We start from the raw sequence: 54,733 nt of genomic DNA, 5'->3' as shown, positions 1-54,733 counted from the left end.
CCAGTTGCTCATGCGTCCGTCCCTGCGCTTCCCACGACTACTTCCGTTCCGATTCCCTTGCTGGTGAACAACTCGACGAGCACCGAGTGCGGCACTCGTCCGTCGATGATCGCGGCGGCGTCGACGCCGCCCTCGACGGCATCCAGGCACGCCCGCATCTTGGGGATCATGCCGGATTCGAGCGTCGGGAGCATCTCGACGAGCGCTTCCGAAGTGATGTGCGACACGAGCGAGTCGCGGTTGGGCCAGTCGGCGTACAGGCCGGGCACGTCCGTGAGGATCACGAGCTTGCGCGCCTTCAGCGCCACCGCGAGCGCCGCCGCTGCGGCATCCGCGTTCACATTGAGCGACTGGCCGGGGTGGTCGAGGTCGGGCGCAATGCTCGACACGACCGGCACGCGTCCGGCCGCGAGGTGGTCGAGCACGGGTGTGGGGTCGACCTGCACGACGTCGCCCACGCGACCGAGGTCGATCTCCTCGCCGTCGATGACGACACCTCGGCGGCGACCGCCGAACAGACCGGCGTCCTCACCGCTCAGGCCCGTCGCGATCGGGCCGTGGGAGTTGATCTTGGAGACGAGCTGCGGGTTCACCTGCCCCGTGAGGACCATGCGGACGACGCTGATCGCCTCGGTGTTCGTGACCCGGTATCCGCCCTTGAACTCGCTCGGGATCTCGAGCCGGTTCAGCATGTTCGAGATCTGCGGCCCTCCGCCGTGCACGACCACGGGCAGCACGCCCACGTATCGGAGGTAGGCGATGTCCTGCGCGAACGCCTCCTGCAGCTCGTCGGAGACCATCGCGTTGCCGCCGTACTTGACGACGACGATCTGGTCGCGGAACTTCTTGAGCCACGGCAGCGACTCGATCAGCGTCGAGGCCTTGACGGCGGCGACGTCCGGCGTGGTGTCCTGGATGTCGGTCATGAGGCGTACGCGCTGTTCTCGTGCACGTAGTCGTGGGTGAGGTCGTTCGTGAGGATCGTCGCGGTGGCGTCGCCGACCTTGAGGTCGATCACGAGGTGAGTGGCACGCGGCGTGAGGTCGACCTCCTCGCGCGGGCGGTCGGGGCCGCCCTCGCTGCACACGCGCACGTCGTTCATCCACACGTCGACGTCGTAGGGGTCGAACCGGGCGCCGGTCGTCCCGATCGCGGCGAGCACACGCCCCCAGTTGGGGTCGTTGCCGAAGATCGCGGCCTTGAAGAGGTTGTTCCGGGCGACCGAGCGGCCCACCTCGACCGCGTCGGACTCGGATGCCGCGTGCGTGACCTCGATCGTGATGTCGTGGCTCGCCCCTTCGGCGTCGCCCTGCAGCTTGACGGCGAGGTCCTGGCACAGTTCGCGCAGGGCCGCGCCGAAGTCGTCGAGTGTCGGTGCGATGCCGGACGCGCCGTTCGCGAGCAGAGTCACCTGGTCGTTGGTCGACATGCAGCCGTCGGAGTCGAGGCGGTCGAACGTGGTGCGGGTCGCGGCGCGGAGCGCGGCATCCGCGTCGAGCGGCTCGAGCACGGCATCCGTCGTGATCACGACGAGCATCGTGGCGAGCCCCGGGGCGAGCATGCCCGCGCCCTTCGCCATGCCGCCGATCGTCCAGCCGTCACGGGAGACGACCGCGGTCTTCGACACGCTGTCCGTGGTCATGATGGCCTCGGCGGCGACCTGGCCGCCCTCGGGCGACAGCTCGGCGATCGCCTGCTCGGTGCCCGCCAGGACCTTGCTGCGGAAGACCTCGTCGCCGACGCCGATGAGCCCGGTGGAGCACACGAGCACATCGCCCGCGCTGACGCCCAGCAGCTCGGCGGCCTTCTCGGCCGTCTGATGCGTGGTCTGGAAGCCGAAGCTCCCGGTGAAGCAGTTCGCCCCACCGGAGTTCAGGACGACGGCCTCGACGACACGGTCGGCGACCGCCTGCTGCGACCAGATGATGGGATTGGCCTTGGCGCGGTTGCTGGTGAAGACGGCCGCACCGACCTTGCGGGGACCGCGGTTGACGACGACGGCGACGTCGGGCTTGCCGGTCGACTTGAGACCGGCGGCGACTCCGGCCGCCTCGAATCCTGCGGGGGCGGTGACGCTCACGGCGCGACTCCGTTCACTGAGAGGGCGCGGTCCTCGGGGAGGCCCAGCGCGAGGTTCATGGATTGGACGGCAGCGCCGGCGGTGCCCTTGACGAGGTTGTCGACCGCGGTCACGACGATCACGCGGTTCGCCGCGCGATCGATCGCGAGACCCATCAGCGCGGTGTTCGCACCCAACACGTCGGCGGTGCGCGGGAACTCGCCCGCGGGCAGCAGCTGCACGAAGGTCTCATCGCCGTAGGCGGACTCCCATGCGGCGCGGATCTCGGCGTCGCTCACGCCCTCGGAGATCGGGGCGGTGGAGGTGGCGAGGATGCCCCGCGCCATCGGCACGATCACGGGCGTGAAGGAGATGCGGATGCTCTCGTCGGTCGACGGACGGCCGGATGCCGCGGCGAGCGCCTGCCGGATCTCGGGGATGTGCCGGTGCGTGCCGCCGACCGCGTAGGGGTTGGCCGTGCCGAGGATCTCGCTGCCGAGCAGGTTCGTCTTGAGGCTCTTGCCCGCGCCGGAGGGGCCGACGGCGAGGACCGAGACGATGTCGCCCGCGTCGATCACGCCCGCCGCGACACCGGGAGCGAGACTGAGGCTGACGGTCGAGGCGTTGCAGCCGGGTGCGGCGATGCGGGTCGCGCCACGGAGCGCTTCGCGCTGCTTGGCGCCACCCACAAGGAGCTCGGGAACGCCGTATGTCCAGGGCTCGTGGAAGGTCCCGCCGTAGAACGCGTCCCACGCGTCGGATGCGGTGAGACGGTGGTCGGCGCCCGCATCGATCACGAGTGCGGTCTCGCCCAGAGCATCCGTGTACTGGCCCGACTGGCCGTGCGGCAGCGCGAGGACCACGATGTCGTGTCCGGCGAGGATCTCGGGCGTCGTGTCCTGCAGGGTGAGGTGCGAGAGCGAGCGCAGATGCGGCTGGTGCTGGACGAGCGGCTGGCCGGCGTTCGAGTGCGCCGTGACGGTGCGGATCTCGATGTCGGGATGCGCGGCCAGCAGGCGTAGGATCTCGCCGCCCGCATAGCCGGATGCGCCGGAGACGGCGACGGAATACGTCATGCTTCTACCTTAACGGTCGGACCCCTCGCGGAAACGGGGGTGCAGTGTCGGGGGCCGGGGCGGCGACACCGGCACTCGACCGCCGGATGGCAGGCAGGAGCGCGGGGTCGCCTAGAGTCGGCGGCCGCCGCGGCGTCGGCGCACGACGATGACGCTCGGGGCGAGCGTCAGGGTGGCGGAGTCGGCCGAAGGCATGCCGCGACGATAGCGCGCGCCGCGCGGCGCACGCAAATCAGCGACGTCATGGTGCCGCGAAGAAGGCGAGCTCGTGGGCGCTCGAGATCTCGAAGGCACGGAGCATGCGCGCCCGGCCTCGGGCATCCGCGGCGGACGCCGCGCGCATGGTGTACTCGATGGCCCGCTCGGTCGCCTCCTCGAACGCGGGGTCGGCGTAGGTGGCCAGCCAGTCGGCATAGGGGTGCTCGGGGTCGAGCGCGGCGGCATCGAGCTCGCCCGCGTGCAGTCGCCGACCGAGATCCGCGTACAGCCAGAAGCAGGGCAGCACGGCCGCGACGAGTTCGCCGTAATCGCCACCGAACGCGACCGAGCGCAGGTGGTCGAGATAGGCGGTGGTCGACGGCGCCGGGTCGGCGGCGAAGATCGCGTCGCCCGCCCGCCGCTGCGGGGTCAGCCACGAGGCGTGCAGTTCGAGCTCGCCGACGATCGCCCCGCGGGCGGAGTCCGCCCAGAACGCCTGCTCGGCCGATGTCGGGGCGCGCCGCGAGGCCTCCGCGAGCACACGCGCGTACTCCCGCAGGTACAGAGCGTCCTGCTGCAGATAGAACAGGAACGGCGCGCGGTCGAGGGTCCCTGCGGCGAGCGCACGGATGAACGGCAGGTCGTCGATGCCCGCGCGGTGCGGCGCGATGGCCTCCCACCAGTCGTTGCGGACTTCCTCGGGGGACGGACGCGACACACCTCCGCTCTCCCACAGCGCCGAGAAGTGATTCACAGGACCGCGCCCACGGCCGACGTGCAGCGCACCGCTCGCGCGCAGGGATCCGCGCAGCCAGTCGCGTGTCGACGACACCGCGTCGACCGGCCCGTCACCGCGGGCCAGGCGTGTCGCGAGGGCGGCGGAGAGCGAGCATCCCGTGCCATGCGTGTTCTCGGTGGCGATCCGCGTTCCCCCGAACTCACGAAGACCGCCTCGGCTCGCGTCGACGAGCGCGTCGGGCACGTCATCGCCGGGAAGATGGCCGCCCTTCACGAGCACGGCGGCGCCGATCCGCCGCGACAGGTCCTGCGCTGCGGTGAGCGCGTCGTCCCAGCCGTCGACCGGGCGGCCCGCGAGCACCGCGAGTTCGGGGAGGTTCGGCGTCACCACGTCTGCGCGCACGAGCAGCCGCGCCAGCGCCGATTCCGCGTCGGCGTCGAGAAGTCGGTCTCCGCTCGTCGCCACCATGACCGGGTCGAGCACCACGATCGGCGGGTGCACCGCGTCGACCCAGTCGGCGACGACCCGGATGACGTCGGCATCCGCGAGCATCCCGATCTTCACGGCGTCCACGACGATGTCCTCGGAGATCGCGTCGAGCTGCGCGCGCAGGAAGTCGGCGGGTGGCACGTGCACATCGCGCACCCCCTGCGTGTTCTGCGCCGTGAGCGCGGTCACGGCCGCCATGCCGTACCCGCCGTTCGCGGCGATCGACTTGAGGTCGGCCTGGATGCCGGCTCCCCCGGACGGGTCGCTGCCGGCGATGCTCAGGACGCGAGGGATGCCGGCGCTCCGCCACTCCGAGAGGAACGCCGCCGCCGCGGATGCGGGGTCGGGGGCGGCGCACAGCGCCGAGACCACCGCGACGCCCGCGGCGCCCACGCGGCGGAGCGTGGCGACATCGTCGATCCCGACTCCCCCGATCGCGACGCACGGCAGCGGGCTGGCCCCGGCGATGGCGCGGAACCCCTCGACGCCGAGTGCCGGCGGATGGTCGGGCTTGGTGCTCGTGGGGCGGATCACCCCCACCCCGAGATAGTCGACCGTCCCGGTCGGGAGCGCGGCCACCGCAGAGAGATGCTCGAGTGTGTTCGCGGTCAGGCCGATCAGGGCGTCCGGGCCCAGCTCGGCTCGGGCGCGGAGGACCGAGGCGTCGCTCTGTCCGAGGTGCACTCCGTCGACGCGGGCGCCGAGCGATCGCGCGGCGAGGGCCGCGTCCAACCGGTCGTTGACGAGCAGCAGCGCGCGCCCGTCGATCGCCTCGGAGAGCTCGACGAGCTGCACCGTGATCTCGGCGTCGGTGGCCTGCTTGTCACGGAGCTGCACGATGCGCACGCCTCCGTCGACCGCTCGACGCACGGTCTCGACGACGCCTCGATCGCCGCAGAGCACCGGATCGGTCACGAGGTACAGGGACAGGTCGGCGATCACAGCGCGACCTCCTCGACGCGTGCGGCACCCGCGACGTCGTCGGGGTCGAGTCCTGCGAGCGCGTCGAGCAGAGCGACCGCGAAGCTGCCCGGACCTGATGCGGTACGGGCCGCCCGCTCCGCAGCGATCGTGTAGACGAGCGTCGCCGCGCCGACGGCGGTCAGCGCCTCGGCGCCGGTCGCCCGGGCCGCGCCGAGGAAGGCCGCCATCACGGCCCCCAGAGCGCAGCCTCCGCCGGTGACGCGGGTGAGGAGCTCATGACCGTTCTCGATCCGCAGCATCCGCTCCCCGTTCGTGAGGAGGTCGATCGGTCCCGAGACTGCGATCACGGCACCGGAGCGCCGAGCCAGCCCGATCGCCGACTCGGCCGCAGCATCCGTCGTGTCTGTGGCGTCGACGCCGCGTCCGCCGCCGCTCTCTCCCGCGAGCGCGAGGATCTCGGAAGCGTTGCCGCGCACCGCGGTCGGCCCAGCGGAGAGCAGCTCGTGCGCGAGTGCGGTGCGGATCGGCAGCGCGCCGATCGCCACGGGGTCGAGCACCCACGGTGTGCCGGCGAGCCCCGCGGCGGCTGCGGCCTCGACGCTCGCGGCCCGCTGCTCGGGCGTCGGCGTGCCGAGATTCACCAGCAGTCCGGAGGCGACGCCGGCGAACATGCCGGATTCTCCGACGATGTCGACCATCGCCGGCGCAGCGCCGAGTGCGAGCAGCACGTTGGCCGTGAATCCGGTCACCACGGTGTTCGTGATGCAGTGGGTCAAGGGCGGTGCTTCACGCAGAGCCGACAGCAGCTCCGCGGCGGCGACCGCCGAGGTCGAGGTGGAATGCGGACGCAGAAGATCGCTCATTGCGACATCCCTTCGCTAGTACGAACTAGATCAGGTTCGACGGGTCTGTTCTCAGCCGCGGTTGCGGCACCCCGTGTCACTGATCGCAGTCTAGCGATGTGTCCCGGTCTCCCCCGAGGTCGCGGCGCGCGTATCAGTCGAGCAGCTTGAGCAGCTCGAGCTCGTCGTCGCGCGTCAGGCCCGCACGTCGCGGGCGGTCGACGCCGCGCTCGTTCTCGTCGGCGATGACGCGAGCGATCGTCTCGTCCAGGTCCCTGAGCTCGCCCCCGGCGGCTCTGTACCGGTCGTTCGACCGGGACATGAATCCCGTCATCTCGGCGGGGAGCCACAGCGGCAGCGACCGGTCGCCCATCCAGTACTCCACGTCGTGGGCGAGCAGCCAGTCGTCACCGGCGGTCCGGGTGTCGCCGCGGTGCGCTGCGGCCGTCCGCACCCGCTCGATCACGTCGCCGAGCGGATGCCGGTCGCCGATCGCGTTCACCGCGCCCGTCGCCGAGGTCGACACGATGAAGTCGGCGAGGTCATCGACGTCGATCACCTGCGTCAGGCGATCGTGTGTCTCCGGCAGCAGGATCGTCCCGTCGCCGTCGCGGAGGAAGGCGGCAGCCCAGTAGCCGAACCGGTCGCTGGGGTCGCCGTCTCCGACGATCAGCCCAGGACGCACGACCAGTGCGCGATCGCCGAGGGTGTTCACGGCCATCTCGGCGGCGACCTTCTCCGCGCCGTAGTCGTACCCGTCGCCGGGCCGCGCCGCCGCGAGCAGAGGCGCCGTCTCGTCGGCATCCGGGGTGGCGTCGTCGGCGTAGACGGACATCGACGACACATACGTCCACCGCCCGGCGCGGTCGCCGAGCGCCTCGACGGCCGCGCGCACGTGATCGGCCCGGGACGAGACATCGACCACGTGGTCCCAGTCGCGCGCGGCGACGAGGTCGAACACGTCAGCGGCGTCGCGGTCGCCGATCATCAGCGACGCCCCCTCGGGAGCAGGACGCCCGCCGCGGGCGAGGCACGTCACGGTCGCGCCTGAGAGCAGCCAGCGCTGCGCGATGCGGCCCGAGAGCCAGCCCGTTCCGCCGAGGATCAGCACATCCGTCATGAGCCCATGTCACCAGCATCCGCCGACGAGCGGAAGGGGCCTCCGCTCACAGCGGATCCGGTTCCCTCTGCCTTCCGGTCGCAGTTCGTGCCGCATCGGCGCCCCTCGGACGGCACGAACTGCGACCGGAGAAGCAGGATCAGTCGCGGATGACGGCGCCGAAGCGCTCCGCGGCAACCGCGACGCCCGCGAGCTTGGCCTCCGTGGCCTCCGCGGCGGTGAGGGTGCGATCCTCGGCGCGGAAGCGCAGCGCGAACGTCAGGCTCTTGGAGCCCTCAGCCACGCCTTCGCCGCGGTAGTCGTCGACCAGGCGCACCGACTCGAGCAGCGTGCCCGCCCCCTCGGTCAGGGCAGCGCTCACGTCGCCCGCGGGGACATCGGCGCCCACGACGAGCGAGACGTCCTGCGTCGCCGCCGGGAAGGTCGACAGCGACGCGGCGATCGGCTTCTCTCCCGCGAGGGCCAGGATGCCGTCGAGGTCGAGCTCGACCACGGTGGCCCGACCCGGCAGATCCGCGTCGGCCGCGACATCCGGGTGGAGCTCGCCCACATAGCCGACCTCGACGTCGCCGACCGTGAGCACACCGGTGCGTCCGGGGTGCAGCGCGGCGCGCTGAGACTGGGCGACGTCGATCGTGACGCCGGCGGCCTCACCGATCACGCGCACAGCGTCAAGAGCCTCACCCAGACCCGCCGCCTCCGCAGCACGACCAGGCTGGCGCGCCACCACGTTGCCCGTGAGAAGCACCGCCACGTGGCGGTGCTGCGGCGGGATCGAGGCGTTCAGCGCGGCGAGCGTCTCGTCGGAGGGACGGATGCCCAGGGGCGGGACCTCGGCTGTGCCGTACTCGACGCCGGGCTCGGGCAGGAAGACGACACCGGTCTCGAACAGAGCGAGGTCGGTCAGGCCGCGCGAGATGTTCCGGTGCGCGATCTGGAGCAGACCGGGCACGAGCGAACGACGCAGGAAGGGGGCTGCGCCGTCGAGCGCGTTCGCCAGTCGGATGCTGGGCACGTGCTCCCCCGAGGGCGAGCCGTGCAGGTCGTTCTGCGCGTCGGTCGTGAACGGGAACGACGGCGTCTCGACGAATCCTGCCGCGGCGAGGGCGTTCGCGACACGGCGACGCCCCTGCTGCAGGACCGTGAGACCACGACCCGAGGGCGGGGTCGGCAGCACAGAGGGGATGCGGTCGAGCCCGTGGATGCGGGCGACCTCCTCCGCGAGGGACCACTTGTCGGTGAGGTCGGGCCGCCAGGTCGGGGGGATGACGGTCCAACCGGCCTCGGAGTCCGTGACCTCAGCGCCGATCGTCGTGAGCGCACCGGTGATCTCGGCATCCGTGTAGTCGACGCCGATGAGGCCCTGCACGAAACCGGCGGGGAGCTCGATCTCGGCCACGAAGACCTCGGCGAACAGCGCGCCGCCCTCGTCGGTGAGCGTTCCGCCCGCGAGCTCGACCATGAGGTCGGCCGCGCGGCGGGCCGCGACGAACGGCACGAGCGGGTCGACGCCGCGCTCGAAGCGCTTGGACGCCTCGCTCGGCAGCTTGTGCCGGCGGGCTGTGCGGGCGATCGTGATCGGGTCGAAGGTCGCGGCCTCGATCAGCACGTTCGCTGTCGTCTCACTCATCTCGGTCGTGCCGCCGCCCATGACGCCGGCGAGGCCGATCGGACCGGACTCGTCCGTGATCAGGAGATCCTCGACGTGGAGCGTGCGCTCCTGCCCGTCGAGCGTCGTCATCTTCTCGCCGGGAGTCGCACGGCGCACCGTGATGCCGCCCGCGAGCTTGTCGAGGTCGTAGCCGTGCAGCGGCTGGCCGATCTCGAGCATGACGTAGTTCGTGATGTCGATCAGCACGCCCAGCGAGCGCACGCCCGCGAGCGACAGACGCGCGATCATCCACGGCGGGGTCGGGCGCGAGGGATCCACGCCGCGCACGACGCGGGTGACGAACTCGCTCGCGCCGACCTTGCCGCGCACGGGAGCGGTGTCGTCGACGATCGCGGTGTGGCCGGCGCCCGGCTGCAGCTCGGCGAAGTCGCGCTCGGCGGGGTCGCGGAACTCCGCCCCCGTCGCGTGCGAGTACTCGCGGGCGATGCCGCGCACCGAGAACGCGTAGCCGCGGTCGGGGGTGACGTTCACATCGACGGCGACGTCGTCGAGGCCGAGCAGGGCGATCGCATCGGTGCCGACCGGCGCGTCGAGGCCGAGGTCGGAGAGCACGACGATGCCGTTGTGCTCGTCGCCGAGACCGAGTTCACGCGCCGAGGCGATCATGCCGTCGGACACGTGCCCGTAGGTCTTGCGCGCCGCGATCGGGAACGGCCCGGGCAGCACGGCCCCGGGCAGCGTCACCACGACCTTGTCACCGGCCGTGAAGTTGTGCGCGCCGCAGACGATGCCGCGCACGCCGCCGTGCTCCTCGCCCACGTCGACCTGGCACCAGTTGATGGTCTTGCCGTTCGACTGGGGCTCCGGCTCGAGCGAGACGACCTGACCGACGACGATCGGACCCTGGAGCTCGAAGCGGTGGACGTCCTCCTCCTCGAACCCGACGGACACCATCGCCGCGAGGACGTCCTCGGGCGTCGCATCCGCTGCCACATCGACGTATTCACGCAACCACGAGAGCGGGACGCGCATCACACCACCATCCCGTACTGCTCGCTGAAGCGGACATCGCCCTCGGCCATGTCGCGCATGTCCTGCACGTCGCTGCGGAACATCAGTGCCCGCTCGACGCCCATCCCGAACGCGAAGCCGCTGTACACGTCGGGGTCGATCCCGGCCGCGCGCAGCACGTTCGGGTTCACCATGCCGCATCCGCCCCACTCGATCCAGCGCGCGCCGCCCTTGAAGGTCGGGTGCCACAGGTCGAGCTCGGCGGAGGGCTCGGTGAAGGGGAAGAAGTTCGTGCGGAAGCGCGTCTTGGCCTCCGGTCCGAAGAGCTGACGCGCGACGTGGTCGAGCGTGCCCTTGAGGTGGGCCATCGAGATGCCCTTGTCGATCACGAGGCCCTCGAACTGCGTGAACACCGGCAGGTGCGTCGCATCGAACTCGTCGGTGCGGTACACGCGGCCGGGGCACAGCACGTAGATGGGCACCTCGCGGTCGAGCATCGAGCGCACCTGCACGGGGCTCGTGTGCGTGCGCATCACGAGGTGGCGCGAGGCGGGGTCGACGTAGAACGTGTCCTGCTCCTGGCGGGCCGGGTGGTCGACGTCGAAGTTCAGGGCGTCGAAGTTGAACCACTCGTGCTCGAGCTCCGGCCCTTCCGCGATCTCCCACCCCATGCCGACGAAGATGTCGGAGATCTGCTCGCTGAGCAGGGTGAGCGGATGCCGCGCGCCGACACGCGTGCGCGAGGGCACGGCCGTGATGTCCACGCGCTCGGATTCCAGCCGGGCGGCCACCTCGGCGGCGGCGAGCTCGGACTCCTTTGCCGCCAGCGCCTGGGTCACACGTCCGCGTCCCTGACCGACGAGCTTGCCGAACGCCGCCTTGTTCTCTGGGGCGACCTGACGCATCGAGGCGTTCAGGACCGCGAGCGGCGACCCCTCCGCGACGTGCGCCGCACGGGCGGCTTTCAACTCGGCGGTGTCAGCGGCTGCGGAGATGGCGTCGAGCGCCGCCGCGACCGCGGCGTCGACCGCATCCGGGGTGATTTCGAGAGACTCAGACACGAGAGTCGAGTCTACCGGCGCGCGGTGACGCGCTCAGAACAGCAGCGCGTCACCGCGTCGTCACCGGAACGTCGAATCGGACGGCGCGGAATCCCGCTGCGTCGCGATGACCTGCGTGAGCGTGGCTTCGTCGTCGGCGGCGACATTCCCTGCGGCAGCGGCCTGCGCAGGTGAACGCTTCACGCGCTTCTGCAGACGGAAAGCGACGTACGAGAGGAGGAGGCAGACGGCCACGTACATCGACCCGCCGATGATAGCGGAGGGGATCAGCGGCGAGCCGTATGGCGCCTGGTTGCCGATCTGGTTGATGACGTAGAGGAGCTCCTGGTAGGTGATGATGAACCCGAGGGCGGTGTCCTTGAGCGCGACGACGAGCTGAGCGATGATGACCGGCATCATCGCGCGGACGGCCTGCGGCAGCAGGATGAGGCGCATGACCCCGGTCTTGCGGAGACCGATGGCGTAGCCGGCCTCCTTCTGGCCGCGAGGCAGCGACTCGACCCCGGCGCGGAACACCTCGGCGAGCACCGATCCGTTGTACACGATCAGCGCGATCACGACCGCCCAGTATGGCGGCATCCGCACACCGATCACCGGAAGGCCGTAGTAGAGCAGCATCATCAGAATGAGGACGGGGATCGCACGGAAGACCTCGATGATCCACCGGACGGGCTCCCTGACCCAGGCATGCTCCGATAGCCGGCCGACACCCAGGAGGAAGCCGAGAGCGAGAGACCCGACGCCGGCGACGGCGAACGCAGCCAGAGTGCTCAGCAGGCCCTCGCCGAATCGCACCCACACGGCAGAGAAGGTGAAGATGTTCCACTTCGCCGCGGAGAACTGCCCGGTGGCGAAGAGTCTCCAGACGACCCAGCCGAGCACCGCGAGCACGACGAGCACGGTGACCACGCCGATGATCCGGTTGCGGACGACGGCGCGGGGGCCCGGGACGTCGAAAAGAACGGAGCTCATCGCACGATCCTCCACTTGTTCTCGAGTCTGTTCTGCACCCAGCTGAGCACCAGCACGAGCACGATGAAGATGACCATGACCCAGAGCAGCACGGCCAGGGCGCTCTCACCGCGCTCGCTGAGAGCCGCTCGGATCGTGCCGAGGTTGACCACGGAGAAGCCGGCGGCGACCGTGGTGTTCTTCATGAGAGCGATCAGGACGCTCATCATCGGCGGGACGACAGACCTCGTCGCCTGGGGCAGCACGACGTATCGCATGACCTGACCGAAGTTCAGGCCGATCGCCCGCGCGGCCTCGGCCTGGCCGACCGGCACGGTGTTGATACCGGCGCGCAGCGCCTCCGCAACGTACGTGGCGGTGTAGATGCCGAGCGCGAGTACCGCGAGCAGCAGCGAGTTCACGCGCTCGCCGAGCAGGATCGGCAGACAGAACGCGAAGAAGAACATGACGAGTGTCAGCGGGGTGTTGCGGATCCAGTTGACGTACACGCCGCCGACGGCACGAGCGATCGGCACCGGGGAGACCCTCGCCGCCCCGACGATGAGTCCGAGGACCAGGGCGATCAGTCCCCCACCCAGGAACAGGACGATGGTTCCCCACAGCGCCTCTCCCCAGAGGTCGAGGTGGTCGGTGATGACTCCCACTGCTGCTCCTGACGATTCGGGTTCTCGGGTGAATCTGCTGATGAGGGGCGGCCGACTGTGCCGGCCGCCCCGTCGTTATCAGCCGACCGGGTCGACCTCGGGCTGGGTGGCCTTGACACCGGAGGCGCCGAGGTTGTTGTCGAAGATCTGCTGCCAGATGTCTCCGCCGTCGGTCAGCTGCGTGTTGAAGTACTCGACCAGCGCGTCATCGCCCTTGGCGACTCCGATGCCGTAGCGCTCCTCGCTGAAGGGCTCGCCGACCACCTTGAGGTTGTCGGGGTCCTGTGCTGCGTAACCGATGAGGATCGCCTCATCGGTCGTGACGGCGTCGACCTGGCCGTTCTTGAGGTCCTCGACGCACTTCGAGTACGTGTCGTACTCCTTGGTCGGGACATCGGGGTAGTTCGTCTTGATGTTCTGGATCGGCGTGGAGCCGGTCGCCGAGCAGACGGTGGTCGACGAGCTGAGGTCGTCGACGCTCTCGATGTCGCTGTCGGCCGCGACCAGGAGACCCTGACCCGTGACGAAGTACGGACCGGCGAAGGAGATCTGCTCCTTGCGCTTGTCAGTGATCGAGTAGGTGCCGACGTAGTAATCGATGTCGCCGTTGACGATGGCCTGCTCGCGGTTGGCGGAGGCGATCGCCTGGAACTCGATCTTCTCCGGGTCGACTCCGAGCGATGCGGCCATCCAGCGCGCGATATCGACGTCGAATCCGGTGCGCTCGCCCGTTACGGGGTCGAGGTAGCCGAGGCCGGGCTGGTCTTCCTTGACGCCGACCTTGACCGTGCCGGACGAGGAGATCCGGTCGAAGGTCGGGCTGCCGTCGATGCTGACGTCCGTGAGGACGGTCCAGGGAGTGCTGCTGGACGAGTCGCCCTCGTCGCCGCCCTCCGGCGCTCCGGTGCTGGACGGCGTGCCGCTGTTGCAGGCCGTCAGGGCGAGCAGTGCTGCGGCTGCGATACCAATTCCTGCCAGTGTCCGTGTGCGTCGCATGTGCGTCTCCTTCGTGTGCTGTGTGTGCAGGGTCTGTGAGGTGTGCGGGGCTGACGTGTGCGGCGTCAGCGCATGGGGCTCAGTGCGTGAGGAGCTTCGAGAGGAAGTCCTTCGCGCGGTCGCTCTTCGGGTTGGTGAAGAACTCCTCGGGCTTCGCCTCTTCCACGATCTGCCCGTCGGCCATGAAGACGACGCGATCGGCCGCCTTGCGGGCGAAGCCCATCTCGTGCGTCACGACGATCATCGTCATGCCCTCCTGGGCGAGTTCGACCATGACGTCGAGGACCTCGTTGATCATCTCCGGGTCGAGCGCGCTCGTCGGCTCGTCGAAGAGCATGACCTTGGGGTGCATCGCGAGGGCACGGGCGATCGCGACACGCTGCTGCTGACCGCCCGACAGCTGCGCGGGGAGCTTCGAGGCCTGCTTCGCGACGCCGACACGCTCGAGCAGCGCCATGGCCTCCTTCTCGGCATCAGCCTTCTTGAGGCCGCGGACCTTGATGGGCCCGAGCGTCACGTTCTCGAGGATCGTGAGATGCGCGAAGAGGTTGAACGACTGGAAGACCATCCCGACGTCCGCGCGCAGCGTGGCGAGCCCCTTGCCTTCGGCGGGGAGCGCCTTGCCGTCGATGCTGATCGTGCCGCTCGTGATGGTCTCGAGGCGGTTGATCGTGCGGCAGAGCGTCGACTTGCCCGAACCGGAGGGGCCGATCACCACGACGACCTCGCCGGCGTTGACCGTGAGATCGATGTCGGTGAGCGCCTGGAAGTCGCCGTAGTGCTTCTGCACGTTGTCGACGACGACGAGCGGCTTATCAGAGGTCATCATTTCTCCAAACTAGTCACGTCGATGACGCGTCTCCAGGCGGGTTCGTCGAGATTTACACGTTCGTAATCCCGTGATCGAGCCGTGTCCGCCCGAGCACCGGAGTGCCCCCCGGTCCGCCCCCGCAGACCGAGGGGGCGTCCCTGCCGCCTCGTTCCTCCCCCACGGAGAACGGAACGGCAAGCCTCCGATCGGATGCGATCGCGAGGTGATCCGAAGGGATGCCGAGACCCGGGCCTGCAGGGTAGGCACGGGCGTACTGGCATCTGAATTCTCCGTCGAATCATGCGCGATCGACCCCAGATTGTCAGAGCGTGATGCCTCGGTGAGAACTTCTTGAGGATTTCTTGAGATCGCCGACCGGCATTTCAGTCGCGCTGACTGCGGAAGTACGCGACCGCTCCCGGATGCAGGGGCACCGGCCCCGTGAAGATGGCCTGTGTGCGGTCGAGGAACGCCGCCACCGGAACGTCATGGGCGATCGAGGTGCGAGCTCCGAACAGTGCGTCGAGCACGTCACGCACCACGCCATCCGGGGTGTCCGCCGCGGTGACGAGGTAGTTCGGCACCGCGAGGGTCGGCTCCGATTCGGCGATCCCGTAGAGCCCCACCGGCAGGTCCGCCTGCCGGTAGGCGTGCGAGTAGCGCTCGTTGACGTCGGCGACCCACGCCTGCTCGATCGGCAGGAGCCGCACCGGGGTCGTGCGCGCGAGCTCGGCGATGCCGGGGGTCGGGATGCCCCCGACCCAGAAGAAGCCGTCGATCGTCGAGTCCTCGAGCGCGCGGATGGAGTCCCCGAGCCCGAGCTGCGGGTCGTCGATCGACGCGACGTCGACGTCCGCCGCGTCCAGCACGCGCGAGGCGATCACGTTGACCCCGGAGTTCTCCGCGCCCAGCGACACCGTACGTCCTGTGAGGTCGGCGAGCTCGTCGATGTCGGAGTCCTCCCGCACCACCACGTGCAGGTACTCGTCGTAGAGCCGTGCGACGGCCTGCACGGGCAGCGGCTCCGCGAACGCACCGACCCCGGCGACGGCATCCGCTGCCGCGTCGCCCTGCGCGAATCCGAGCAGGGACTCCCCCGATGCCACGCGCAGCAGGTTGTCGACCGATCCCGCGGTCTGCTCCGCCGACACGTCGAGGTCGAACCGCGCCGAGAGCTCCTCCGCGAGTCGGGTGCCGTACGCGAAGTACACGCCGTCCGGCCCGCCGCCGGCGATCGAGCTCGGCTCCGCACCCCAGCCGTCCGATCGTCCGCCGCAGCCGGTCGCCAGAGCGGCCGTCACGAGCACGAGCGCCGCCGCGACGAGCCGACGCGTCGTCCGGAGCCGCCGCCCATTCCGCATCCCGCGCCTCACGCGATCGTCCCCGCTGGCAGCAGGAGCGTGACGAGCAGACCCCCGCCGTCCGGGGCATCCACGACGAGCTCTCCGTCCACCGTCGCGAGCAGGTCGGTCGCGATCGCCAGTCCCAGCCCGGAGCCGGGCGTCTCGCCGTTCCCGTCGCTGCGCCAGAAACGATCGGTCGCGTACGCCGCCTGCTCGACCGTGAGGCCGGGACCGTCGTCCCGCACCGAGAGCCGGCAGATCTCGCCGTCACGGAGCGCGGCGACCTCGACCGTCGAACCCGCCGGCGAGTACTTCACGGCGTTGTCGATGACCGCGTCCAGCGCGCTCTCGACGATCGTGCGGTCGGTCACGCTCAGCACGGCATCCGACGTGGCCGCAGAGATGCGGATGCCGCGCTGCGCGGCCACGTCCCGCCACGCATCCACCCGACGCCCCGCGAGCGTCGCGAGGTCGACCGCCGAGATCGTGGTGTCGAGCCGGCCGCCGCGGGCGAGACCGAGAAGGGTCTCGAGGATGCGGGTCATGCGGCGTCCCTCCTCGCGCGTCTCCTCCACGTCGTCGGCCCACTCGTCGTCGAGACCCGTCGCGAGATGCTCGACGCGCAGCAGCAGTGCGTTGAGCGGGTTGCGGAGCTCGTGAGAGGCGTTCAGAGCGAACTCCTGCTGCCGGGTCATGACCCTCTCGATCTCGTCGGCCATGCCGTTGAAAACCCGGGTCATGCGGCGCAGCTCGGGCGGTCCGGTGTCCTCGGCGACACGCGCATCCATCTCGCCGCGCTCGATCGCCACCATGGCCTCGTCGAGCCGGCGCACCGGCGCGAGCACCCAGCGAGCGAGCTGGCGGACGAGGAGGATGCCGAGCGCGACCGACAGCACGGCGACGAGCGACAGCACGACGATCTGCTGGATGATCTCGGCCCGCGGCGCCGAGGTGTCCTCCGACACCATGACCGCGCCGATCACGTCTCCGTCATCGAACACCGGCTCCACGAGCGAGGAGTCGGCGACGCTCCACGGGAACACCGGCTCGGGGGCCTCCGCGCGGCGGCCGGACAGCGCGAGACCCACCCGCGCCGCCTCGTCGTCCGTGAGCACGTCTCCGTCGGCATCGCCGGCCGCCCACTCGCCGCCCGAGAGGTCGAACACGACGACGTCGATCCCGTACACCTCGTGGAACCGCTGCACCTCGGCGTCGATCACCGCGGCGCTCCCCGATCGCAGTGCCTGCCTCGCGCTGGTCACGAAATAGGCGAGGTCGCCGAGCTGCTCGGTGTAGAACGCCTGCTGGATGCTGCGCGTCGCGCTCCACGTCGTCGCGCCGCCGAGCGTCAGGAGTATCGCGATCAGAGGCACGAGGAAGACGACCACGAGGCGTCTGCGCATGCGTCGCTCACCCCGCCAACCGGTAGCCGACGCCGCGCACGGTCTCGATGAGCCGCCGCTGCCCGGCCTTCTTGCGGATCGCGCCCACGTGCACCTCGAGCGAGTGACCGAAACCCCGCCAATCGGTGTTCCACACCTCGCGGATGAGACGCTCCTTCGGCACCGCCACGCCGGGGTAGCGCGCCAGCACCGCGACGATGTCGAACTCCTTGCGGGTGAGCTCGAGAAGGGCCCGGTCGACCACGACCTGGCGTGCCACGAGGTCGATCTGCACGGCGCCGTCGTCTATCTGCACGATCGCCTCGGTCACGGGCTGCACCGGGCGTGACCGCCGCGTGACGGCCTCGATCCGGGCGAGCAGCTCGTGCACGTCGTAGGGCTTGACCACGAAGTCGTCGGCGCCGGCTCGCAGCCCCTTGATGCGCTCGGTGACCTGGTTGCGCGCCGTGACGATCACGATCGGGACCTCCGAGCGGCCGCGGATGCGTCGGCACAGGTCGATGCCGTCGACGTCGGGCAGACCGAGATCCAGCAGCACGACCTCGGTGTCGGCGCCCACCATCTCGAGCGCGGATGCGCCGTCCGAGGCTCGCGCGGTCGCGTACCCGGACCGCGCGAGGAACGCGTCGAGGGCGGCGGCGACGCGCTCGTCGTCCTCCACGATCAGAATCCGCATCGACCCCGGTCCCCTTCTCCGCTCGGGCAGGGGGACAGATTATCAGTCGGGGGTCGTCGCGCCCGACCGCGAACGGCTCAGGTGAGCGCCGCGGCGCGCTGTGCGAAGGCGCTCTCGTACAGGCACACGCTCGCGGCCGTCGCGAGGTTGAGGGACTCCGCCCGTCCGAAGATCGGCAGCCGGAGCACCCTGTCGGCGCGGTCGAGCGCCTCGTCCTCCAGACCCCGCGCCTCGTTGCCGAACAGCCACGCCGTCGGCTCCGCCAGCATCCCCTCGGCGCGCGCGTCGAGCAGGTCGTCGCCCTTCACATCGGCGGCGAGGATGCGGAGGCCTGAGGCGTGCGCCCGCTCCACGACGTCTGCGAGGTCGGCGTTCACCGACACCGGGAGGTGGAACAGGGATCCGGTCGTCGCCCGGACGACCTTGGGGTTGTACGGGTCGACCGTGTTGCCGGTGAGCACGACGGCATCGGCTCCCGCGGCATCGGCCGCCCGAATGATCGTGCCGAGGTTGCCCGGGTCGCGGATCTCCTCGCAGATCGCCACGAGACGGGGAGCGGCTGCGAAGATGTCGCGGACGGAGGTGGGCGTCTGGCGCACGACCGCGACCAGCCCCTGCGGTGTGACCGTGTCGGCCATCGCGTTGAGGACGTACTCGGTGACGTGCTCGACGTCGACGCCGGCATCCGTCGCCTTCGACCGGATGTCGGGATGCTTGTCCCAGCCGCTCGGAGTCGCGAACAGCTCGACGATGGCCTCGGGACTGTAGGTGAGCGCCTCGCGCACCGCCTGAGGGCCTTCGAGCAGGTACAGGCCCGTCTCGGTGCGCGCGCTGCGCTTCGTCAGCTTCGCGACGGCACGGACTCGGGGGGACCGGGGGTTCTCCAGCACGATCCCAGTCTAGGGACCCTGGCGCCCTCTCCCGCGGATAACAGCAGGAGAACGACAGAGGACGCCCTCCCGAAGGAGAGCGTCCTCTGTGGTGACGTGCTGCTTACGCGGCCGACTTCGGCGCGTTGACGTCGGAAGGCAGAGCCTTCTTGGCCGTCTCGACGAGCGTCGTGAACGTCGCCGCGTCGTTGACCGCGAGGTCGGCGAGCATGCGACGGTCGACCGTGACACCCGCGAGGCCGAGGCCCTGGATGAAGCGGTTGTACGTGATGCCGTTCTGGCGTGCAGCAGCGTTGATGCGCTGGATCCAGAGGCGACGGAAGTCACCCTTGCGCTTGCGACGGTCCCGGTACGAGTAGACCAGGGAGTGGATGACCTGCTCCTTGGCCTTGCGGTAGAGGCGCGAACGCTGACCGCGGTAGCCGGATGCGCGCTCGAGGATGACGCGGCGCTTCTTGTGGGCGTTTACCGCCCGCTTGACTCTTGCCATTTTCCTGTGTTCCTATTCGTGCGTTCGGGCGCGTCAGCGGCCGAGAAGCTTCTTGGCGACCTTGAAGTCGGCCTTCGCGAGCACCTGGTCCTGGTTCAGACGACGGGTGCGACGGCTCGACTTGTGCTCGAGGTTGTGGCGCATCCCGGCCTGCTGCTTCTTCAGCTTGCCGCTGCCGGTGATCTTGAAGCGCTTCTTAGCACCCGAGTGGGTCTTCTGCTTCGGCATCTTCTCTTCCTTCGTAATGCGCCTTCTCAGGCGACGGTGTCAACCCGCTGTGCGGGAAGTAGGGGGCGGTCGTCACTCCGCCGCGGCTGCGGCCGGGGCGTCGGACTCGTGCTTGGCATCGCGCGCGGCCCGCTTCTTCGCGTCGCGGACGGCGTTCTGCTCCTGCTTGGCCTCGGACTTGCTCTTGAGCGGGGCCACGATCATGACCATGTTGCGGCCGTCGATGGTCGGGTTCGACTCGACGGTTCCGAGTTCGGCGACGTCCTCCGCGAACTTGCGGAGCAGACGCACGCCCTGCTCGGGACGCGACTGCTCACGGCCGCGGAACAGGATCATGGCCTTGACCTTGTCGCCGGCCTTGAGGAAGCCCTCGGCGCGCTTGAGCTTGGTCGTGTAGTCGTGCGCCTCGATCTTCAGACGGAAGCGCACCTCCTTCAGGACGGTGTTCGCCTGGTTGCGGCGAGCTTCCTTCTCCTTCTGGTTGGCCTCGTACTTGAACTTGCCGTAGTCCATGATCTTGACCACGGGCGGCTTCGAGTTGGGGGCCACTTCGACGAGATCGAGGTCGGCTTCCTGCGCAAGGCGCAGCGCCGCCTCGATGCGGACGACGCCGATCTGCTCACCCGCGGGGCCGACGAGGCGGACCTCGGGGACGCGGATGCGCTCATTGGTGCGGGGATCGCTGATGCGGAACTCCTTAGACGATGGGATTCGGCCATCAGGATGCTGTCTGCATCCCGAGCGAATTCGGAATCGTCCCCCACCCGCCGGCAGTCAGATGCCGGCTTCGCACCCTGTCTGCCGGTTCGGTCTGACGACGCGATCCGGTGGAGTGCAAGACCCGGTAGCCTGGAACGGCAAGCGCGGGTGGGAAGTGAATCCTCTTTCGTGCCGGAGCATGACGCTCCGGAGCCCGACACAGTCTAACAGAAGGCAAGGCGAAGTGACGAACCAGGCATCCGACGAGACCGCACGCGAGCGCGAGGAGCGCTGGGCTCGGCAGGAGGAGGCCGCGTCATCGGCCACCCGCGACATCGCGGACGTCCCCGCTGTCGAGGTCATCACCACCGCGGCGGTGCACCTCATGAGCGCGGCCGCGGTCAAGCTCGGTCTCGCCGACGACCCGAACGCGGCCGCACAGATCGACCTCGACGAGGCTCGCAAGCTCATCAACGCACTCGCCGGCCTCATCACCGCGGGTGCACCCGAGATCAGCGACATGCACGCGCGGTCGCTGCGCGACGGCCTCCGCTCGCTGCAGCTCGCATTCCGCGAGACCTCCACGATCCCCGACCCGATCGGCAAGGGCCCCGGCGAGAAGTGGACCGGCCCGGTCACCTGACCCCGCCCCGGCTCTCGCGAGCGCCCCTACCCGGTCGTCGAGCGAGCGCCCCTACCCGGTCGTTCGCGAGCCCCCCTCCCCGGTCGTTGAGCGAGCGCAGCGAGACGAAACGCTCTACCGCTCCAGAACCACCGGCGGCGCCGTCGACGGTCCGCCGCACGGATCGGTGGAGTGCGTCCAGTCGATCGTCTCCTCGGTCTCGGAGAGCAGGATGCCGCCGTCGTCGTACACGCGCACGGTGATCTCCTCCGGCGCGTCGAAGCCGAACCCGAACGCCCAGGCGTCCCCGCGCTCCGGCACCGAGAGGTCGGTGCTCGGCGTCGGCTCCACCCCGGGATCCGGAGAGCACCCGGCGCCCGTGCACACCTGCAGGAACACGTCGGAGCCGTAGGCGGAGGCGTCGATCGTCACCGCATTGCTCCATCCGATCGCCGTGCAGGCACCGGGCGGGAACGAGCACCCGGCGAGCAGCGCGACGACTACAACCAGCAGCCCGACCGCGCTCACCCGCTTCATGCCGAGAGCTTAGCGAGCACCTCAGGTGAGGTCGACTGTCGGCGCGTTCGCGTTCTTCTTGACGGAGGCGATGCCTCCGAGCGCGCCGGCTTTGGTCGTGTACGCCTGCGAGGTGGCGATGATCTCGCCGTTCGCCGCCTTCAGCCGGAAGCGGAAGTGTCCCGAAGAGTCCTTGTAGATCTCGTACTTGCCCATTTCATCCTCCTATGGACGCGACTCTGCGTCCCTTGACGGCGATCGTGCAGCGATCTGACCGGAGTGGCAATATATTTGCGCGGACTGCGAGAGTCCGGCCGTCAGACGGAGCGGCGAAGCTTGACGGTCAGCGAGTCCGCGAGCACGGCGATGCGGTCGTCGGCGGCCCAGCGCTGCGCAAGCCGGGAGAGCACGGCATCCAACACCTCGCGCTCGAGTCCATCGACGAGTTCGAGGATCACGATCAGCTCGGGACCGCGCAGACGGGCGTCGGGATCGCCCGGAGCGACCGCGACATCGATCACGGCCAGCTCGTGCGCGACGCTCTCCTGCAGCGCGCGGACCACCTCGGGCGACAGGAAGCTCGGCTCCCACGCGTGCCCCTGGGCGACCGCCCAGACGGCCGGACGCCGGATCACGAACTCGGTCTCGGAGGTCGGGTCGAGCACGATCAGGTCGGTGTCCTCCGCGGAGGCCGACAGCGCGACACGCACGGCCTCGACCGGGATCGGCCGCGCCGCGGCATCCCATGCCTGCATCGTCTGCACGGAGGAGAACACCGGCTGCACACGACGCCCGTCGGGAGCGGCGACCGTCACGATCGACAGCTCCTGCGTCTTGTCGACCGCGAGGCCGCTGGGCGCCACGCCCTCCTCGCCCTTCTCGGCGATCAGAGGGACCAGGACCCTGGCTGCGCGAAAAGCGTCGACGACCTCGGCCTGCGAGCCCTCTCCCGATCGGAAGCGCAGCAGCGCAGCGAGCAGGGCCGGGTCGGCGGAGCCATCGTCGGCGGCGTGCGGATTCGTCTCGAAGCTGCGCCCCTCCCACGGGACGCCGGCGGAGTCGCCGTGGCCGTGCGCCGAATGATCGTGCGACTCGGGGCCGCACGCGTGGGCGTCAGTCTCCCGCGACATCCAGGGCCTCAGCGAGCGTGAACGCACCGGCGTACAGCGCCTTGCCGACGATCGCACCCTCGACGCCGAGCGGCACGAGGTCGCGAAGCGCCGCGATGTCGTCGAGGTTCGAGATGCCTCCGGAGGCCACGACAGGTTTGGGCGTGCGGGACGTCACCTCGCGCAGGAGCTCGAGGTTCGGGCCCTTGAGCGTGCCGTCCTTGGTGACGTCGGTCACGACGTAGCGGCTGCAGCCGGCGTCCTCGAGGCGCTCGAGCACCTCCCAGAGGTCGCCGCCCTCCTTGGTCCACCCGCGCGCGGCGAGCGTCGTGCCGCGCACGTCGAGACCGACCGCGATCGCCTCGCCGAAGCGGCTGATCACGTCGGCGGCCCACTCCGGGTTCTCGAGCGCCGCGGTGCCGAGGTTGATGCGCGCAGCCCCGCTCTCGAGAGCCGCCTCGAGAGTGGCGTCGTCACGGATGCCGCCGGACAGCTCGACGTTCACGTTCTTGAACTGCTTGATGACCTTGCGGAGGATCGGCGCGTTGCTGCCGCGCCCGAACGCCGCGTCGAGGTCGACGAGGTGGATCCACTTCGCCCCCTGCGACACCCACTCCCCTGCCGCGTCGAGCGGGTCGCCGTAGCTGGTCTCGGTGCCGGCCTCACCCTGCGTGAGCCGGACAGCCTTGCCGCCTGCGACGTCGACCGCGGGAAGCAGGGTGAGGGAAGGGGACTGCGCGAAGTCGTTCATGACGTCCTCAGGTGGGATCGGGAGCGCCGATTCGTCGGCACGAGAATCGACACTAGCCGCCGCATCCGTCCGCTCCAAATGAGCGTGACGCCGTGGGACGGATGCCACGCGGTAGCCTCGAAGACACGTGTATCCGGTCGACGAGGAGAAGGTCCATGACGCGCGACGGCGAAGCCTACGGCGGAGGCCCCCTGCGGCGGGGAAACACGAGCCCGCCCGAGACGCCCGACCTCGTCGAGCACGTGCCCCTCACTCCGCAGGACCAGGATGACGACGACTGGCCCACCATGCCGGGATACGCGGTATCCCGGACGCCACCCGCGGCGCAGACTGAGCAACCGGCGACTCCTCCGGCTCCGTCCGCGCCGTCGGCCCCGGGTGCGCCGGTGACCCCGACGGCTCCGCCGACGTCCGCTACCGCGCTGCCCGTCGCTCCTGTCCCCGGCACTGTGCCCGCTCCCACCACGCGTGCCGCTGCGGCTGCCGCCGCGGCGAACCGGCCCACCACCTCATCCGAGGTGACCGCGCCCGCTCCCGCCCCTGCGCAGGCGAGCCCGCAGACGCCGACGAGCCCACCCGGCCCGGCGACCACACCGTCGCCGAGCACGGCGAACACCCTGCCCGCCCCCGCGACGCCGCCCGTGCCCACCGCGATGCCCATCCCGCCGCAGGCCGCCGACCAGGGCACCGCGCCCGCGGCACGGCCCACCATGCCACCGGCATCCGGCGCGCCCTCGTCACCGGCGGCGACGGCAGCACCCCCTCAGCCGACCTCGCCGGCTCAGCCGGAACTCGTCGAGAAGGTTCCCGGGGCGCATCCGCCGCGGACCTCTGCTCCCTCGGCTACGTTCGCGCCAGCCGCATCGCCCGCGCCCGCCGCATCGCATACGCCGGCGGCTCCACATACGCCGGCCGCGCAGCATCCGCCTGCCGCACCGCAGGCACCCGCCACACCGCACGCGCCCGCCGCACCGCAGGCACCCGCCGCGCCGCACGCGCCCGCCGCACCGCAGGCACCTGCCGCACCAGCATCCGACCACCCCGCCGCATCCCGGCGCGAGCAGCGCGAGCAGGGTGTCGAGCGCCGTTCCTTCCTCCAGCAGGATCCGCGCGAGGATCCCGCCCGGCGCGGAGGACGCGGCTTCCTCAACAGACTCGGGTTCTCCCTGGGACCGAACGCGAGCGAACGCGCGCAGCGCGATGACGAGCATGCCGTGAGCCGCCACTGGCCGGGACCTCGCACCGTCGCAGTCGTCAACGGCAAGGGCGGAGCGGGGAAGACCCCGGCGACCGTGCTGCTGTCCGCGGTGTTCGCGCAGTACGGCGGCGCCGGGGTGCTCGCCTGGGACAACAACCAGACCCGGGGAACGCTCGGGTGGCGCACCGAGACCGGGGCGCACGACCGCACCCTCCTGGAACTGCTCCCCCAGACGCAGAGGCTGCTGGGCGCCCAAGGGCAGTCCGCCGACCTCGCGCACTTCGTGCACCACCAGCCGCAGGAGAAGTACGACGTGCTGCGGTCGAAGCCGATCCGGCTCGCGCACGAGAACAGGCTGAGTCCCGCGGACGTGGATGCGATCCACGCGGTCGCCGCGAAGTTCTACCGTCTCATCATCATCGACTCGGGCAACGACGAGTCCGACCCGATGTGGCTGCGCATGATCGATCACGCCGACCAGCTCGTCGTCGCCACGACGACCCGCGACGACCACGCCGAAGCAGGGGCACTGCTCCTGGAGGCTCTGGAGGACCGCGACGAGCGGTCGGCGCACCTCGCGCGCCAGGCCGTCGTCGTGGTGAGCCAGGCCGACCCCAAGGCCTCGTCCGCCGAGGTCGCCGAGGTCGTTGCCGGCTATCAGCCGCTCGCGCGGGAAGTCGTCCAGATCCCCTACGACCGGGAGATGGTCGACGGTCACCTTCGACTGCGCGCGCTCGCCTCGCCCACCCAGGAGGCGTGGCTGTCGGCCGCTGCGGCCGTCGCCCGCGGGTTCTGAGAGCGATCCGCTCAGCCGGGTGGCCGAACGGGCACGTCAGTCGCCGAGGGAGCCGATCCAGTTCCGGAGCAGCTGGATGCCGGCATCGCCGGACTTCTCCGGGTGGAACTGCGTGGCAGACAACGGGCCGTTCTCGACGGCGGCGAGGAACGGGTCGCCGTGCGTCGCCCACGTCAGGACCGGCTGCGGGAACGGCGGGATGACGTCGAGCTCCCACTTCTGGGCACCGTAGGAGTGCACGAAGTAGAAGCGCTCCTGCTCGATGCCGCGGAAGAGCACGGAGTCCGCGCCGGGTTCGACGGTGTTCCACCCCATGTGCGGGAGCACGGGCGCGTTCAGCTCGGTCACCGCCCCGGGCCATTCGCCGAGTCCCTCGGTGTCGTGGCCGCGCTCCACGCCGTGCGCGAAGAGGACCTGCATGCCGACGCAGATGCCGAGCACCGGACGTCCGCCGGCGAGACGGCGATCGATGATCTCGTCCCCTCCGTGGGCGCGCAGGGCGTCGCGCACGGCCTGGAAGGCGCCGACACCGGGCACGAGCAGGCCGTCGGCCTCGAGCGCCTCGGAGCGGTCGCGCGTGAGCACGGCATCCGCTCCGGCCGCGACGAGGGCCTTGACCGCCGAGTGCACGTTGCCGGACTCGTAGTCGAAGACGGCTACGCGGGGCGTCCGGCTCACAGCGCTCCCTTTGTCGAGGGGATGCCGTCGACCAGCGGGTCGAGAGCCTTGGCCTGACGGAACGCGCGCGCGAACGCCTTGTACTCGGCCTCCGCGATGTGGTGCGGGTCGCGGCCGCCGAGGACTCGGACGTGCACCGTGAGGCCGGCGTTGAACGCGAGAGCCTCGAACGTGTGCCGCACGAGCGCCCCCGTGAAGTGACCGCCGATCAGGTGGTGCTCGAAGCCGACGGGCTCGCCGGTGTGCACGAGGTACGGCCGTCCGGAGATGTCGACCACGGCCTGCGCGAGCGCCTCGTCGAGAGGCACGAGCGCGTCGCCGTAGCGGGCGATGCCCGACTTGTCGCCGAGCGCCTCGCGGATCGCCTGACCGAGCACGATCGAGATGTCCTCGACGGTGTGGTGGGCGTCGATGTGGGTGTCACCGGAGGCGCGCACCGTGAGGTCGGTCAGCGAGTGCTTCGCGAACGCCGTGAGCATGTGGTCGAAGAACGGCACCGAGGTGTCGATGCGACTCGCGCCCGTGCCGTCGAGGTTCAGCTCGAGCTCGACGGTCGACTCGGAGGTGCTGCGCACGCGGTTGGCGGTGCGCGGGGCCTGGGCGGTGCTGCTCATGATGCCGATCCTATCGATGCGAGGGCGTCCAGGAACGCGGTGGTCTCGGCTTCGGTGCCGGCTGTCACACGGAGGTGCCCGGGAAGCCCCACGTCGCGGATCAGCACTCCCCGGTCGTACAGCTCCTGCCAGACGCGCTTCGGATCGGCGACGCCGCCGAACAGCACGAAGTTCGACCACGACTCGTGCGGCGTGTAGCCGAGCGCCTCGAGCGTCGCCGAGATCCGATCACGCTGCTCGACGATCTCCGCGACCATGCCGAGCATCACGTCGGAGTTGCGCAGTGCCGCGATCGCCGCCGCCTGTGTGAGCGCGCTGAGGTGATAGGGCAACCGGACGAGTCGCAGGGCGTCGATGAACGCGGGGTCGGCGGCGAGGTAGCCGACACGCGCGCCGGCGAACGCGAAGGCCTTGCTCATGGTGCGCGAGACCGCCAGGCGCGGACGGCCGTCGAGCAGCGTGAGAGCGGAGGGCGCGTCGTGCGGTGCGAACTCCTGGTACGCCTCGTCGACGACGACGATGCCCCGCGAGGCCTCGTAGACCGCCTCGACGACGTCGAGCCCCAGCGGGGTGCCCGTCGGGTTGTTGGGCGCGCAGAGCAGGATGACGTCGGGATCGACCTCGGCGATCTGCGCGGCGGCCTCCTCGGGGGTGATCGTGTAGTCCGGCTGACGGGTGCCCGCGACCCAGCTCGCGCCGGTCCCCTTCGCGATCAACGGGTACATCGAGTAGGTGGGCGCGAAGCTGAACGCGGTGCGACCGGGCCCACCGAACGCCTGCAGGATGTGCTGCAGGACCTCGTTCGAACCGTTGCCGGCCCAGATCTGCGAGGCGTCGAGTCCGTGGCCGAGGTACTCCGCGAAACCTTCGCGGAGGGTCGTGAACTCGCGATCGGGATACCGGTTGACGTCGCGAAGCGCCACAGCGATGTCGTCGAGGATGTCGCTGGCGACCGCATCGGGCACGGGATGCGTGTTCTCGTTGACGTTCAGCGCGATGGGAAGCGGGGCCTGAGGCGCACCGTACGGGGTGAGACCTCGGAGATCGTCACGGAGCGGAAGGTCGGCGAGCGAAGCAGTCACCCTTCCCATGGTAGGCCGAGCGGGGCACGGCGCGTCACTCGGTGACGCCGAGTGAAGCACTCACTCCGAGTAGGCCGCGGGGATCGCGATCTCCTGACCGATCTGCAGCGCGCCGCCCTGCAGCGCGTTGAGCCGGGTGATGTCGCCGATGACCTCACGCGGGTCCGAACCCGGTGCGACGCTCTCGGCGATCGACCAGAGGGTGTCGCCGGGCATCACGGTCACGGTCTCGAAGGATGCCGTCGCGACGTCCTCGTTCGATGCGATCGCGCTCCCGCCGCTCAGCGCACCGAAGGCGATGCCCGCCGCGAGCGGCACAGCCGCGAGAGCGAGCACGACCCGACGACCGCGCGCCGTCAGCCGGATGCGAGTCGCCGGACGTGCCGGAAGGACTGCTGCGCTGCTGAAGGTGATGGTGCTCATCTCATGCTCCTCTGGGTGACCGCGGGGCGGTGAAGGTGGCGTAGCGTTCGCATCCGCGACTCGGCCGGGAGCCGAGGATGCGAAGCTACGTTCCGAAGTTATCTTCGAATTCGAACATCTGTCAAGACTTCTTCGAAATCCGGCCCCCGAGATAACCGACACGCTCGAACAGATATTCCCTATCGGCGCGTTTCTCGGATACGGTTTCGATACGAACACCCCACCACGGACCTCCGACATTCGAATCGAGACGCCGGATCCGCACCCCTGAGGAGAACCATGAGCGAGAACTCCGCCCCTGAAGCCGAGGCGCCGCGCACTCGTCGTCGGAAGAGCCTCAGCCCCAAGCAGATGGCCATCCTCGAGGTCATCCAGACCTCCATCAGCCGCTACGGCTACCCGCCGAGCATGCGCGAGATCGGCGACGCCGTCGGCCTCAAGTCGCTGTCGAGCGTGACCCACCAGCTCGGCCAACTCGAGCTCAGCGGCTACCTGCGCCGCGATCCCGGCAAGACACGGGCCATGGAAGTGCTGATCGACCTCCCCGGCACCGGCGCCGAGAACCCCGCCGACGTCGCGGCCCCCGTCGGCGACGCCGCGCTCGTCCCCCTGGTCGGCCGCATCGCCGCGGGTGTCCCGATCACCGCCGACCAGCAGGTCGAGGAGATCTTCCCGCTGCCGCGTCAGCTCGTCGGCAAGGGCGACCTGTTCATGCTGAAGGTCTCGGGCGAATCGATGATCGACGCTGCGATCTGCGACGGCGACTGGGTGGTCGTGCGATCCCAGGGCACCGCCGAGAACGGCGAGATCGTCGCCGCGATGCTCGACGGAGAAGCCACGGTCAAGGTGCTGCGACGCCGCGACGGTCACACGTGGCTGCTGCCGCGCAACTCCGCGTTCGAGCCGATCCTCGGCGACGAGGCCGTGATCCTCGGCAAGGTCGTAGCCGTCCTCCGCGCCGTCTGACACTGCGCCGCCTGACTGCGCGCCGTCTGATTCTGCGCTGTTCGCCGCCCGCGCCGCACCGCACGACCGCGCGCCGTCCCGCTCCCTCGACGCGCGCCGGAAGGCACCGCACGGCGCCCCGCGCTTAGGCTCGAAGGCATGACCGCACCTTACGGCTCCTGGTCCTCCCCCTTCTCCCCCGCGTCGATCGCCGCAGCCGCGCCGCGCATCGACGGTGCCCGCTTCGTCGGCGACGAGGTGTGGTGGGGAGAGTCCGTGCCGGCAGAGGGCGGCCGCGTCGCGGTGCGCAGCTCGACGGGCGCGGTGGTCCTGCCCGCTCCGTGGAACGCGCGGTCCCGTGTGCACGAGTACGGCGGTGGCGCCTGGACGGCCGACCACGACGGCACCCTGTACTTCGTCGACGCGGCCGACCAGCGTGTGCGCCGGATGCCGCGCGGCGGCGATCCCGTGCCGCTCACCCCGCCCGGGCCGGCTCACGGCGGACTGCGTCTGCAGCACGGGCGCCTGTTCGCGGTCCGTGAGAACCTGACGAGCGATCCGCACCGCCGCGGCATCGTGGAGATCCCACTGGACGGCTCGGCCGCGGACGACGAGCGCGCACTCACCGTGATCGTGGAGGGCGAGGGCTTCTACGCGCATCCCGCGCTCTCGCCCGACGGCTCCCGCCTCGCGTGGGTCGAGTGGCATGCTCCCCGGATGCCGTGGCAGTCGGCCGCACTCGTGATCGCGGACTGCGACCGGAGGATCGCACCTGCGACCCGAGCCGCCCTGCAGCCGGAGTGGACCGGCGACGACGAGCTCGTGTACGCCGACGATCCCTCCGGGCGCTGGGCGCTGCAGCGGCTCCGCCTCAGCGACGGCGACGGAGGCGACGGCGACGGAGGCGACGCACATGCCCGCCCCGTGTCGGCCGCCGGGATCGACGCCGACACCGGCTACGGGCTCTGGGTTCTCGGCAACAGGTGGTTCCAGCCTCTCGACGACGGCCGCATCTTGGCGGTGCGCACGAACGGTCGCGACGACGTGGTGGTCGTCTCACCGGACGGCAGCGCACGCCCGCTGACCCTCGCGGCCGACGGTCACGTCAGCGTCGACGACGTCTCGGGCTCCCGCGTGCTGCTGTCCGGCAGCAGCTCGACGTCGGCACCCGGTGTGTGGGCGGTCGACGTCGACTCGGGCGCGGTCGAACGCGTCGCCGGAGGGACGCCAGCGGATCCTGCGTGGATGCCCACGGCATCCGTCCTGCTCGTCGACGGCCCGCACGGCCCCGTGCACGCGTTCGCCTACGCCCCGCGGAACCCCGAGCACACCGCGCCGTACGGCGAGCTCCCGCCGTACGTCGTCTTCGTGCACGGCGGTCCTACGGCGCATGTCACCGGGGCGTCCTCCGCCGCCGTCGCGTTCTACACCAGCCGCGGCATCGGCGTGCTCGACGTCAACTACGGCGGATCGACGGGCTACGGCCGTGCGTACCGCGAGAGGCTCGACGGCCAGTGGGGCGTGGTCGACGTCGACGACGTGATCGCGGCCGCGCGCGGCCTGGCGGATGCCGGGCTGGCCGACCCGGCGCGCATCGCGATCCGCGGCGGTTCGGCGGGTGGGTGGACGGTGCTGTCTGCGCTCGTGCGGGGCGGCACGTTCGCCGCCGGGATCAGCCGCTACGGCGTCGCGGATCTCCGGATGCTGGTCGAGCACTCGCACGACTTCGAGGCGCACTACATCGAGGGCCTGGTGGGTCCGCTCCCCGAGGCCGAGCAGCTGTACGTCGACCGGTCGCCGCTCACGCACGCCGACCGCATCGACGTGCCGGTGCTCCTGATGCAGGGCGGAGAGGATCGCGTGGTGCCTCCCGCCCAGTCCGAGGCGATCCGCGACGCGCTGCGGTCGCGGGGCGTGGAGCACGAGTACGTGGCGTACCCGACGGAAGGGCACGGCTTCCGGGCGGCGGAGACGATCGTCGACGCGCTCGAGCGCGAGCTGGCGTTCCTCGGCCGCGTGTTCGGTTTCACACCCGCGCCCTGAGGGCTGTGCCGTCACCGGCGTCGGATCAGCGGGCGACGGTCAGTCGCCGACGCGGTTGCGCAGGCGCATGGCGCGCTCGGCCTCGCGGGTGTCCTGACGCTCGCGCAGGGTCTGGCGCTTGTCATACTCGCGCTTGCCCTTCGCCAAGGCGATCTCGACCTTCGCCCGGCCGTCCGAGAAGTACAGCTTGAGCGGGATCAGGGTGTACCCGCCTGCCGAGACGGCGTGAGCGAGCTTGGCGATCTCCTCGCGGTGCAGCAGCAGCTTGCGGATGCGCTTGGCCGAGTGGTTCGTCCAGTGCCCCTGCGAGTACTCGGGGATGTGCACGGCATCCAGGAACACCTCATTGCCTTTGACGAACGCGTAGCCGTCGCTGAGGTTGGCGCGTCCCTGACGCAATGACTTCACCTCGGTGCCGGTGAGCACCATCCCCGCCTCGTACGACTTCTCGATGTTGTAATCGTGACGTGCGCGACGATTGGTCGCGATGACCTTCTCCCCGCGTTCCCTGGGCATGATTCTCTCCTGATCCGTGCCGTGGCATCGTGCGGTGCCCGGTGGCGGGCGCACGGCAGCCTGTCAGTCTATACCGCGGAGCGGGTCAGGTGCGAAGCCACCGGCGGATAGCGAACCCGGCCGAGAGCGCGGCCAGCACCACGCCGATGCCGATCAGGACGGGAACGACGAGCGCGGCATCCTGCATCGTGATCCAGGTCGTGATGAACGGCACACGTCCGCGGAGATAGCCGTTGACGCCGAAGTGCACCCCGGCGACGACCGCGGCGCTCGCGAGGACCGACCCGAGGAACGCCGCGAACACGCCCTCCAGCACGAACGGGGTCTGGATGAAGCGGTTCGACGCCCCGACCAGTCGCATGATGCCGATCTCCTTGCGACGCGCATACGCCGACAATCGGATCGTCGTGCCGATCAGCAGGATCGCGGCGATGAGCATCAGCACGGCGATGCCCACTGCGATGTACGTCGCGACCGTGAGCGCCGAGAACAGGGGTTCCAGGTACTGCAGCTGGTCCTGAACCTGCTCGACCCCGGCGACGCCGTTGAACGCCTCGGAGATCACCTGCGACTGCCCCGGGTCCTTCATCGTGACGAAGAAGACCTCGAACGCCTGGTCCGGGGTGATCACGCTCGCCTGCTCCTCGCCGAGCTGCGCGACGAGCTTGGCGTAGGTGTCCTCCTTGGTGTCGAAGGTCACCTCGCTGATGAGCGGTGAGAGGGCCTCTCCGTCGAGCTGGTCGCGCACGGCGTTCACCTGATCCTCGGTGGCGCCGCCGTCGACGCAGGTCGGCGACTCGGAGATCGTCGAGCACATGTACACCGCCACCTGGGCCCGCTCGGTCCAGTACCCGCGCATGGTGCCGATCTGCGACTGCATGAGGATCGCGGCCCCGACGAATGTGAGCGACACGAAGGTCACGAGCACGACGGAGATGACCATCGAGATGTTGCGACGGAGGCCGCCGAGGGCTTCCGCCAGGATGAGTCCGATTCTCATGAGGTCGGGCCCACCTCCTCGGCGCCGTCGTCGGACAGGCCCAGTCGGTCTGCGACCCCCACCTCAGCCACGTCGACCTGCGGCAGGACGATCGGATGCGTGCGCGGTCCGACCGCCGCCGGCTTCGCCTCGGGAGTCGTCTCCGGCTGCAGGTCGGTCTGCGGTTCGATGGGCACCGCTTGGGCCTCGGGGATCTCGGATGCCGTGGGCACGGCGTCAGGGGCGGTCGATGCCGCCCTGCGCTGCGCACTCAGCTCCTCCGCGAGCGCTGCGCGCACGACCGAGAGGTCGGCGGTCTGGCGCTGCACCTCCTGCACCGCGGTGAGCGCGGCGGCGGCGGCAGCGCCACGGACCTCCTCGGGTACGAGGCGCGGGATGTTGGACGTGTCGCCGTAGCCGCCGTGGACCTCGTCGCGCACCATCTCGCCGTCGCGGAGCTCGATCACGCGGCGCTGCATCTGGTCGACGAACGCCGCCTCATGCGTGGCCATGAGCACGGTCGTGCCGCCGGCGTTGATCCGTGCGAGCAGCTGCATGATGTCGACGGAGGTCGCGGGGTCGAGGTTTCCGGTCGGCTCGTCGGCGAGCAGGACCTGAGGACGGTTGACGAGCGCGCGGGCGATCGCCACACGCTGCTGCTCGCCACCGGACAGCTCGTGCGGCATCCGCTTCTGCTTGCCGTCGAGGCCGACGAGCGCGAGCGCCTCCGGCACCGCCTGCTGGATGAACCCGCGTGACGATCCGGTCACCTGCAGGGTGAACGCGACGTTCTGATACACGGTCTTCGAGGGCAGCAGGCGGAAGTCCTGGAACACCGAGCCGATGTGCCGCCGGAAGTAGGGGACCTTGCGGTTCGCCAGCGACCGCAGGTCGCGGCCGAGCACGGCGATGCGACCCGTCGTGGGGACGTCCTCACGCAGAATGAGTCGCAGACACGACGATTTACCCGACCCCGAGGCGCCGACGAGAAAGACGAACTCTCCGCGCTGGACTTCGAAGTCGACGCCGGACAGGGCGGGTCTGGTGGTCCCGCGGTAGCGTTTCGTGACGTTCTCGAACCGAATCATGGCGCTTCGAGCCTAAGCGCGTCGGATGATCTGCCCGCGAGCGACACCCCGCAGGCCTCCTCTGCGTCGGAGGGCACTGCTATACATGGAGGTGTCGATCCGCGGTCAGCGCGGACGAAGACTTCCGAGGGGACCATCATGACGACGCCCGCAGGCTGGTACGACGACGGATCCGGCAGGCAGCGCTGGTGGGACGGCACCCAGTGGACCGAGCACTTCGCCCCGGTCGCCCCGGCGGACGTGACCGCCGCCGACACCACGCCCGCCGCCGTGGAGACGGAGGCGACGCTCGGATCGGTCGCCGCCGTCGAGACGTCGTGGTCCGAGGCTCCGTCCACGGAGACCGCCCCCGCAGATGCGGGATCGGCGGATGCCGGGGCGACGGATGCCGGGGTGACGGATCCCGGGCCTGTGGATGCCGGTTCGGGTGTGGATACCCCGACCACGGACGCGGTCGGCACCGCCGCTGAGCCCGTCGACGCCGAGCCCGTTGCGAGTGCCCCCGCTGCCGCTGACCCCGCGGCCCCGGTCGACGGCGCCGAGCCCGAGAGTCCCGCACTCGACACCGCAGTCCCGACGGACGCGAGCGAACCGGTCACGGCCCCCGAGGCGGCGCCGTCCTGGTCCGCACCGGCGACCCCCGAGGCCCCGTCCTGGGACGCCCAGCCGACCACGCCGTTCACGGCCCCTGGCACCAGCGGGCCCTCCACGCCACTCGATCCCGCCGTGCCTCCGTACGGCAATCCGGCCCCGACCTACCCCGGAGCCGGCGTCGCGTACCCCGGCGCTGTGCCCGCTCCACAGCCGCCTACCTATCCCGGGGCGGCTCAGGCCTACTCCGGTGCCGGCTCTGCGCCCGGTGGCCCGGGATACCCGATCGGCGGCTATCCCGGCGGTTACGGTGGGGCTCCCGCGGCCCCCGCGCGCCCCTCAGTGCTCGGACTCGTCGGTCTCGGCCTCGCCGTACTGGGCACGATCCTGGCCTTCATCCCGTTCCTCAACATCATCGGCTTCGTGCTGCTCGGGGTGGGCTTCATCGCCTCGCTCATCTCGCTCTTCCTGAAGGGCCGGAAGTGGCCCGGCATCACGGGGCTCATCCTGTCGGTCGTCGGCACGATCATCGGTGTCGTCGTGGCCATCGTGTTCTTCGTGGCGACGGTCGCGTCCGAGGTCACCCGTGACTTCCCGACCTCGCCTCCGTCCAGCGACAGCGACACCGGCACCGACGGCGACTCCGACGGCGGCTTCGGGACGCCCGAGGTCGTCGAGGGCACGATGGGCGAAGCCATCACCGTGACCCAGCTCTCCGGATCGGGTGAGGTCACCGTGAACTCCGCCACATGGGCGACGTCCGACGGCTCGAGCATCCCCGCGACCAACGGCGGCTTCGTGATCCTCGACATCACGTGGGACGGGGTCTCCGGCACCAGCTACGTCAACCCGATCTACTTCGGCATCGAGACCGCCGAGGGCGTCGAGGGAACGTACGACTTCTTCGCCGACGGCCAGATCGGCAGCGAGGAGCTCGCTGCCGGGCAGTCGGTCAACGGCAAGGTGACCTTCGACGTCGCCCAGAGCGGCTCGTACACCGTCATCGTGACGGACGAGCTGCTGCAGGAAGTCGCCCGCATCTCGGTCACCGCGACCGCCGGTTGAGCGCGAAGGACGAGGACGACGGCATGACGATCCCTGCCGGATGGTACGACGACGGCTCCGGACGGCGACGCTGGTGGGACGGCTCCGCGTGGACGCAGCACACGCTCGCCGCGCCCGCGACACCGACGACGCCTGCCGCGCCCGCGACGCCCGCCGCCGAGGCTGATGCAGCCGCGGTCGCCGCACAGCACCCCGCGAGCGCGGAGAACGACGATTCCACCGAGGCATCGGCTGCGGGAGCGCCCGCAGATGCCGCGGCGACCGTGCCGCTCGACGACGCGGCGGTCGACAGCACACCGACCAGCGGCCCGGCGACCGACAGTACGCCCGTCGACAGCACGCACCCCGTCGGCTCTCCCACCGTCGGCGCTCCTGCTCCGCCGCAGGATGCCGCGACGAACGCCGCCTTCATTCCGCCGTGGGCGCTGCCGGGCGCGGCCTCGGCGGAGCAGCCCACCGTGCCGGTCAGCGCCGCCCCCGGGTACCCCGGCTCCGTCTCCCAGCCTGGCTGGGGCGCGCCGAACACCTACCCCGGCGCCGCACAGCCCGCCTGGGGTGCACCCGCCGCAGCGGCTCCGCCGCGCCGGTTCCCGATCCTCGGGGTGATCGCCCTCGGGCTCGCCGTCCTCGGGGCCGTGCTGTCGTGCGTGCCCGCGATCGCGGTCGTGGGTTGGGCGATGCTCGGTCTCGCCTTCGTGCTCGGCATCGTGTCGCTGTTCTTCCGCGCGCCCAAGTGGCCGGGTATCGCCGGCATGGGCGCGAGTGTGCTGGGGTCGTTCCTCGCCGTCGCGGTCGTGCTCATCTCGTTCGGTTCCACAGGCACCTCGCCCGAGACCGGCGGAACACCGATCGCTCCTCCGACGACAGCACCGAGCGACGGCCCCACGGTGCCCGACGACGCGGAGCAGGTCGGCTGGGCCGACCTCGAGGTCGGCCAGTGCATCCCCTACGTCGACTGGGAAGAGGACGTCTACTACGTGCCCGTCGTCTCCTGCGACGAACCGCACACCGACGAGGTGTACCTCACGTTCGACATCGACGACGGCGACTTCCCGGGCGACGAGGAAATCAGCCGGATCGCCGACGAGCGCTGCATCGCCGAGTTCGAGACCTTCGTCGGCCATGCATACGCCGATTCGGTCCTCGACTTCTACTGGTCGGTGCCGACGCAGCGCACGTGGCGGATGGGTGACCGCGAGGTCGTGTGCATCGTGTACAGCTACGAGGACGTCACGGGCACCCTGCAGGGCGCGGCTCGCTGACGACCGCCTGCCGGGCCGCCGGGCGCCGCTCGGCCGCCCGGCCCCGGCACTGGCACCGGGCCGAGCTCAGCGCCCGGTGAGTCGACCGCAAGGGCGGGAGTCGACCGCAAGGCCGGGAGCCGACCGCAAGGGCGGTCCGCAAGCGCTACGTCGCATGAGCGACGACGCCGGCGTCAGCCGCGGAGGATCAGTCCTCGTCCTTGCGCTTGCGCCAGCGGATGCCGGCCGAGATGAACCCGTCGAGGTCGCCGTCGAACACCGCGGCCGGGTTCCCCGACTCGTGGCCGGTGCGCAGGTCCTTGACGAGCTGCTGCCCGTAGAGGAAGTACGACCGCATCTGGTCACCCCAGCTCGCGGTGATGTTTCCCGCGAGCTCCTTCTTCTTCGCCGCTTCCTCTTCCTTCTGCAGCAGCAGGAGGCGGGTCTGCAGCACGCGCATGGCGGCGGCGCGGTTCTGGATCTGCGACTTCTCGTTCTGCATCGAGACGACGATGCCGGTCGGGAGGTGCGTGATGCGCACGGCGGAGTCGGTCGTGTTGACGGACTGCCCGCCGGGGCCGGACGAGCGGAACACGTCGACGCGGATGTCGCCCTCGGGGATGTCGACCTCGGTCGCCTCCTCCATGAGGGGGATGACCTCGACCGCGGCGAACGAGGTCTGGCGCTTGTCGGCGGAGCCGAACGGGCTGATGCGCGCGAGGCGGTGCGTGCCGGCCTCGACCGACAGGGTGCCGAAGGCGTAGGGGGCGTCGATCTCGAAGGTCGTCGACTTGATGCCCGCGCCTTCCGCGTAGGACGTGTCCATGACCTTGACCGGGTACTTGTGCTGCTCGGCGTAGCGCAGGTACATGCGCATGAGCATCTCGGCGAAGTCGGTGGCGTCGTCGCCGCCGGCGCCGGAGCGGATCGTGATGATCGCGGCGCGCTCGTCGTACTCGCCGTCGAGCAGCGTCTGCACCTCGAGCTGGTTGATCACGTCGGTGAGCGCGGCGAGCTCGTTGCGGGCCTCGATCGCCGAGTCCTCGTCGCCCATCTCGTTCGCGAGTTCGACGAGCACCTCGAGGTCGTCGAGGCGACGGCCGATCCCCTCCACGCGGGCGAGAGCCGACTGGGCGTGGCTGAGGGCGCTGGTCACCTTCTGAGCGCGCTCGGTGTCGTCCCAGAGATCCGGCGCGCCGGCTTCCTCGCTGAGTCGGGCGATGTCGGAGCGGAGCGCATCGACATCGACGACCTCGCGGATGTCACCGTAGGTGACGCGGAGGGCCTGGATGTCGGCGGAGAGGTCGAGTTCGAGCATGGCTCACCCAGCCTAACGTGCCGCCTGCCCGGGCGGGGACGCGCCGCGAACGGGAGTAGCGTGAAGGGAGTGAGCGGCGCATCCACGGTTCTGAGACGTTTCGGGCCCATGGTGTACCTGCCGACCGTGCTGTTCTCGCTCGGCGAGGGTGCGGTCATCCCCCTGATCCCGGTGATCGCCGCGTCGATGGGCGCCGATGTCGCGTTCGCCGCCCTGGTGGCCTCGGCGCTGGTCGTGGGCCAGCTGTGCGGCAACCTCCCCGCGGGGTGGGCCGTCTCGCGCATCGGCGAGCGGTTCACGATGGTCATCGCGGGAGTTGTCGCGATCGGGGCCGGTGTCGGCATGGTGTTCGCCCCGTCGCCCGCGATCCTTGCGGCATCCGTGTTCCTGCTGGGTTTCTGCGCCGCCGCGTTCGGGCTCGCGCGGCACGCGTTCATGACGACGCGCGTGCCGATCGCGTTCCGCGCACGGGCGCTGTCGCTGCTGGGCGGAAGCTTCCGGCTCGGCATCTTCATCGGCCCGTTCGTCGCGGCGGGACTGCTGCAGCTGTTCGGGACCGAGGCCGCGGCGATCTGGTTCTTCCTCGCATGCCTGATCGTGATGGTCGTGCTGGTGCTGTTCGGCCCCGACCCCGAGAAGACGATCCCGCCCACGACGTCCGTGCGCACGGCTCCCCTGGCGGAAGACACCGGCGAGGCCGTGAGCGGGGCGATCGCCACGGCTCCGCCCACCGGGATCTTCCGCACCATGTGGCAGCAGCGCTCCGTGCTGGGGCGTCTCGGCCTCGCCGCGGCATCCCTCTCGGCCGTCCGCTCGGCCCGACAGGTGGTGCTGCCGCTGTGGGGGCTCTCGCTCGGACTCGACGCCTCGACCATCGCGCTCGTCGTCGGCATCTCGGGCGCGATCGACTTCGCCTTGTTCTACGCGAGCGGTCAGGTCATGGACCGCTTCGGGCGGCTGTGGGCGGCGATGCCCGCGATGGTGCTGATGGGCGCGGGGTTCCTCGCGCTGTCGTTCACGCACGACGGGGATGCCGCGGTGCTGTGGTTCGGCATGTTCGCGGCCGTGCTCGGGGTGGGGAACGGCCTGTCCAGCGGCATCCTGCTCACCCTCGGTGCCGATGTCGCGCCGAAACGGGAACCGGCGGCGTTCCTGGGATCGTGGCGGACGCTGACAGATGCCGGTGGCGCGGTGGCCCCGCTGCTCGTGTCTGGCATCACGGCGGTGGCGTCGCTGCCGATCGCTGCGGCGGTGATCGGCGTGATCGGCCTCGTCGGGGCCGGCGGCTTCGTGCGGTGGATTCCGCGGTTCGTGCCGCGCGCGAAGAATCCGGGGCCTGTGGAGGATAGCGGACCCACGGAGGATGCCGAATGAGCGTGCTCGGCGCGGACGTCCGCAGGCTCATCGCGGGGTTCCCCGTGGTGTCCGATCATGATCGCGCCGTCCAGGCGGATTTCGCCTCCTTCTTCGCCGACGATGACGGTCCGGTCGCCCGCGACGACGGCCCGCACCATGCGACGGCCTCCGCCTTCGTGTTCGATCCGTCGCTCACGCGCATCCTGCTGGTGTTCCACGGCAAAGGGCGATTCTGGGTGCAGCCGGGCGGTCACCTCGAGTCCGACGATCGGTCGATCGCCGATGCCGCGCTGCGCGAGCTCGCCGAGGAGACGGGTGTCGCACCGGCGGCGCTCGAGGAGCCGTACGTCTACGACCTCGACCACCACGCGCTGTCCGCGGCCTTCGGCCGCTGCGCCTCGCACCTCGACATCGGTGTCGCGCTGACCCTCGCCGCCGACGCCGCGCTGGTGGTGAGCGAAGAGTCCGAGGACGTCCGCTGGTGGCCGCTCGACGCGTTGCCGGACGAAGTGCCTCCGCAGTTCCACCGGCGGGTCGCGCAGGTTCTCTCGCGATTCGCGCGCTGACGTCGCGGGTCGCGGCGGCCCCCTAGCCTGGTCGCATGGCCTTCGCATTCGTGCTGCCCGCCTCCCGCCCTCTGCTCGACACGGCCGGCTCGCAGGGCGCCCGCCCCGTCGACGCGGACCGCGCAGCGTCAGCGCTCCGCGCGGACTACGAGCGCTGGTCGCGCTGGGGGCTGGGACTCCTGGCGTTCGTCCTCGCGGCACTCGGCCTGCTCGTGGCCGTGGGGATGGTCGGCACGATCGCAATGCTGGGTGGGGTGCCGGCCGTGTTCGACGTGGTGGTCATCGTCGTCGCCGCAGGTGTCGCGGCGACCGGTGTCTCGGTGCTCGTCGCTCTATGGCGATCGGGACGGCGGATGCTGCACGCGGCGTCATGGTGGATGCGCCTGCCGTACACGCACGGCGGTCGCCAGCGTCGAGCCGCTGGGTGGCTGCAGGCGCGGACGGTGAACTTCGAGCCGCGGGTGTTCGCCCGGATCACGACGGCCACACTCGCGCTGCTGCTCGGCCTCGCCGGCGTCTCCCTGCTCATCCGCGACCTCGTGACGGCATGGACCTCGGTGACCGCCGCCTTCGGAGCGATCGGCATGCTCGCCCTGGTGTCCGGGTGCGCGCAGTTCGGCGGTGTGCTGCGGCTCGTGTCGGCGCTCTCCGAAGCCGACCCGCTCTGGGTGCGGATCCGGTCGACGTTTCGGGGGTGAAGCAGGGCTACCGCAGCGCGGTCCGACTCGTCGCGGTCGCCTCCAGTCGCACACCTTCCGGCACGAACAGCGAGACAACCGGCGGGTGCCAGTCGGTCGTGACCGTGACACGGGCCGAGAGGCCGTCGGGGGCGGATGCCGAGACGAGCGTCGCATCTCCGGGACGCGCCCGCAGGAGCGCGACGGCCTGCTCCCGCACAGCCGCATCCGTGAGTTCGGCGCGCACCGCATCCCCCTCGACCTCGACGATGAAGCCGTCCGCTCCGGCGAGCGCGGCGGAGTCGGCGAGCGCGTCGAGGCGCTTCTGCGCGATGTACAGATCGGTCGCGCACACGCAGACCAGAATCAGGGAGATCGCGAGCACCGCATAGCCGAGCGCGAGCAGCAGCACGCTCCCCTCCTCTTCGCAATCATCCGCATCGCCCGCGAGAGCCTTCACGACGCACCCCACAGGCGCGACACCTTCTGCACGGCGATCCCCTCGACGGGCACGACGGCAGCGCGATCGAGACCGAGGACGGCTGGCACGAGCGGAAGCTGCACACGGGTGCGCACCGTCACTGTCACGGTGGCCCCCGCCGCAGGACAGGGAGTGGCGATCGGCGCGCACGTCATGCCGACGTCCAGTGCCGCCGGGTCGATGCCGTACTCCGCGGCCACACCGTCGAGCACCCGCTGAGCGCGTGCCGCCCCCGCCTCGGCATCCGGAGCCAGCGACAGCGTCCGAGTCAGATGCCGCGCGGCGGCCTCCACTCCGAGCGACTGCTCCTGGATCGTGCCGAGCGCGACGATCAGATACACCAGCGGCACGAGCAGGAGCACCCCGACCGCGATGAACTCCAGCGCCGCCGATCCCTCCTCCGCCGTCCTCTCATCCGCCGTCCTCTCATCCACCGAGACCGCCTGCTCACTCGACATCGAACGTCTCCACCGGGGCATGCGCCTCCACCTGCAGCGCGGCGGGAATCCCGATCAGACCGAGGAGCGGCAGCGTGGTGCGGATCCGCACCACGACCGTGTCCTCCCCCGCCTGCCGCGCCGGACCCACCGTGACGTCCTCCGCATAGGCTGCGCCCACGGCACGAGTGACCACCTCGCGGGCACGCGCGGCACCCTCTTCGGGGAACGTGTCTGCCAGAGCCGCGTAGTACGCACCCTCGACCGCCGCGTCGTGCACGACGTTCCGCACATACACGACGAGCGCGAGCTGCAGCACCGCCAGCGTGAGCACCGTGAGCATGGTGCCGACGAGCACGAACTCGACCGGGCTCGACCCGCGCTCGTCATCCCGCAGCGACATGGACATCGCGCGCTCAGAGGCCGGAGACGCGCTGGATCGCCTGTTCGAACAGGTCGCTCAGCGCAGGGCCCGCCACGGCCCAGATCAGCACGACCAGCCCTGCGGTCATCAGAGTGACCAGCACCCAGCCGGGCACATCGCCCGTCTCGTCGTCACGGAGGTCCCGCAGGTTCTCGGCGGCCGCGTGCCGCCAGCGTCGCAGTGTGTTCATGTCGTCCTCTCATTGGGTGCGCTCAGCCGATGCCGAGTCGCAGGATGAACAGTCCCGGATAGATCGCGAACAGCACCGACAGCGGCAGGATCAGGAACACCAGCGGCAGGAGCATGAAGATCTCCTTGCGACCCGCCTGCTCGATCAGCACCCGCTTGGCGTCCTCCCGCGCATCCCCCGCCTGCGCCTGAAGCACCCCGGCGAGTGGTGCACCGTGCTCGAGCGCCGCGATCACCTGATCGACCGCGCGGGTGAGGCCCGGCAGCTCGAGCCGCACCGACATCTCGCGCAGAGCCTCCCCGAGCGGCGATCCCGTGCCGACCGCCAGCACCACCCCGCGAAGCTCAGTCGTGAGCTCCCCGGTGCCGACCTGCGCGACCCGGCGCAGCGAATCGAGGAGTCCTTCTCCAGCGGCGAGGCACAGCGAGAGGAACTCCAGCGTCGTGGGCAGTTCGTCGGTGAGTCTCCGACGTCGCGCCGTCACGCGCGCCGAGAGCTGCATGTCGTACCCGATCGCCGCGCCGGCGCCGGCGAGGATCGGCAGCAGCAGCGCGGGGAGCGACATCCGCCCGGCGAGCACGATCACGATGAGCGCCAGCGCGCCGGCGGCGATGCCGGCCACGGTCCAGCCGAGCTGTCGACTGCGGAACCCCGCGGCATTCAGTGATGCTCCCGCCTGCGCGAGCCGCTTCTGCAGCGATGCGCCATCTCCCAGGACGCGCTCGACCACGGCAAGGGCGTGACCTCCCAGAGAGCGCGAGGTCACTGGAAGCGCTCCGACCCTCGGCAGCGCAGCGGGCGGAAGGGCCTCCTCGGCGACGACGTCGCGCACGTACGGCGCGATGCGCATCGCGAGCGGAGTGGCAGACCAGCGCGGAAGCGCGGCGAGCATCAGCAGCGCCCCGGCGGCGAGCGCTCCCCCGCCGAGCACCGCCACGGCCATCGTCGAAAACAGGTTCATCCGAACCACCGCTCGGGTTCCGGCAGCCGCCCGATCCTGATCATGATCCGGTACGCGACCACCGAGACGGCCGCGCCGATGCAGATCACCACGACGCCCTCCGGCGTGCCGTACGCCGCCGCACCCTCCGGCCGCATCACCAGCAGCCCCAGGACGACCCAGGGCGCCACCGCTCCGAGCACGGCCGCGCCGCGGATCCATGACTGACGCGCCTCGACCTCGCCGCGCAGCGCCGCATCCGCCCGCACCGACGACGACAGCGCGCGCAGCACCGCCCCGAGCTCGGTGCCTCCCACCTGCCGAGCCATGCGCAGCGTCTCGATCATCCGATCCGCGATCGGGTCGGCCAGGGTCGCCTTGAGCCGGTCGAGGCTGCTCTCGAAGCGTCCCGTGGCGTGCAGGTCGCGCGCGAACACCTCGAACGCGGGCCGCATCATGAGCGGAGCGGAGTCTGCGAGCGAGGCGACGGCGTCGGGGAGCGACAGCCCCACCCGGATCGAGGCGATCAACAGGTCGCACACGTCCGGCCAGAGCTGACGACGCACCTTGCGGAGGCGCAGCCGCCGGGCGCGGAGGAACAGCACGGGCGCGACGGCCGCCGCGCCGCCGGCCAGCGCAGCGAGCACCGGGATGCCTGTGAGCAGCCACACGACGGAGGCCGCGGCGAGCGCCAGGCCGAGCATCACGACGATCAGGATGCGGGGAGCGATCACGGCGAACCCGGCCTCCTCCAGCACCCGGGTGAGGATCCCCCTGCGCACCACACGGTCCGCGCCATCCCCTCCCGGCCACAGCCACGGCGAGATCACGAGCAGGATGCCGGCGGCGAGCGTCGCGCCGAGGAGCGCCGTCATACGAGACCGCCGTCGCGTCGGAACACCGTCCGCGCCTCGATCCGCCCCGCGACGATCGCACCGGTGGGCGCGACGACCTCCCGCACCCGCCGCTCGCCGCCGCCCGACCGCTCGCAGTGCACCACGAGGTCGATCGATCCGGCGAGCGCCGGCGCGATGAAACCACGGTCGATGTTGCGGCCCGCGAGCAGCGGGAGCAGCGCGAGCTTCTCGAGCGCCTCCTCAGCCGAGTTCGCATGCACGGTGGCAGCTCCCGGCACTCCGGTGTTGAGGGCGAGCACGAGGTCGAGCGCCTCAGCATCCCGAACCTCTCCGACCACGAGCCGGTCGGGTCGCATGCGCAGCGCCTCCTTCACGAGCCGACGGAGCGTGATCTCACCCGCACCCTCGAGGCTCGCCTGGCGCCCCTGCAGGGCGACGACGTCCGGCCCCTGCAGGGCCAGCTCGAACGTCTCCTCGACCGTGACGATCCGCTGCCGCTCGGCGGCGCTCTCGAGCAGAGCGGCGAGCATCGTGGTCTTTCCCGCGTGCGTCGCGCCCGAGACGATCACGCTGCGCCCCGCTCGCAGCGCGCCCGTCAACTCCGCGGCGAGAGCGGCAGGGAGGCTGCCCTGCGCCACCAGCGCGTCGAGACTCCGGTGCCGCGTGAGGAACTTGCGGATGTTGACGGCCCACCCTCCGCGCACGACGTCGGCGATCGCGACGTGCAGGCGCGAGCCGTCGGGCAGCGACGCATCGACGAAGGGCTGACCGATGTCGACCCGGCGTCCGGTGGACTGCAGCATCCGCTCGACGAGGTCGCGCAGCTGCACCTCGGTGAGTCGCAGATCGATCCGCTCGGCGACGCCGCCCCGCGCCACGTGCACGCTGCCGGGTCCGTTGAGCCAGATCTCCTCGATGTCGGGATCGTCGAGCAGAGGCTGCAGCGCCCCGAACCCGTGCACAGAGGCGAGCACGTCGGCGACGCACCGCGCCTCGTCGTCGGCCAGTTGCTCGCCGCGGGCCAGCGCGACGTCATTGAATCGACGGACCTCGGCCTGTGCGACCGCCCGCGCGGCCTGCGCATCCACCGCGGGCTCGATCCCCTCCGCACGCAGCCGACGACGGACGCGCTCGGCGATGACGAGAGAGGGCTGATTCACCCGGGCATCCTCGCAAGAATCCCAACCCGCCCGGACGAGTTATCCACACTGTCCTCATCCGACTGCGGGCGGATCCCCAGCATCGGACGATGCCCCGGTCAGTAGACTTATCCCACCGCGCGGGAGTGGTGAAATTGGCAGACACGCAGGATTTAGGTTCCTGTGCCTCAGGGCGTGTGGGTTCAAGTCCCACCTTCCGCACCGATCAGTCGCATCCTTCGCGGCCGACGACAGCACCGCCGCATTCAGCACTACGACGGGAAATCCATGCATCACGCCGCTCTCCTCCCCTGGCTCGACCCCGCCACGATCATCGGCGCCGCCGGGCCCTGGGCTCTGCTCGTGGTGTGCTTCATCGTCTTCGCCGAGACCGGTCTGCTGGTCGGCTTCCTGCTCCCCGGCGACACGCTGCTCGTGATCGCGGGTCTGCTGTCGCACCCGATCGCGGGCTCCGAGCACGGCGTCTTCGGCATCAACGTCTGGATCGTCGCCCTGCTGATCGGCCTGGCCGCGTTCGTCGGCGGTGAGGTCGGCTACGTCATCGGCCACAAGGGCGGTCCGGCGGTCTTCGAACGCAAGGAGTCCGGTCTCTTCAGCAAGAAGAACGTCGAACGCACGAACGCGTTCTTCGAGCGGTTCGGCGGCATCACCGTCATCCTCGCCCGCTTCGTTCCGATCGTCCGCACGTTCGCTCCCGTCGCGGCGGGAGTGGGCCACATGCCGTGGCGCCGCTACACGCTGTACAACCTGATCGGCGCGGTGCTCTGGGGCTTCGGCCTGACGATGTTCGGCTACCTGATCGGATTCATCCCCCCGGTCGCGCACTTCGTCGAGAGCTACATCGACCTCATCCTGCTCGCCGCCGTGGGCGGCACCGCGCTCGTCACGCTCTGGCACTACCTGTCCGAGCGCCACAAGGCCAAGAAGGAGGCCGCGGCAGGCGAGGGCACCACGGATGCCGCGGAGGCCGAGGAGCTCGCGCTCGACCCCGAGGTGTTCGACCGCGCACCCGACCTGGACGGCGACGGCAAGCACTGACCCGACGCGCGAGAGCGGATGCCGGTCAGCCGGCCTTCTTCTTCGTCGCGGACTTCTTGGGCTTCGCCTTCTCGGCGTCGTCGTCCGCGTCGGCATCCGAGCCGCCCGACCGCGCGGCCTTGGACTTCGCGACGCTCGCGCGCAACGCCTCCATGAGGTCGATGACCTCGCCGCTCTTGGCGTCGCCCTCCTCCTCGCCGAACGTGTCGGCCACGTCGAACGTGTCGCCCGCCTCGATCTTGGCGTCGATCAGGGTGCGCAGCTCCTTCTGGTACTCGTCGACGAACGACTCGGGGTCGAAGTCCGCCAAGTAGCTGTCGACGAGGGAGGCGGAGAGCTCGAGCTCCTTCTTCGAGATGCGCACGTCCTCGTCGAGCGAGGGGAACTCGGCCTCACGGACCTCGTCGGCCCACAGGAGCGTCTGCAGCACGAGGACCTTGCCGCGCACGCGCAGCGCCGCAAGGCGGGTCTTCTGCCGCAGCGTGAACCGCACGATCGCGGTGCGGTCAGTCTGCTCGAGGGTCTTGCGCAGCAGTACGTACGCCTTGGGCGACTTCGAGTCGGGTTCGAGGTAGTACGGCTTGTCGAGGGTGAGGAGGTCGACCTGATCCGAGGGCACGAACTCGACGACGTCGATCTCTCGGCTCTTCTCGGCCGGCAGGGCGGCGAGGTCGTCCTTCGTGAGGACGACGGTCTGCCCCTCGTCGACGTAGGCGCGGTCGATGTCGGCGTACGCGACGGTCTCACCGCACACCTCGCACGTGCGCTGGTAGCGGATGCGCCCGCCGTCCTTGTCGTGCACCTGATGCAGCGGCACGTCGTGGTCCTCGGTCGCGGAGTACACCTTGACCGGCACGTTCACGAGACCGAAGGTCAGCGCGCCCTTCCAGATCGTCCTCATGGCATAAGTGAACACCAGTCGCACCCGTCACAGCCAGTCCCTTGACGAGGCGGGCCGTCACTACGCTGTCCCTATGGCAGCCGACGCGCAGAACGTGCAGATCGACGGCCGCCGACTGCGCGTCACGAACCTCGACAAGGTCGTCTACCCGGAGACGGGCACGACCAAGGGCGAGGTGTTCGCGTATTACACGGCGATCGCCCCGCTGCTGCTCCCCCTGCTCGACGGACGCCCCGTCACCCGCAAGCGCTGGGTCGAGGGAGTGGGGACGAGGGATGCTCCCGCCGATTCGTTCTTCACGAAGCAGATCGAGCCCGGAGCGCCGAGCTGGATCCCCCGGCAGGCCATCGCCCACTCCGACGGTCCGAAGGAGTACCCGCTTGTCACCGACGTGCCGACGCTCGTGTGGCTCGCGCAGGTCGCCGCGATCGAACTGCACGTGCCGCAGTGGCGGTTCGATGCGGCAGGGCTCCCCGCGCGGCCCGACCGCCTCGTGCTCGACCTCGACCCGGGGCCCGGCGTGGGCCTCGCGCAGTGCGCGGAGGTGGCGCGGATCGCCCGCGGCATCCTCACCGGCATCGGGCTCGACCCGCTCCCCGTGACGAGCGGCAGCAAGGGCATCCACCTGTATGCGGCGCTGCCGGGGCAGCAGACCAGCGACGAGATCTCCGGGGTCGTGAAGGAGGTCGCGCGGATCATCGAGACCGAGCATCCCGATCTCGCCACGAGCACGATGGCGAAGGCCGCGCGCGGCGGCAAGGTGTTCCTCGACTGGAGCCAGAACAACGGCAAGAAGACGACGATCTCGCCCTACTCGCTCCGCGGGCGTGCACAGCCGTGGGTCGCGGCACCGCGCACCTGGGACGAGCTCGACGACCCCGACCTCGCGCAACTCGACATCGAGCAGGTACTGGAACGCGCGGCCGAGGGTGTCGATCCCCTGGCCGCGCTGAGGCCCGAGAACCCGCCGGTGCCCCGCGACGACCGCGAGCTCGTCACCGAGCGACCGGCACGCAAGGAGCATCGTCCGCGGATCGCCGCGACGTCCGGCTCCGCGTCCGATGCGGTCCCGGCATCCCTCACCCCCATGCTCGCCGAGAACGGCACGCCCGCCATCGCGCGAGGGCTCAGCACGCCGCCGTGGGTCGAGGTCAAGTGGGACGGGATCCGCGCCGTCGGCACCTGGGCGGAGGGGCGGATGCGCCTGCATGCCCGCAGCGGCATAGACATCACCGCGCGCTATCCGGAGCTCACGGCCGACGGCGCGCCGTTCCTGCCGGCCTCCGACGCGATCGTCGACGGCGAGATCGTCGCCTTCGACGCCCAGGGTCGCCCGAGCTTCTCGCTGCTGCAGAACCGCATGCATCTGACGCGCGCCCGCGAGATCGAGCGCGAGGTCGTGCGCACCCCGATCGTGTACCTCGTCTTCGATCTGTTGCGCTTCGACGGTCACGACCTGTCGTCGATGCCCCTGTCGCAACGGAGGACGCTGCTGGAGGACGTGGTGTCCGACCTGGATGCTCCGATGCGCGTCCCGCCGGTGTTCGACGATCTGGAGGCCGCCCTCGCCGCGAGCGAGGAGTTCGGTCTCGAGGGCGTCGTCGTGAAGGACCCGAGGTCAGCGTATCGGGCGGGTCAGCGCTCGCCGGCCTGGCTCAAGATCAAGCACACCCGCATGCAGGAGGCCGTGATCGTCGGCATCCGTCCGGGCAAGGGCGATCGGGAGGGGACGTTCGGGTCTCTCCTGCTCGCCGTGCCGGATTCCGTGCGACTGCGCTATGTCGGACGTGTCGGCACCGGATTCACGGATCGGATGCTGCGCGACCTGCTCGCGCGCCTTGCACCGCTACGCGTGGACGACGTTCCACTCGACGGAGTGCCCGCCCCCGACGCCTCGGACGCGCTCTGGGTGCGGCCCGAGCTCGTCGGCGAGGTCGAGTTCGCGAACTGGACGCCCGACGGGGTGCTGCGTCACGCGCGCTGGCGGGGGCTGCGTCCGGACAAGTCGCCCGACGAAGTCGTCGTGGAGAGCTGAGCGGTCAGCCGGGCCGGATCAGGCGTGGTGCGGCTCGCAGTCGGACTGCTCGGCGGGTTCGATCTGGAACGTCGAGTGCTCGACGTCGAAGTGCTCCGCCAGGCAGTCCTGCATCTCGCTCAGGAGACGCGCCGAGCGCCCGTCCGCAAGCAGAGCCGGCTCGACGCTCACGTGCGCACTGAAGACCGGGGCGCCGCGCGTGAGCTGCCACACGTGCACGTCGTGCACGCCCACCACGCCCTCGTAGTCGAGCAGGTGCTGGCGGATGTCGGCCACGGCCGTGCCCTTCGGCGCGGACTCCGACAGCACCGAGAACACCTCCCGCAGCAGCGCGATCGCGCGCGGGATGATGAGCACCGCGATCGCCATGGACGCGATCGCGTCCGCCGGCATCCATCCTGTCGTGACGATCACGATCGCGGCGACGATCACCATCGCCGAGCCGATCAGGTCGCCCATGACCTCGAGGTACGCGCCGCGCACGTTGATGCTCGTGCGCTGGGCGCGACTCAGCAGCCACATCGAGATCGCGTTCGCGATCAGGCCGACCGCGGCGACGACGAGCATGAGTCCGCCCGCGACCTCGACCTCGCCGGGGTTCAGCAGACGGCCGATGGCCTCGATGCCCACCCAGCCCGACAGGAGGATGAGGATGATCGCGTTGATCAGCGCACCGAACACCTCCGCCCGCTGATAGCCGAACGTGCGGCGGTCGTCCGCGGGGCGGGCAGCCACGGCCGCCGCGATCAGGGCGATCACGAGCGCGGAGGCATCGGTGAACATGTGCGCGGCGTCGGCGAGCAGGGCCAGCGATCCCGTGAGAATTGCGCCGACCACCTGCACGACCATGATGGTCGCGGTGAGGGTCAGCGAGATCGCCAGGAGACGACGATGACCGGCCGAGCGGATGCCGCCGGCGGCGGGCGCGTGATCATGCATACGACCAGGTTAGAGGCGCTTTCCGCTGAGCGAGGGCGTATCGGCGTACTCGGGAATGGTGATGATTCTCAGTAGTCCCGACGGCTCCCGATTCGCGACGATGAACCGCGATTGTCGAGGTCACGCATCTTCGCCGTTTGCCAGCGACGATTCGGAGAGCTTCGCCCTCCAAGCACGAGGAAGAAACGCCGTGAGCACCTGTGTGACGATGACGCCGAGGACCGTCGCCGAGTACGCCACGATAAGCGCATTGATAGCCCACCACATCATGGTCTCGTCTGAGTAGCCGGCTGCGAGGGTGATGATCGACAGGAACAGCGCACAGGCGATCGCCGCGATCGTGAGCAAGTGCCAGACTCCCTGGATTACCCGAACAGCGGCCGGATAGGCCGGCTGGTTCCACGCCCGAGCATCGGCTCGCACCGTGAGAACGAAAGGAATCGCGACGACGGCAGCCAGCTGAGCGATGGTGCTGTAGAGATAGAGCAGGTGATCATCCATACGGTCGAATATATCGTCTTTGTGACATTCTGCTCGTATATCAGCGGATTTTGTCCCGATCGTTGCGATCGGGCCGTTACCGGAGCGCGGCGAAGCCCGGCGGTGGCGCCGCCTACTGATCGTCACCGCACGCGGGTGTACTCCAGCACGACGCAGCCGTTGTCGTAGGTGCGGGCGCGGTCGAGCGCGAACGCGGTCGGCTGGAAGCCGTGGTCGACCATCGGGATGCCGGAGCCGGCGATCACCGGGTACTTCTTGACGATCAACCGGTCGATCTCGTCGAGCAGCGTGCCCGCGAGGCCCGCACCGCCCGCGAGGTAGATCCCGAGCCCGTCCTCGGCCTTGAGCTCGCGCACACGCGCGACGGGATCAATCCGCACGATCTCGACGTTCTCGTGCCCGGGATCGTCGAGCGTCGAGCTGACGACGATCGTGCGCAGGTGCGAGTACGGGTCGAGCACGCCCTGATCGAGCGCAGGCTCGTAGGTGCGCCGCCCCATCACGACCGTGTCGAACGTGGTGACGGGCTGGTCCGCTCCCCCGCGCGCCGCGCGCACGAAGGCCGGCTGCAGATCCGCGAGCTCGGTGCCGAGCGTCTCGGCGAACGCGGGGGTGACGGGATAGAAGTCGACCTCGTCGTCGGGTCCCGCGATGAAACCGTCGAGGGTGACGCCGATGTAGTAGGTGAGTTCTCTCATGCTCACCACTCAACCACTACGCATGAAGTACGTCAAGCGTAGTGGTTACCGCGACGCGACCTCAGAGCTGCGCGAGCAGCGGCACGAGTTCGGCGAACGCCCGCGCCCGATGCGACTGCGACTGCTTTTCCTCCGCGGTGAACTCTCCCACCGACCGCTCCTCCCCCGCAGGCTGGCCGTCGGGCAGGAAGATCGGGTCGTAGCCGAAACCGCCCGCCCCGGATGCCGCATGCGCGAGGCGCCCGGGCCACAGCCCCTCGACCACGCGCTCGGCGCCGTCGGGCGTCACCAGCGCGATCGACGACGTGAAGTGCGCGGTGCGGTGCGGATCCGCGATGTCGCGCAGCTGGTCGAGCAGCAGCTCGAGGTTCGCCGCGGCATCCTTCTTCTGCCCCGCCCAGTACGCCGAGAACACGCCGGGCGAACCGCCCAGCACGTCGACGCAGATGCCCGAGTCGTCGGCGAGCGCCGCGAGCCCCGTGTGCGCCGCGGCGGCGCGCGCCTTGATCAGCGCGTTCTCGGCGAACGTGACGCCGTCCTCCACGGGCTCCGGTCCGTCGTACGCGACGATCTCGAGATCGGGCCGCGTGAGCGAGACGATCTGCTGGAACTCCGCGACCTTGTGCGCGTTGTGCGTGGCGAGGACGACCTTCATCAGTCTGCGAGCGCCGTCAGCTGGTGGGTCTTGAGGTCGGCGCAGCCCGCGACACCAAGGTCGAGCAGCGCGTCGAGCTCGCGCTTGTCGAAGGGCGCTCCCTCGGCCGTGCCCTGCACCTCGACGAACAGGCCGCGACCGGTGACCACGACGTTCATGTCGGTCTCGGCGCGCACGTCCTCGACGTACGCAAGGTCGAGCATCGGCTCGCCGTCGATGATGCCGACGGAGATCGCCGACACCGAGTCGATCAGCGGCGTCGAGTTCTTGGCGATGAACTTCTTCTCGCGACCCCACTCGATCGCGTCGGCCAGCGCGACGTACGCGCCCGTGATCGCGGCCGTGCGCGTGCCGCCGTCGGCCTGCAGCACGTCGCAGTCGATCACGATCGTGTTCTCGCCCAGCGCCTTGGTGTCGACGACGGCGCGCAGCGCCCGACCGATCAGGCGCGAGATCTCATGCGTCCGCCCGCCGATGCGCCCCTTGACGCTCTCGCGGTCGTTGCGGCTGTTCGTGGCCCGCGGCAGCATCGAGTACTCGGCGGTGACCCAGCCCTTGCCCTTGCCGGTGAGCCAGCGGGGCACGCCGTTGGTGAACGAGGCGGTGCACAGCACCTTGGTGCCGCCGAAGCTGATCAGAGCCGATCCCTCGGCGTGAGCGCTCCAGCCGCGCTCGATCGTGACCTCGCGGAGCTGGTCGGTGGAGCGGCCATCGGCACGGACGATGTCTGACATGGTGTTCCTTCGGTCGAGTGACGCGTTCGGTCTGGCGGCGGGGAGAAGAATCAGGAGACGGTGGATCAGCGAGCGACGTCGGGCAGGGTGATCACGCCGGTCTGCACGAGCTGCACGTCGCGCACCTCTCGGCCCATCAGCCGGTTCGCGAGGGCGGTGAACTCGGTGGCCGAGGCACCCGTCGCCTCGTAGACATACGACGCCTGAGCATCGGCGGGAGCGAGCAGGTCGCCGCGCACGAGCTGTCGGAACACGTCGCCCGCCGTCTCGTCGTCGCTCGAGACGAGGGTGACGTCCTCGCCCATGACGTAGCTGATCGCGCCGCGCAGGAACGGGTAGTGCGTGCATCCGAGCACGAGCGTGTCGACCCCGGCCTCGCGCAGCGGGGCGAGGTACTCCTCCGCCGTCGCGAGCACCTCGGGGGTGTCGGTGATCCCGGCCTCGACGAACTCCACGAACCGGGGGCACGCCGCCGTGAACACCGACAGCCGCTCGTTCACCTCGAGCATGTCCTGGTAGGCGCGCGAGCCGATCGTGCCGACCGTGCCGATCACGCCGACCCGGCCGTTGCGGGTCGTCGAGACGGCCCGCCGCACAGCCGGTGCGATGACCTCGACGACCGGGATGTCGTAGCGCTCGCGCGCATCGCGCAGCATCGCCGCGGATGCCGTGTTGCAGGCGATGACGAGCATCTTGACGCCCTGGTCGACGAGGGTGTCGAGCACCTCGAGCGCGTAGCGCCGCACATCCGCGATCGGCTTGGGCCCGTAAGGCGAGTGCGCAGTGTCGCCGATGTAGACGAACGACTCGCGGGGCAGCTGGGCCCTGATGGCCCTCGCCACCGTGAGCCCGCCGACACCGGAGTCGAAGATTCCGATCGGCGCGTCGTTCATGACTCCCCAGCCTAGTCGCGCACACCCCCGACATGCGCGCCGCCGCAGGGCGTCGTCGTCACTATGCTGAGCGGATGACGTCCACGGCGCTTCTGACCGATCGTTACGAACTCACCATGCTCGCCGCCGCGCTCCGCGACGGGACGGCCGCGCGGCCCAGCGTGTTCGAGCTCTTCTCCCGCAGGCTCTCCGGCGGTCGCCGCTTCGGCGTCGTCGCCGGCACCGGGCGCCTGCTGACCCTGCTGCGCGACTTCCGCTTCGGCGACGACGAGCTGCGCTTCCTGCGCGACCACGACGTGGTGGATGCCGCATCCCTCGCCTACCTCGAGGACTACCGCTTCACCGGCTCGATCCGCGGCTACCGCGAGGGCGAGCTGTACTTCCCCGGCTCCCCCATCCTCACGGTCGAGGGCACCTTCGCGGATGCCGTCGTGCTCGAGACCCTGGCCCTGAGCGTCCTCAACCACGATTCCGCGGTGGCGACGGCGGCCGCGCGGATGAGCATCGCCGCCGGAGAGCGGCCGCTCGCCGAGATGGGGTCGCGCCGTGCGGCCGAGCGCTCGGCCGTCGCGGCCGCGCGCGCCGCGTACATCGCCGGCTTCGGCGCCACGAGCAACCTCGAAGCCGGTCGGGAGTGGGGAATCCCCACGATGGGCACCGCCGCACACTCGTGGACGCTGCTGCACGACACCGAGGAGGAGGCGTTCCGCTCGCAGATCGCGAGCCTCGGCGTCGACACGACGCTGCTCGTCGACACGTACGACATCCGCACGGGCGTCGAGACCGCGATCCGGGTGGCCGGCACCGGCCTCAGCGGCGTGCGCCTCGACTCGGGCGATCTGCCGATCGTGGCGGCGGAGGTGCGCGCCCAGCTCGACGAGCTCGGAGCGACCGGCACGCGCATCACCGTCACGAGCGACCTCGACGAGTACGCGATCGCGACGCTGGCCGCCGCCCCCGTCGACGCCTACGGCGTGGGCACGTCCGTGGTCACCGGCTCCGGGTATCCGACAGCGAGCATGGTCTACAAGCTCGTCGCACGGCAGGGTTCGGACGGCGCCTGGGTCGGCGTCGCGAAGGCCTCCACCGACAAGGCCTCGCACGGCGGGCGCAAGGCCGCGTTCCGCACGATCGTCGACGGCGTCGCGACCAGCGAGACGGTCGTCGTGTCCGACGGCTTCGAGCAGCTCGACACCGCCGCGGATCACCCGGACGGTCGCGCGCTGCAGGTCACCTTCATGGAGGCCGGGGACATCGACGAGGCCTACGAGGGAGCGGCAGGTACGGCATCTGCTCGGGAGCACCACCTCCGCGTGCGCGAGGAGCTGCCGGTGCGTGCGCTGGCGCTCAGTAAGTCCGACCCGGCGATCCCCACGGTCTTCGTCGACGCGGA

58 protein-coding genes, 1 tRNA gene and 1 riboswitch (2 of these 60 only partly in view) are annotated in these 54,733 nt (G+C 70.2%); of the genes, 13 read left to right on the top strand and 46 right to left on the bottom strand.

Annotation, left to right across the window (positions count from 1 at the left end; genetic code table 11):
* The 20 genes from MRBLMX7_RS16720 to infC all read right to left on the bottom strand — a co-directional run.
* Window positions 1–12 carry the start of an acetylornithine transaminase gene (locus tag MRBLMX7_RS16720; RefSeq protein ID WP_363370207.1) on the bottom strand. Its footprint begins 1,200 nt before the window's first position, so the window shows 12 of its 1,212 coding nt (coding positions 1–12); its start codon is at window positions 10–12; its stop codon lies beyond the left edge, outside the window.
* Window positions 9–926 (bottom strand): acetylglutamate kinase, encoded by a 918-nt coding sequence (argB, locus tag MRBLMX7_RS16715; RefSeq protein WP_363370205.1) that lies wholly within the window; start codon window positions 924–926, stop codon window positions 9–11. The genes MRBLMX7_RS16720 and argB overlap by 4 nt, the downstream gene beginning before the upstream one ends.
* Window positions 923–2,080, bottom strand: coding sequence for a bifunctional glutamate N-acetyltransferase/amino-acid acetyltransferase ArgJ (argJ, locus tag MRBLMX7_RS16710; RefSeq protein WP_363370203.1), 1,158 nt, complete (start codon window positions 2,078–2,080; stop codon window positions 923–925). Before argJ ends, argB begins: the two co-directional genes overlap by 4 nt.
* On the bottom strand, window positions 2,077–3,135 hold the full coding sequence (gene argC, locus MRBLMX7_RS16705; RefSeq protein WP_363370201.1) for an N-acetyl-gamma-glutamyl-phosphate reductase: 1,059 nt from the start codon (window positions 3,133–3,135) through the stop codon (window positions 2,077–2,079). The genes argJ and argC overlap by 4 nt, the downstream gene beginning before the upstream one ends.
* Before the next feature lie 241 nt (window positions 3,136–3,376).
* Window positions 3,377–5,503: a bifunctional hydroxymethylpyrimidine kinase/phosphomethylpyrimidine kinase gene (locus MRBLMX7_RS16700; RefSeq protein WP_363370199.1), complete on the bottom strand. Its 2,127-nt coding sequence runs from the start codon at window positions 5,501–5,503 to the stop codon at window positions 3,377–3,379.
* A complete protein-coding gene (gene thiM, locus MRBLMX7_RS16695; RefSeq protein ID WP_363370197.1) occupies window positions 5,500–6,348 on the bottom strand; it encodes a hydroxyethylthiazole kinase in 849 nt (282 codons plus the stop codon). The genes MRBLMX7_RS16700 and thiM overlap by 4 nt, the downstream gene beginning before the upstream one ends.
* Window positions 6,339–6,432: riboswitch (TPP riboswitch) on the bottom strand. It overlaps the preceding gene by 10 nt.
* A gap of 49 nt (window positions 6,433–6,481) precedes the next feature.
* The gene (locus MRBLMX7_RS16690) at window positions 6,482–7,447 is read right to left on the bottom strand and encodes an NAD-dependent epimerase/dehydratase family protein (protein WP_363370195.1); all 966 of its coding nucleotides are present in this window, start codon (window positions 7,445–7,447) and stop codon (window positions 6,482–6,484) included.
* Between the two features lie 139 nt (window positions 7,448–7,586).
* Complete coding sequence (gene pheT, locus MRBLMX7_RS16685) at window positions 7,587–10,091, bottom strand: phenylalanine--tRNA ligase subunit beta (protein WP_363370193.1); 2,505 nt, start codon at window positions 10,089–10,091, stop codon at window positions 7,587–7,589.
* Entirely contained in the window at window positions 10,091–11,131 is a 1,041-nt protein-coding gene (gene pheS / locus MRBLMX7_RS16680) for a phenylalanine--tRNA ligase subunit alpha (protein ID WP_363370191.1), read from the bottom strand. Before pheS ends, pheT begins: the two co-directional genes overlap by 1 nt.
* A 60-nt stretch (window positions 11,132–11,191) precedes the next feature.
* Window positions 11,192–12,103 (bottom strand): amino acid ABC transporter permease, encoded by a 912-nt coding sequence (locus tag MRBLMX7_RS16675; RefSeq protein ID WP_363370189.1) that lies wholly within the window; start codon window positions 12,101–12,103, stop codon window positions 11,192–11,194.
* Window positions 12,100–12,747 carry an amino acid ABC transporter permease gene (locus tag MRBLMX7_RS16670; RefSeq protein ID WP_363370187.1) on the bottom strand — a complete coding sequence of 216 codons (648 nt, stop codon included), beginning with the start codon at window positions 12,745–12,747 and terminating at the stop codon, window positions 12,100–12,102. The genes MRBLMX7_RS16675 and MRBLMX7_RS16670 overlap by 4 nt, the downstream gene beginning before the upstream one ends.
* A 78-nt stretch (window positions 12,748–12,825) precedes the next feature.
* Entirely contained in the window at window positions 12,826–13,743 is a 918-nt protein-coding gene (locus MRBLMX7_RS16665) for a glutamate ABC transporter substrate-binding protein (protein ID WP_363370185.1), read from the bottom strand.
* A gap of 79 nt (window positions 13,744–13,822) precedes the next feature.
* Complete coding sequence (locus MRBLMX7_RS16660; RefSeq protein WP_050722964.1) at window positions 13,823–14,569, bottom strand: amino acid ABC transporter ATP-binding protein; 747 nt, start codon at window positions 14,567–14,569, stop codon at window positions 13,823–13,825.
* A 368-nt stretch (window positions 14,570–14,937) separates the two neighbouring features.
* A complete protein-coding gene (locus MRBLMX7_RS16655) occupies window positions 14,938–15,915 on the bottom strand; it encodes a TAXI family TRAP transporter solute-binding subunit (RefSeq protein WP_363370183.1) in 978 nt (325 codons plus the stop codon).
* Window positions 15,916–15,923: 8 nt separating this feature from the next.
* Window positions 15,924–17,300 carry a sensor histidine kinase gene (locus MRBLMX7_RS16650; protein WP_363370181.1) on the bottom strand — a complete coding sequence of 459 codons (1,377 nt, stop codon included), beginning with the start codon at window positions 17,298–17,300 and terminating at the stop codon, window positions 15,924–15,926.
* A gap of 7 nt (window positions 17,301–17,307) precedes the next feature.
* Window positions 17,308–17,976, bottom strand: coding sequence for a response regulator transcription factor (locus MRBLMX7_RS16645; RefSeq protein WP_363370180.1), 669 nt, complete (start codon window positions 17,974–17,976; stop codon window positions 17,308–17,310).
* 77 nt (window positions 17,977–18,053) lie between these two features.
* A complete protein-coding gene (locus MRBLMX7_RS16640) occupies window positions 18,054–18,866 on the bottom strand; it encodes a TrmH family RNA methyltransferase (RefSeq protein ID WP_363370178.1) in 813 nt (270 codons plus the stop codon).
* Window positions 18,867–18,969: 103 nt separating this feature from the next.
* Window positions 18,970–19,356, bottom strand: a complete 387-nt coding sequence (gene rplT, locus MRBLMX7_RS16635) for a 50S ribosomal protein L20 (RefSeq protein ID WP_045252681.1) — start codon at window positions 19,354–19,356, stop codon at window positions 18,970–18,972.
* Window positions 19,357–19,389: 33 nt separating this feature from the next.
* Entirely contained in the window at window positions 19,390–19,584 is a 195-nt protein-coding gene (rpmI, locus tag MRBLMX7_RS16630) for a 50S ribosomal protein L35 (RefSeq protein ID WP_025105280.1), read from the bottom strand.
* Window positions 19,585–19,656: 72 nt separating this feature from the next.
* The gene (gene infC, locus MRBLMX7_RS16625; protein ID WP_363370978.1) at window positions 19,657–20,295 is read right to left on the bottom strand and encodes a translation initiation factor IF-3; all 639 of its coding nucleotides are present in this window, start codon (window positions 20,293–20,295) and stop codon (window positions 19,657–19,659) included.
* A 232-nt stretch (window positions 20,296–20,527) separates the two neighbouring features.
* Here infC and MRBLMX7_RS16620 point away from each other — a divergent pair, with 232 nt between their 5' ends.
* Entirely contained in the window at window positions 20,528–20,926 is a 399-nt protein-coding gene (locus MRBLMX7_RS16620) for a DUF1844 domain-containing protein (RefSeq protein ID WP_050722843.1), read from the top strand.
* 114 nt (window positions 20,927–21,040) lie between these two features.
* On the opposite strand, the gene MRBLMX7_RS16615 is transcribed toward MRBLMX7_RS16620, so the two are convergent.
* From MRBLMX7_RS16615 to priA, 4 genes are all read right to left on the bottom strand, one after another.
* The gene (locus MRBLMX7_RS16615; protein WP_363370176.1) at window positions 21,041–21,442 is read right to left on the bottom strand and encodes a hypothetical protein; all 402 of its coding nucleotides are present in this window, start codon (window positions 21,440–21,442) and stop codon (window positions 21,041–21,043) included.
* A 21-nt stretch (window positions 21,443–21,463) separates the two neighbouring features.
* The gene (locus MRBLMX7_RS16610; protein WP_363370174.1) at window positions 21,464–21,637 is read right to left on the bottom strand and encodes a YegP family protein; all 174 of its coding nucleotides are present in this window, start codon (window positions 21,635–21,637) and stop codon (window positions 21,464–21,466) included.
* A gap of 101 nt (window positions 21,638–21,738) precedes the next feature.
* Complete coding sequence (locus tag MRBLMX7_RS16605) at window positions 21,739–22,551, bottom strand: SseB family protein (RefSeq protein ID WP_363370172.1); 813 nt, start codon at window positions 22,549–22,551, stop codon at window positions 21,739–21,741.
* Window positions 22,535–23,281 (bottom strand): bifunctional 1-(5-phosphoribosyl)-5-((5-phosphoribosylamino)methylideneamino)imidazole-4-carboxamide isomerase/phosphoribosylanthranilate isomerase PriA, encoded by a 747-nt coding sequence (priA, locus tag MRBLMX7_RS16600; RefSeq protein ID WP_363370170.1) that lies wholly within the window; start codon window positions 23,279–23,281, stop codon window positions 22,535–22,537. The genes MRBLMX7_RS16605 and priA overlap by 17 nt, the downstream gene beginning before the upstream one ends.
* A gap of 155 nt (window positions 23,282–23,436) precedes the next feature.
* Between priA and MRBLMX7_RS16595 the strand changes: the two genes are divergently transcribed.
* Window positions 23,437–25,275, top strand: a complete 1,839-nt coding sequence (locus tag MRBLMX7_RS16595; protein ID WP_363370168.1) for a MinD/ParA family ATP-binding protein — start codon at window positions 23,437–23,439, stop codon at window positions 25,273–25,275.
* 36 nt (window positions 25,276–25,311) lie between these two features.
* Here the strand turns inward: MRBLMX7_RS16595 and hisH are convergent, their stop codons facing one another.
* From hisH to MRBLMX7_RS16575, 4 genes are read right to left on the bottom strand one after another with little or no spacing between them, the layout of a single operon-like run.
* Complete coding sequence (gene hisH / locus MRBLMX7_RS16590; RefSeq protein ID WP_363370166.1) at window positions 25,312–25,953, bottom strand: imidazole glycerol phosphate synthase subunit HisH; 642 nt, start codon at window positions 25,951–25,953, stop codon at window positions 25,312–25,314.
* A complete protein-coding gene (hisB, locus tag MRBLMX7_RS16585; protein WP_363370164.1) occupies window positions 25,950–26,567 on the bottom strand; it encodes an imidazoleglycerol-phosphate dehydratase HisB in 618 nt (205 codons plus the stop codon). The genes hisH and hisB overlap by 4 nt, the downstream gene beginning before the upstream one ends.
* The gene (locus tag MRBLMX7_RS16580) at window positions 26,564–27,658 is read right to left on the bottom strand and encodes a histidinol-phosphate transaminase (RefSeq protein WP_363370162.1); all 1,095 of its coding nucleotides are present in this window, start codon (window positions 27,656–27,658) and stop codon (window positions 26,564–26,566) included. Before MRBLMX7_RS16580 ends, hisB begins: the two co-directional genes overlap by 4 nt.
* Window positions 27,659–27,709: 51 nt before the next feature.
* Window positions 27,710–28,072, bottom strand: coding sequence for a LysM peptidoglycan-binding domain-containing protein (locus tag MRBLMX7_RS16575; RefSeq protein WP_363370160.1), 363 nt, complete (start codon window positions 28,070–28,072; stop codon window positions 27,710–27,712).
* A gap of 279 nt (window positions 28,073–28,351) precedes the next feature.
* Here MRBLMX7_RS16575 and lexA point away from each other — a divergent pair, with 279 nt between their 5' ends.
* Window positions 28,352–29,038: a transcriptional repressor LexA gene (gene lexA, locus MRBLMX7_RS16570; RefSeq protein WP_363370158.1), complete on the top strand. Its 687-nt coding sequence runs from the start codon at window positions 28,352–28,354 to the stop codon at window positions 29,036–29,038.
* 138 nt (window positions 29,039–29,176) lie between these two features.
* On the top strand, window positions 29,177–31,060 hold the full coding sequence (locus MRBLMX7_RS16565; RefSeq protein ID WP_363370156.1) for a prolyl oligopeptidase family serine peptidase: 1,884 nt from the start codon (window positions 29,177–29,179) through the stop codon (window positions 31,058–31,060).
* 39 nt (window positions 31,061–31,099) lie between these two features.
* Here MRBLMX7_RS16565 and smpB read toward each other — a convergent pair whose 3' ends face one another.
* The 3 genes from smpB to ftsE form a co-directional block, all read right to left on the bottom strand.
* Entirely contained in the window at window positions 31,100–31,576 is a 477-nt protein-coding gene (gene smpB, locus MRBLMX7_RS16560) for an SsrA-binding protein SmpB (RefSeq protein ID WP_363370155.1), read from the bottom strand.
* An 85-nt stretch (window positions 31,577–31,661) separates the two neighbouring features.
* Complete coding sequence (ftsX, locus tag MRBLMX7_RS16555) at window positions 31,662–32,576, bottom strand: permease-like cell division protein FtsX (protein WP_050722831.1); 915 nt, start codon at window positions 32,574–32,576, stop codon at window positions 31,662–31,664.
* Window positions 32,573–33,643 (bottom strand): cell division ATP-binding protein FtsE, encoded by a 1,071-nt coding sequence (ftsE, locus tag MRBLMX7_RS16550; RefSeq protein WP_363370152.1) that lies wholly within the window; start codon window positions 33,641–33,643, stop codon window positions 32,573–32,575. The genes ftsX and ftsE overlap by 4 nt, the downstream gene beginning before the upstream one ends.
* Window positions 33,644–33,781: 138 nt before the next feature.
* Between ftsE and MRBLMX7_RS16545 the strand changes: the two genes are divergently transcribed.
* Together MRBLMX7_RS16545 and MRBLMX7_RS16540 are read left to right on the top strand one after the other, a co-directional pair.
* Window positions 33,782–35,299 carry a DUF2510 domain-containing protein gene (locus MRBLMX7_RS16545; protein ID WP_363370150.1) on the top strand — a complete coding sequence of 506 codons (1,518 nt, stop codon included), beginning with the start codon at window positions 33,782–33,784 and terminating at the stop codon, window positions 35,297–35,299.
* Between the two features lie 23 nt (window positions 35,300–35,322).
* The gene (locus tag MRBLMX7_RS16540) at window positions 35,323–36,561 is read left to right on the top strand and encodes a septum formation family protein (protein WP_363370148.1); all 1,239 of its coding nucleotides are present in this window, start codon (window positions 35,323–35,325) and stop codon (window positions 36,559–36,561) included.
* A 187-nt stretch (window positions 36,562–36,748) separates the two neighbouring features.
* On the opposite strand, the gene prfB is transcribed toward MRBLMX7_RS16540, so the two are convergent.
* The gene (gene prfB, locus MRBLMX7_RS16535; protein WP_363370146.1) at window positions 36,749–37,858 is read right to left on the bottom strand and encodes a peptide chain release factor 2; all 1,110 of its coding nucleotides are present in this window, start codon (window positions 37,856–37,858) and stop codon (window positions 36,749–36,751) included.
* A 108-nt stretch (window positions 37,859–37,966) separates the two neighbouring features.
* Between prfB and MRBLMX7_RS16530 the strand changes: the two genes are divergently transcribed.
* Genes MRBLMX7_RS16530 through MRBLMX7_RS16520 form a run of 3 tightly spaced genes read left to right on the top strand, consistent with a single transcriptional unit; the run spans window position 37,967 to window position 40,478 of the window.
* Window positions 37,967–39,232: an MFS transporter gene (locus tag MRBLMX7_RS16530; RefSeq protein WP_363370974.1), complete on the top strand. Its 1,266-nt coding sequence runs from the start codon at window positions 37,967–37,969 to the stop codon at window positions 39,230–39,232.
* Window positions 39,229–39,780, top strand: coding sequence for an NUDIX hydrolase (locus tag MRBLMX7_RS16525; protein ID WP_363370144.1), 552 nt, complete (start codon window positions 39,229–39,231; stop codon window positions 39,778–39,780). The genes MRBLMX7_RS16530 and MRBLMX7_RS16525 overlap by 4 nt, the downstream gene beginning before the upstream one ends.
* Before the next feature lie 35 nt (window positions 39,781–39,815).
* The gene (locus MRBLMX7_RS16520) at window positions 39,816–40,478 is read left to right on the top strand and encodes a hypothetical protein (RefSeq protein WP_363370142.1); all 663 of its coding nucleotides are present in this window, start codon (window positions 39,816–39,818) and stop codon (window positions 40,476–40,478) included.
* Between the two features lie 7 nt (window positions 40,479–40,485).
* On the opposite strand, the gene MRBLMX7_RS16515 is transcribed toward MRBLMX7_RS16520, so the two are convergent.
* From MRBLMX7_RS16515 to MRBLMX7_RS16485, 7 genes are read right to left on the bottom strand one after another with little or no spacing between them, the layout of a single operon-like run.
* Window positions 40,486–40,869 carry a hypothetical protein gene (locus tag MRBLMX7_RS16515; RefSeq protein ID WP_363370140.1) on the bottom strand — a complete coding sequence of 128 codons (384 nt, stop codon included), beginning with the start codon at window positions 40,867–40,869 and terminating at the stop codon, window positions 40,486–40,488.
* A gap of 44 nt (window positions 40,870–40,913) precedes the next feature.
* A complete protein-coding gene (locus tag MRBLMX7_RS16510; protein ID WP_363370138.1) occupies window positions 40,914–41,396 on the bottom strand; it encodes a TadE family protein in 483 nt (160 codons plus the stop codon).
* On the bottom strand, window positions 41,386–41,784 hold the full coding sequence (locus tag MRBLMX7_RS16505; protein ID WP_363370136.1) for a TadE/TadG family type IV pilus assembly protein: 399 nt from the start codon (window positions 41,782–41,784) through the stop codon (window positions 41,386–41,388). Before MRBLMX7_RS16505 ends, MRBLMX7_RS16510 begins: the two co-directional genes overlap by 11 nt.
* Window positions 41,785–41,791: 7 nt before the next feature.
* Window positions 41,792–41,989, bottom strand: a complete 198-nt coding sequence (locus tag MRBLMX7_RS16500) for a hypothetical protein (RefSeq protein ID WP_050722822.1) — start codon at window positions 41,987–41,989, stop codon at window positions 41,792–41,794.
* A 22-nt stretch (window positions 41,990–42,011) separates the two neighbouring features.
* Window positions 42,012–42,950: a type II secretion system F family protein gene (locus MRBLMX7_RS16495; protein ID WP_363370134.1), complete on the bottom strand. Its 939-nt coding sequence runs from the start codon at window positions 42,948–42,950 to the stop codon at window positions 42,012–42,014.
* Window positions 42,947–43,804 (bottom strand): type II secretion system F family protein, encoded by an 858-nt coding sequence (locus MRBLMX7_RS16490; RefSeq protein WP_363370132.1) that lies wholly within the window; start codon window positions 43,802–43,804, stop codon window positions 42,947–42,949. Before MRBLMX7_RS16490 ends, MRBLMX7_RS16495 begins: the two co-directional genes overlap by 4 nt.
* The gene (locus MRBLMX7_RS16485) at window positions 43,801–44,946 is read right to left on the bottom strand and encodes a CpaF family protein (protein ID WP_363370130.1); all 1,146 of its coding nucleotides are present in this window, start codon (window positions 44,944–44,946) and stop codon (window positions 43,801–43,803) included. Before MRBLMX7_RS16485 ends, MRBLMX7_RS16490 begins: the two co-directional genes overlap by 4 nt.
* Before the next feature lie 119 nt (window positions 44,947–45,065).
* On the opposite strand from MRBLMX7_RS16485, the gene MRBLMX7_RS16480 reads away from it, so the two are divergent.
* Both MRBLMX7_RS16480 and MRBLMX7_RS16475 read left to right on the top strand, forming a co-directional pair.
* Window positions 45,066–45,147, top strand: a tRNA-Leu gene (locus MRBLMX7_RS16480).
* Window positions 45,148–45,213: 66 nt separating this feature from the next.
* Window positions 45,214–45,984, top strand: coding sequence for a DedA family protein (locus MRBLMX7_RS16475; RefSeq protein WP_363370128.1), 771 nt, complete (start codon window positions 45,214–45,216; stop codon window positions 45,982–45,984).
* A 25-nt stretch (window positions 45,985–46,009) separates the two neighbouring features.
* Here MRBLMX7_RS16475 and MRBLMX7_RS16470 read toward each other — a convergent pair whose 3' ends face one another.
* A complete protein-coding gene (locus MRBLMX7_RS16470; protein WP_363370126.1) occupies window positions 46,010–46,885 on the bottom strand; it encodes a Ku protein in 876 nt (291 codons plus the stop codon).
* Between the two features lie 73 nt (window positions 46,886–46,958).
* Between MRBLMX7_RS16470 and ligD the strand changes: the two genes are divergently transcribed.
* The gene (gene ligD, locus MRBLMX7_RS16465; protein WP_363370124.1) at window positions 46,959–48,920 is read left to right on the top strand and encodes a non-homologous end-joining DNA ligase; all 1,962 of its coding nucleotides are present in this window, start codon (window positions 46,959–46,961) and stop codon (window positions 48,918–48,920) included.
* Between the two features lie 18 nt (window positions 48,921–48,938).
* On the opposite strand, the gene MRBLMX7_RS16460 is transcribed toward ligD, so the two are convergent.
* From MRBLMX7_RS16460 to murI, 6 genes are all read right to left on the bottom strand, one after another.
* The gene (locus tag MRBLMX7_RS16460; protein WP_363370122.1) at window positions 48,939–49,859 is read right to left on the bottom strand and encodes a cation diffusion facilitator family transporter; all 921 of its coding nucleotides are present in this window, start codon (window positions 49,857–49,859) and stop codon (window positions 48,939–48,941) included.
* Between the two features lie 120 nt (window positions 49,860–49,979).
* Window positions 49,980–50,360 carry a hypothetical protein gene (locus MRBLMX7_RS16455; RefSeq protein WP_363370120.1) on the bottom strand — a complete coding sequence of 127 codons (381 nt, stop codon included), beginning with the start codon at window positions 50,358–50,360 and terminating at the stop codon, window positions 49,980–49,982.
* Window positions 50,361–50,482: 122 nt separating this feature from the next.
* Window positions 50,483–51,058, bottom strand: coding sequence for a dihydrofolate reductase family protein (locus MRBLMX7_RS16450; protein ID WP_363370119.1), 576 nt, complete (start codon window positions 51,056–51,058; stop codon window positions 50,483–50,485).
* Between the two features lie 61 nt (window positions 51,059–51,119).
* Window positions 51,120–51,713, bottom strand: a complete 594-nt coding sequence (gene rdgB / locus MRBLMX7_RS16445) for an RdgB/HAM1 family non-canonical purine NTP pyrophosphatase (protein ID WP_363370117.1) — start codon at window positions 51,711–51,713, stop codon at window positions 51,120–51,122.
* The gene (gene rph, locus MRBLMX7_RS16440) at window positions 51,713–52,447 is read right to left on the bottom strand and encodes a ribonuclease PH (protein ID WP_363370114.1); all 735 of its coding nucleotides are present in this window, start codon (window positions 52,445–52,447) and stop codon (window positions 51,713–51,715) included. Before rph ends, rdgB begins: the two co-directional genes overlap by 1 nt.
* A 65-nt stretch (window positions 52,448–52,512) precedes the next feature.
* Window positions 52,513–53,340: a glutamate racemase gene (murI, locus tag MRBLMX7_RS16435; RefSeq protein WP_363370112.1), complete on the bottom strand. Its 828-nt coding sequence runs from the start codon at window positions 53,338–53,340 to the stop codon at window positions 52,513–52,515.
* 74 nt (window positions 53,341–53,414) lie between these two features.
* Between murI and MRBLMX7_RS16430 the strand changes: the two genes are divergently transcribed.
* On the top strand, window positions 53,415–54,733 hold the 5' portion of the coding sequence (locus tag MRBLMX7_RS16430) for a nicotinate phosphoribosyltransferase (protein WP_363370110.1). 4 nt of this gene lie beyond the right edge of the window; 1,319 of the gene's 1,323 nt are visible here — the first part of the coding sequence; the start codon lies at window positions 53,415–53,417; its stop codon lies off the right edge, out of view.

This window comes from Microbacterium sp. LMX7-1.2, assembly GCF_040675935.1.
Taxonomy (GTDB): domain Bacteria; phylum Actinomycetota; class Actinomycetes; order Actinomycetales; family Microbacteriaceae; genus Microbacterium.
The sequence above is the reverse complement of the archived record's forward strand: the minus strand, read 5'-3'. Positions and strand labels throughout refer to the sequence as shown.

Coding starts and splice junctions, on each gene's coding strand:
- argB (WP_363370205.1), bottom strand. CDS start 926: ATGACCGACATCCAGGACACCACGCCGGACGTCGCCGCCGTCAAGGCC.
- argC (WP_363370201.1), bottom strand. CDS start 3,135: ATGACGTATTCCGTCGCCGTCTCCGGCGCATCCGGCTATGCGGGCGGC.
- thiM (WP_363370197.1), bottom strand. CDS start 6,348: ATGAGCGATCTTCTGCGTCCGCATTCCACCTCGACCTCGGCGGTCGCC.
- MRBLMX7_RS16690 (WP_363370195.1), bottom strand. CDS start 7,447: ATGACGGATGTGCTGATCCTCGGCGGAACGGGCTGGCTCTCGGGCCGC.
- pheT (WP_363370193.1), bottom strand. CDS start 10,091: ATGCGCGTCCCGCTCTCGTGGTTGCGTGAATACGTCGATGTGGCAGCG.
- MRBLMX7_RS16675 (WP_363370189.1), bottom strand. CDS start 12,103: ATGAGCTCCGTTCTTTTCGACGTCCCGGGCCCCCGCGCCGTCGTCCGC.
- MRBLMX7_RS16665 (WP_363370185.1), bottom strand. CDS start 13,743: ATGCGACGCACACGGACACTGGCAGGAATTGGTATCGCAGCCGCAGCA.
- MRBLMX7_RS16660 (WP_050722964.1), bottom strand. CDS start 14,569: ATGACCTCTGATAAGCCGCTCGTCGTCGTCGACAACGTGCAGAAGCAC.
- MRBLMX7_RS16655 (WP_363370183.1), bottom strand. CDS start 15,915: ATGCGGAATGGGCGGCGGCTCCGGACGACGCGTCGGCTCGTCGCGGCG.
- MRBLMX7_RS16650 (WP_363370181.1), bottom strand. CDS start 17,300: ATGCGCAGACGCCTCGTGGTCGTCTTCCTCGTGCCTCTGATCGCGATA.
- MRBLMX7_RS16645 (WP_363370180.1), bottom strand. CDS start 17,976: ATGCGGATTCTGATCGTGGAGGACGACGAGCGCGTCGCCGCCGCCCTC.
- rplT (WP_045252681.1), bottom strand. CDS start 19,356: ATGGCAAGAGTCAAGCGGGCGGTAAACGCCCACAAGAAGCGCCGCGTC.
- rpmI (WP_025105280.1), bottom strand. CDS start 19,584: ATGCCGAAGCAGAAGACCCACTCGGGTGCTAAGAAGCGCTTCAAGATC.
- MRBLMX7_RS16615 (WP_363370176.1), bottom strand. CDS start 21,442: ATGAAGCGGGTGAGCGCGGTCGGGCTGCTGGTTGTAGTCGTCGCGCTG.
- MRBLMX7_RS16610 (WP_363370174.1), bottom strand. CDS start 21,637: ATGGGCAAGTACGAGATCTACAAGGACTCTTCGGGACACTTCCGCTTC.
- MRBLMX7_RS16605 (WP_363370172.1), bottom strand. CDS start 22,551: ATGTCGCGGGAGACTGACGCCCACGCGTGCGGCCCCGAGTCGCACGAT.
- priA (WP_363370170.1), bottom strand. CDS start 23,281: ATGAACGACTTCGCGCAGTCCCCTTCCCTCACCCTGCTTCCCGCGGTC.
- MRBLMX7_RS16595 (WP_363370168.1), top strand. CDS start 23,437: ATGACGCGCGACGGCGAAGCCTACGGCGGAGGCCCCCTGCGGCGGGGA.
- hisB (WP_363370164.1), bottom strand. CDS start 26,567: ATGAGCAGCACCGCCCAGGCCCCGCGCACCGCCAACCGCGTGCGCAGC.
- MRBLMX7_RS16580 (WP_363370162.1), bottom strand. CDS start 27,658: ATGGGAAGGGTGACTGCTTCGCTCGCCGACCTTCCGCTCCGTGACGAT.
- MRBLMX7_RS16575 (WP_363370160.1), bottom strand. CDS start 28,072: ATGAGCACCATCACCTTCAGCAGCGCAGCAGTCCTTCCGGCACGTCCG.
- lexA (WP_363370158.1), top strand. CDS start 28,352: ATGAGCGAGAACTCCGCCCCTGAAGCCGAGGCGCCGCGCACTCGTCGT.
- MRBLMX7_RS16565 (WP_363370156.1), top strand. CDS start 29,177: ATGACCGCACCTTACGGCTCCTGGTCCTCCCCCTTCTCCCCCGCGTCG.
- smpB (WP_363370155.1), bottom strand. CDS start 31,576: ATGCCCAGGGAACGCGGGGAGAAGGTCATCGCGACCAATCGTCGCGCA.
- ftsX (WP_050722831.1), bottom strand. CDS start 32,576: ATGAGAATCGGACTCATCCTGGCGGAAGCCCTCGGCGGCCTCCGTCGC.
- ftsE (WP_363370152.1), bottom strand. CDS start 33,643: ATGATTCGGTTCGAGAACGTCACGAAACGCTACCGCGGGACCACCAGA.
- MRBLMX7_RS16545 (WP_363370150.1), top strand. CDS start 33,782: ATGACGACGCCCGCAGGCTGGTACGACGACGGATCCGGCAGGCAGCGC.
- MRBLMX7_RS16540 (WP_363370148.1), top strand. CDS start 35,323: ATGACGATCCCTGCCGGATGGTACGACGACGGCTCCGGACGGCGACGC.
- prfB (WP_363370146.1), bottom strand. CDS start 37,858: ATGCTCGAACTCGACCTCTCCGCCGACATCCAGGCCCTCCGCGTCACC.
- MRBLMX7_RS16530 (WP_363370974.1), top strand. CDS start 37,967: ATGGTGTACCTGCCGACCGTGCTGTTCTCGCTCGGCGAGGGTGCGGTC.
- MRBLMX7_RS16525 (WP_363370144.1), top strand. CDS start 39,229: ATGAGCGTGCTCGGCGCGGACGTCCGCAGGCTCATCGCGGGGTTCCCC.
- MRBLMX7_RS16520 (WP_363370142.1), top strand. CDS start 39,816: ATGGCCTTCGCATTCGTGCTGCCCGCCTCCCGCCCTCTGCTCGACACG.
- MRBLMX7_RS16510 (WP_363370138.1), bottom strand. CDS start 41,396: ATGTCGAGTGAGCAGGCGGTCTCGGTGGATGAGAGGACGGCGGATGAG.
- MRBLMX7_RS16505 (WP_363370136.1), bottom strand. CDS start 41,784: ATGTCCATGTCGCTGCGGGATGACGAGCGCGGGTCGAGCCCGGTCGAG.
- MRBLMX7_RS16500 (WP_050722822.1), bottom strand. CDS start 41,989: ATGAACACACTGCGACGCTGGCGGCACGCGGCCGCCGAGAACCTGCGG.
- MRBLMX7_RS16495 (WP_363370134.1), bottom strand. CDS start 42,950: ATGAACCTGTTTTCGACGATGGCCGTGGCGGTGCTCGGCGGGGGAGCG.
- MRBLMX7_RS16490 (WP_363370132.1), bottom strand. CDS start 43,804: ATGACGGCGCTCCTCGGCGCGACGCTCGCCGCCGGCATCCTGCTCGTG.
- MRBLMX7_RS16475 (WP_363370128.1), top strand. CDS start 45,214: ATGCATCACGCCGCTCTCCTCCCCTGGCTCGACCCCGCCACGATCATC.
- MRBLMX7_RS16470 (WP_363370126.1), bottom strand. CDS start 46,885: ATGAGGACGATCTGGAAGGGCGCGCTGACCTTCGGTCTCGTGAACGTG.
- ligD (WP_363370124.1), top strand. CDS start 46,959: ATGGCAGCCGACGCGCAGAACGTGCAGATCGACGGCCGCCGACTGCGC.
- MRBLMX7_RS16460 (WP_363370122.1), bottom strand. CDS start 49,859: ATGCATGATCACGCGCCCGCCGCCGGCGGCATCCGCTCGGCCGGTCAT.
- MRBLMX7_RS16455 (WP_363370120.1), bottom strand. CDS start 50,360: ATGGATGATCACCTGCTCTATCTCTACAGCACCATCGCTCAGCTGGCT.
- MRBLMX7_RS16450 (WP_363370119.1), bottom strand. CDS start 51,058: ATGAGAGAACTCACCTACTACATCGGCGTCACCCTCGACGGTTTCATC.
- rdgB (WP_363370117.1), bottom strand. CDS start 51,713: ATGAAGGTCGTCCTCGCCACGCACAACGCGCACAAGGTCGCGGAGTTC.
- rph (WP_363370114.1), bottom strand. CDS start 52,447: ATGTCAGACATCGTCCGTGCCGATGGCCGCTCCACCGACCAGCTCCGC.
- murI (WP_363370112.1), bottom strand. CDS start 53,340: ATGAACGACGCGCCGATCGGAATCTTCGACTCCGGTGTCGGCGGGCTC.